Source organism: Actinomyces sp. oral taxon 849 str. F0330 (assembly GCF_000239715.1).
Classification (GTDB): domain Bacteria; phylum Actinomycetota; class Actinomycetes; order Actinomycetales; family Actinomycetaceae; genus Actinomyces; species Actinomyces johnsonii.
Map to the genome: position 1 here is coordinate 35087 of NZ_JH470352.1, position 57671 is coordinate 92757.

46 protein-coding genes, 2 tRNA genes and 2 pseudogenes (1 of these 50 cut by a window edge) are annotated in these 57671 nt (G+C 67.8%); 16 read left to right on the top strand and 34 right to left on the bottom strand.

The features are described 5' to 3' along the window. The 5 genes and pseudogenes from HMPREF0975_RS16155 to HMPREF0975_RS07595 form a co-directional block, all read right to left on the bottom strand. A pseudogene (locus HMPREF0975_RS16155) lies at positions 1-400 on the bottom strand (DNA polymerase III subunit delta); the annotation flags it as partial. Further along, a complete protein-coding gene (locus HMPREF0975_RS07580; RefSeq protein WP_009233560.1) occupies positions 397-2424 on the bottom strand; it encodes a ComEC/Rec2 family competence protein in 2028 nt (675 codons plus the stop codon). The gene HMPREF0975_RS07580 and the pseudogene HMPREF0975_RS16155, both read right to left, overlap by 4 nt. Next, complete coding sequence (locus HMPREF0975_RS07585; RefSeq protein ID WP_049939615.1) at positions 2421-3185, bottom strand: ComEA family DNA-binding protein; 765 nt, start codon at positions 3183-3185, stop codon at positions 2421-2423. The genes HMPREF0975_RS07580 and HMPREF0975_RS07585 overlap by 4 nt, the downstream gene beginning before the upstream one ends. Before the next feature lie 199 nt (positions 3186-3384). Next, complete coding sequence (locus HMPREF0975_RS07590; protein WP_009233562.1) at positions 3385-4257, bottom strand: DegV family protein; 873 nt, start codon at positions 4255-4257, stop codon at positions 3385-3387. A gap of 75 nt (positions 4258-4332) precedes the next feature. Continuing rightward, positions 4333-5616, bottom strand: a complete 1284-nt coding sequence (locus HMPREF0975_RS07595) for a glycosyltransferase (protein ID WP_009233563.1) — start codon at positions 5614-5616, stop codon at positions 4333-4335. Between the two features lie 390 nt (positions 5617-6006). Between HMPREF0975_RS07595 and HMPREF0975_RS07600 the strand changes: the two genes are divergently transcribed. Then, positions 6007-8007: a helicase HerA-like domain-containing protein gene (locus HMPREF0975_RS07600; protein WP_009233564.1), complete on the top strand. Its 2001-nt coding sequence runs from the start codon at positions 6007-6009 to the stop codon at positions 8005-8007. Positions 8008-8192: 185 nt separating this feature from the next. Here HMPREF0975_RS07600 and HMPREF0975_RS07605 read toward each other — a convergent pair whose 3' ends face one another. From HMPREF0975_RS07605 to HMPREF0975_RS07620, 4 genes are all read right to left on the bottom strand, one after another. Continuing rightward, complete coding sequence (locus HMPREF0975_RS07605) at positions 8193-8468, bottom strand: hypothetical protein (RefSeq protein WP_009233565.1); 276 nt, start codon at positions 8466-8468, stop codon at positions 8193-8195. A 6-nt stretch (positions 8469-8474) separates the two neighbouring features. Beyond that, entirely contained in the window at positions 8475-8708 is a 234-nt protein-coding gene (locus HMPREF0975_RS07610; protein ID WP_049939617.1) for a hypothetical protein, read from the bottom strand. 181 nt (positions 8709-8889) lie between these two features. After that, complete coding sequence (locus HMPREF0975_RS07615; protein WP_009233567.1) at positions 8890-11871, bottom strand: leucine--tRNA ligase; 2982 nt, start codon at positions 11869-11871, stop codon at positions 8890-8892. A 148-nt stretch (positions 11872-12019) separates the two neighbouring features. Continuing rightward, positions 12020-12460, bottom strand: a complete 441-nt coding sequence (locus tag HMPREF0975_RS07620) for a MerR family transcriptional regulator (RefSeq protein ID WP_009233568.1) — start codon at positions 12458-12460, stop codon at positions 12020-12022. On the opposite strand from HMPREF0975_RS07620, the gene HMPREF0975_RS07625 reads away from it, so the two are divergent. Both HMPREF0975_RS07625 and HMPREF0975_RS07630 read left to right on the top strand, forming a co-directional pair. Next, the gene (locus HMPREF0975_RS07625; RefSeq protein WP_049939619.1) at positions 12459-13133 is read left to right on the top strand and encodes an RBBP9/YdeN family alpha/beta hydrolase; all 675 of its coding nucleotides are present in this window, start codon (positions 12459-12461) and stop codon (positions 13131-13133) included. The two genes, HMPREF0975_RS07620 and HMPREF0975_RS07625, sit on opposite strands and share 2 nt — an antisense overlap. Positions 13134-13427: 294 nt before the next feature. After that, positions 13428-15701 (top strand): HNH endonuclease signature motif containing protein, encoded by a 2274-nt coding sequence (locus HMPREF0975_RS07630; protein ID WP_009233570.1) that lies wholly within the window; start codon positions 13428-13430, stop codon positions 15699-15701. A gap of 27 nt (positions 15702-15728) precedes the next feature. On the opposite strand, the gene HMPREF0975_RS07635 is transcribed toward HMPREF0975_RS07630, so the two are convergent. The 8 genes and pseudogenes from HMPREF0975_RS07635 to HMPREF0975_RS07660 form a co-directional block, all read right to left on the bottom strand. After that, on the bottom strand, positions 15729-16175 hold the full coding sequence (locus HMPREF0975_RS07635) for an HIT family protein (protein WP_021608605.1): 447 nt from the start codon (positions 16173-16175) through the stop codon (positions 15729-15731). A gap of 1110 nt (positions 16176-17285) precedes the next feature. After that, positions 17286-18206: pseudogene (locus HMPREF0975_RS16655) on the bottom strand (Abi family protein). 176 nt (positions 18207-18382) lie between these two features. Further along, positions 18383-19144 carry a metal-dependent transcriptional regulator gene (locus HMPREF0975_RS07640; protein ID WP_009233572.1) on the bottom strand — a complete coding sequence of 254 codons (762 nt, stop codon included), beginning with the start codon at positions 19142-19144 and terminating at the stop codon, positions 18383-18385. Further along, the gene (locus tag HMPREF0975_RS07645; RefSeq protein ID WP_009233573.1) at positions 19144-19878 is read right to left on the bottom strand and encodes a vitamin K epoxide reductase family protein; all 735 of its coding nucleotides are present in this window, start codon (positions 19876-19878) and stop codon (positions 19144-19146) included. Before HMPREF0975_RS07645 ends, HMPREF0975_RS07640 begins: the two co-directional genes overlap by 1 nt. A gap of 94 nt (positions 19879-19972) precedes the next feature. Beyond that, a complete protein-coding gene (locus tag HMPREF0975_RS07650; protein WP_009233574.1) occupies positions 19973-22033 on the bottom strand; it encodes a metallophosphoesterase family protein in 2061 nt (686 codons plus the stop codon). Between the two features lie 8 nt (positions 22034-22041). Continuing rightward, positions 22042-22899 (bottom strand): HAD hydrolase family protein, encoded by an 858-nt coding sequence (locus tag HMPREF0975_RS07655; RefSeq protein WP_009233575.1) that lies wholly within the window; start codon positions 22897-22899, stop codon positions 22042-22044. Positions 22900-22995: 96 nt separating this feature from the next. Further along, positions 22996-23169, bottom strand: coding sequence for a methionine/alanine import family NSS transporter small subunit (locus tag HMPREF0975_RS14835; protein ID WP_009233576.1), 174 nt, complete (start codon positions 23167-23169; stop codon positions 22996-22998). Position 23170: 1 nt separating this feature from the next. Further along, the gene (locus HMPREF0975_RS07660) at positions 23171-24745 is read right to left on the bottom strand and encodes a sodium-dependent transporter (protein WP_009233577.1); all 1575 of its coding nucleotides are present in this window, start codon (positions 24743-24745) and stop codon (positions 23171-23173) included. A gap of 233 nt (positions 24746-24978) precedes the next feature. On the opposite strand from HMPREF0975_RS07660, the gene deoD reads away from it, so the two are divergent. Together deoD and HMPREF0975_RS07670 are read left to right on the top strand one after the other, a co-directional pair. After that, a complete protein-coding gene (deoD, locus tag HMPREF0975_RS07665; RefSeq protein WP_009233578.1) occupies positions 24979-25701 on the top strand; it encodes a purine-nucleoside phosphorylase in 723 nt (240 codons plus the stop codon). Between the two features lie 379 nt (positions 25702-26080). Next, on the top strand, positions 26081-26359 hold the full coding sequence (locus tag HMPREF0975_RS07670) for a DUF1540 domain-containing protein (protein WP_003781261.1): 279 nt from the start codon (positions 26081-26083) through the stop codon (positions 26357-26359). 119 nt (positions 26360-26478) lie between these two features. Here the strand turns inward: HMPREF0975_RS07670 and HMPREF0975_RS07675 are convergent, their stop codons facing one another. From HMPREF0975_RS07675 to HMPREF0975_RS07715, 9 genes are all read right to left on the bottom strand, one after another. Next, positions 26479-27366, bottom strand: a complete 888-nt coding sequence (locus HMPREF0975_RS07675; RefSeq protein WP_009233579.1) for a hypothetical protein — start codon at positions 27364-27366, stop codon at positions 26479-26481. A gap of 127 nt (positions 27367-27493) precedes the next feature. Beyond that, on the bottom strand, positions 27494-28141 hold the full coding sequence (locus HMPREF0975_RS07680; RefSeq protein ID WP_009233580.1) for a MarC family protein: 648 nt from the start codon (positions 28139-28141) through the stop codon (positions 27494-27496). 83 nt (positions 28142-28224) lie between these two features. Next, positions 28225-28297, bottom strand: a tRNA-Ala gene (locus HMPREF0975_RS07685). 40 nt (positions 28298-28337) lie between these two features. Further along, a tRNA-Ala gene (locus tag HMPREF0975_RS07690) sits at positions 28338-28410 on the bottom strand. 93 nt (positions 28411-28503) lie between these two features. Further along, a complete protein-coding gene (locus HMPREF0975_RS07695; protein ID WP_009233581.1) occupies positions 28504-29145 on the bottom strand; it encodes a histidine phosphatase family protein in 642 nt (213 codons plus the stop codon). Beyond that, positions 29142-29561, bottom strand: coding sequence for a ribosome silencing factor (rsfS, locus tag HMPREF0975_RS07700; protein ID WP_009233582.1), 420 nt, complete (start codon positions 29559-29561; stop codon positions 29142-29144). Before rsfS ends, HMPREF0975_RS07695 begins: the two co-directional genes overlap by 4 nt. 66 nt (positions 29562-29627) lie before the next feature. Beyond that, entirely contained in the window at positions 29628-31268 is a 1641-nt protein-coding gene (locus tag HMPREF0975_RS07705) for a hypothetical protein (RefSeq protein ID WP_009233583.1), read from the bottom strand. Then, positions 31258-31941: a nicotinate-nucleotide adenylyltransferase gene (nadD, locus tag HMPREF0975_RS07710; RefSeq protein ID WP_009233584.1), complete on the bottom strand. Its 684-nt coding sequence runs from the start codon at positions 31939-31941 to the stop codon at positions 31258-31260. The genes HMPREF0975_RS07705 and nadD overlap by 11 nt, the downstream gene beginning before the upstream one ends. A 177-nt stretch (positions 31942-32118) precedes the next feature. Beyond that, positions 32119-33168, bottom strand: a complete 1050-nt coding sequence (locus tag HMPREF0975_RS07715) for an ROK family protein (RefSeq protein ID WP_009233585.1) — start codon at positions 33166-33168, stop codon at positions 32119-32121. A gap of 336 nt (positions 33169-33504) precedes the next feature. Between HMPREF0975_RS07715 and HMPREF0975_RS07720 the strand changes: the two genes are divergently transcribed. From HMPREF0975_RS07720 to HMPREF0975_RS07765, 10 genes are all read left to right on the top strand, one after another. Continuing rightward, positions 33505-34281, top strand: a complete 777-nt coding sequence (locus tag HMPREF0975_RS07720; protein WP_009233586.1) for a DeoR/GlpR family DNA-binding transcription regulator — start codon at positions 33505-33507, stop codon at positions 34279-34281. 111 nt (positions 34282-34392) lie between these two features. After that, positions 34393-35688 carry a glycosyltransferase family protein gene (locus tag HMPREF0975_RS07725; RefSeq protein WP_009233587.1) on the top strand — a complete coding sequence of 432 codons (1296 nt, stop codon included), beginning with the start codon at positions 34393-34395 and terminating at the stop codon, positions 35686-35688. After that, on the top strand, positions 35685-36992 hold the full coding sequence (locus HMPREF0975_RS07730) for a glycosyltransferase (protein WP_009233588.1): 1308 nt from the start codon (positions 35685-35687) through the stop codon (positions 36990-36992). The genes HMPREF0975_RS07725 and HMPREF0975_RS07730 overlap by 4 nt, the downstream gene beginning before the upstream one ends. Next, complete coding sequence (locus HMPREF0975_RS07735; protein ID WP_009233589.1) at positions 36992-38167, top strand: glycosyltransferase family 4 protein; 1176 nt, start codon at positions 36992-36994, stop codon at positions 38165-38167. Before HMPREF0975_RS07730 ends, HMPREF0975_RS07735 begins: the two co-directional genes overlap by 1 nt. Before the next feature lie 47 nt (positions 38168-38214). Next, a complete protein-coding gene (locus HMPREF0975_RS07740; RefSeq protein WP_009233590.1) occupies positions 38215-39990 on the top strand; it encodes an ABC transporter ATP-binding protein in 1776 nt (591 codons plus the stop codon). Next, positions 39987-41258, top strand: a complete 1272-nt coding sequence (locus HMPREF0975_RS07745; RefSeq protein WP_009233591.1) for a phosphotransferase — start codon at positions 39987-39989, stop codon at positions 41256-41258. The genes HMPREF0975_RS07740 and HMPREF0975_RS07745 overlap by 4 nt, the downstream gene beginning before the upstream one ends. Before the next feature lie 5 nt (positions 41259-41263). Then, positions 41264-42334, top strand: a complete 1071-nt coding sequence (locus HMPREF0975_RS07750) for a phosphotransferase (RefSeq protein WP_156808221.1) — start codon at positions 41264-41266, stop codon at positions 42332-42334. Then, a complete protein-coding gene (locus tag HMPREF0975_RS07755; RefSeq protein ID WP_009233593.1) occupies positions 42331-43656 on the top strand; it encodes a UDP-glucose dehydrogenase family protein in 1326 nt (441 codons plus the stop codon). Before HMPREF0975_RS07750 ends, HMPREF0975_RS07755 begins: the two co-directional genes overlap by 4 nt. Before the next feature lie 86 nt (positions 43657-43742). Next, the gene (locus tag HMPREF0975_RS07760; protein ID WP_021608590.1) at positions 43743-45248 is read left to right on the top strand and encodes a sensor histidine kinase; all 1506 of its coding nucleotides are present in this window, start codon (positions 43743-43745) and stop codon (positions 45246-45248) included. A 6-nt stretch (positions 45249-45254) separates the two neighbouring features. Continuing rightward, complete coding sequence (locus HMPREF0975_RS07765; RefSeq protein ID WP_009233595.1) at positions 45255-45914, top strand: response regulator transcription factor; 660 nt, start codon at positions 45255-45257, stop codon at positions 45912-45914. Positions 45915-45974: 60 nt separating this feature from the next. Here the strand turns inward: HMPREF0975_RS07765 and HMPREF0975_RS07770 are convergent, their stop codons facing one another. The 8 genes from HMPREF0975_RS07770 to HMPREF0975_RS07805 form a co-directional block, all read right to left on the bottom strand. Further along, positions 45975-46451 carry a hypothetical protein gene (locus HMPREF0975_RS07770; protein ID WP_009233596.1) on the bottom strand — a complete coding sequence of 159 codons (477 nt, stop codon included), beginning with the start codon at positions 46449-46451 and terminating at the stop codon, positions 45975-45977. Between the two features lie 182 nt (positions 46452-46633). Next, a complete protein-coding gene (locus tag HMPREF0975_RS07775) occupies positions 46634-47926 on the bottom strand; it encodes a glutamate-5-semialdehyde dehydrogenase (RefSeq protein WP_009233597.1) in 1293 nt (430 codons plus the stop codon). Next, positions 47923-48936, bottom strand: a complete 1014-nt coding sequence (locus HMPREF0975_RS07780; protein ID WP_009233598.1) for a hypothetical protein — start codon at positions 48934-48936, stop codon at positions 47923-47925. The genes HMPREF0975_RS07775 and HMPREF0975_RS07780 overlap by 4 nt, the downstream gene beginning before the upstream one ends. Positions 48937-49056: 120 nt before the next feature. Then, the gene (gene proB, locus HMPREF0975_RS07785) at positions 49057-50241 is read right to left on the bottom strand and encodes a glutamate 5-kinase (RefSeq protein WP_009233599.1); all 1185 of its coding nucleotides are present in this window, start codon (positions 50239-50241) and stop codon (positions 49057-49059) included. A 14-nt stretch (positions 50242-50255) separates the two neighbouring features. Beyond that, a complete protein-coding gene (gene obgE / locus HMPREF0975_RS07790; RefSeq protein WP_009233600.1) occupies positions 50256-51845 on the bottom strand; it encodes a GTPase ObgE in 1590 nt (529 codons plus the stop codon). A gap of 85 nt (positions 51846-51930) precedes the next feature. After that, positions 51931-52188 carry a 50S ribosomal protein L27 gene (gene rpmA / locus HMPREF0975_RS07795; protein WP_009233601.1) on the bottom strand — a complete coding sequence of 86 codons (258 nt, stop codon included), beginning with the start codon at positions 52186-52188 and terminating at the stop codon, positions 51931-51933. 68 nt (positions 52189-52256) lie between these two features. Then, entirely contained in the window at positions 52257-52577 is a 321-nt protein-coding gene (rplU, locus tag HMPREF0975_RS07800; RefSeq protein WP_009233602.1) for a 50S ribosomal protein L21, read from the bottom strand. A gap of 183 nt (positions 52578-52760) precedes the next feature. After that, a complete protein-coding gene (locus HMPREF0975_RS07805; protein ID WP_009233603.1) occupies positions 52761-56051 on the bottom strand; it encodes an Rne/Rng family ribonuclease in 3291 nt (1096 codons plus the stop codon). Positions 56052-56684: 633 nt separating this feature from the next. Between HMPREF0975_RS07805 and HMPREF0975_RS07810 the strand changes: the two genes are divergently transcribed. Further along, a protein-coding gene (locus HMPREF0975_RS07810; protein ID WP_009233604.1) for a cytochrome ubiquinol oxidase subunit I crosses the window boundary here: on the top strand, positions 56685-57671 show its 5' portion. The gene runs 588 nt beyond the window's last position; only the first 987 of its 1575 coding nucleotides appear in the window; the start codon lies at positions 56685-56687; the stop codon falls past the right edge of the window.

Sequence of the window (57671 nt, forward strand, 5' to 3'; positions counted from 1 at the left end):
GGCTGCGGCGGCGTCGGCCGACGGTGAAACCGGTGGCCTCGATGCGCCCGGCGTAGTAGGTGCGCACGTGGTCGACGCTGATGGTGCCCTGGGTGTCGGCGAGGAGCTGGTCGACGGCGGAGCACAGCTCGCGCACGTCGCTGCCCAGGGCGTCGACCAGGGCGCCCACGGCCTCGGGGGCGATGCTCCGCCCGGCGCGGCGCACGTCGGCCACGACCAGGGAGGACTTGTCCTTGGCGCTCTTGATGGCGTCGCACTGGACGGTCGGGTAGGGCGAGGCCTTGATGGCATCGAGCAGGCGCTTGCCCCGCTGCCCCCCGTTGTGGCGCAGGATGACGCTGACCTCGGGGTCGGCGGCGCCCACGTAGGCGATGAGGTCGGCCAGAAGGGCGTCGGTCATCTGCTCCAGGGCGGGGACGTAGACGAGCCGGGGCTCTCCGAACAGGGAGGGCGACACGAGGGTGTCGAGCTGGTGGGGCTCGTAGGTGGCGGCCTCGAGGCGCGTGACCTCGGTGGTCGGGTCCTTGGCCTTGGCCTGCTCCAGAAGACTCGATACCGCACGGTCGGCGAGGACCTCCTCGCCAGCGCGGATGAGGACGATCGGCGCCAGCTGGGCCTGGTCCCAGCGAAGTCCAGCCGGTGCGTTGCGCTGGCCTCGGGAGCGGGAGGTTCGGGTCGCTGCCATGGGGCAAGCCTGCCACGAGCGGGCCGCATCAACCGTCTCAGTCCCTTCAGCAGGGCGCGGCGGGCGCGGGGAGCCACTAGGAGCAGGACCCCGAGCTCGCAGGCCCCCAGTGCCAGTGCGCCCGTGAGGCCGTCCGGCCAGGGCAGTGTGGCGCAGGGCAGGTGGGCGAAGAACCCGGCGACCCACACCATCCAGGAGCAGGCCGCGAGCGCCGGCCAGGCGATGACGGTGGCGGCCGCGGGCCAGGCGGGGTGGACCAGGGCTGCCAGGAGCCCGCTGATCGTGGCGATAACAGCGGCCGGCTCGGTAAGCAGATTGGCGGGAACCGACCATGCCCCCACGGTGGGTTGGAGGAGGATGAGAAGGGGGCTGCAGGCCGCCTGAGCCACCAGTGGCAGGGCCACGGCGACGGCCAGCCACCTGGGAAGGCGGCGCGAGAGGTGGGCCGCGACCGGCTTGGCACCGATGACGATGCCTGCGGTGGCGACCACGGACAGGGCGAAGCCGTAATCCCGGGCCTGCCAGGGATCGATAAGCAGCAGGACGATGGCCCCGGCGCACAGGGCCGGCACGGAGGCGGCGCGGCGCCCTACCACGACGCCCAGGAGCATGACGGCGCCCATGGTGGCCGCGCGCAGTACCGAGCCCGAGGGGCGCACCAGGATCACGAGGAGAGTCAGCAGGATCGTCCCGAGCAGTGCCCGCCAGCGCCGGGGAACGACCCCGAGGGCGGCCAGGCCCAGGCCCAGGACGATGGCGACGTGCTGCCCGGAGACGGCCGTCAAGTGGGTCATGGACACGGTGCGCATGTCCTGGCGCACCTGGGCGGGTAGGGCGTGGTCATCGCCCAGGGCCACGCCGGGCACGAGGGTTCGAGCACCAGTCGGCCAGAATCCCCGGGACGCAGTTTCCGTGTCTTGTGCATCTTCTGCGCCGACGGCCCGGGCAAGGCCAGTGCGAATGCTGGTGACGGCTCCGAGCACCCCGGCCGGTGGGCTGAGCACCTTGAGACCAGCGCGCTTGGGGATGATGGCCGTCTCGGATCGGCCCGGATGCGTGGGCTTCAGGTGCGTGCGTACCTCGACGCGGGTCCCCATGGGCAGGCTCAACCATTGCTTGTCGGCCAGGACGGTGGCGCTCAGGGACGAGGATCGCCCATCGACCTGCTCGACGTCGAGGGCGGTGATGACGAGGGTGGATCGACTGGTGGCCGAGACTCTGGGCTCCTGGGAGACGGTGCCGACCAGGGTGACCGGGCGCCCGGAGGCCACCGCCATGGTCAGGGGGTCGCGCTGGCGGGCCCACAGGTGGGCGGCGCTGATGGCCAGGACCGCCGCGGCGCACAGGGCGCACACAAGCATGCTGGCGCTCACTGTGCCGATGGCGCCGGGGTCCTGCTCGGGGGCTCCGGGGCGCGGGTCGGCCCGGTGGCGCGGTGGCCGGAAGCGCAGGACGGGCACGATCAGTGCCGCAGCCAGAGCTGCGCACCCCGAGGCCAGTGGGAGCACCGGTCTCCAGGCGCCCGCTCCATCGTGCCCGACGGCCCACCAGGCGCTTGCCCAGCAACTGATCGCAGGAGCGAGCAGACGCAGGTCGAGGGGCTCGGGGGCCTTGGAGGCGGTGGTGTGCGCGCGCTGCCCTCGGCCTCGGCGCTGGCTCTGCTCCTGGCGCAGGCGCTCGTAAAGCGTCGGATCGTCCCACGGGGCCCCGGAGGCACTCGTGCCGTGGTCTTCCTTCATACGGTGGCCTGTTCCCGCAGGGCCTCCAGCTTGGCCTTGCCGATGCCGGGGACGTCGGTGAGCGCGTCGACGCTGGCGAAGGGCCCGTGGGAGTCGCGGTACTCCACGATCCGCTGGGCCAGGGCCGGGCCGATGCCGGGCAGCTTCTCCAGCTCGGAGGCCGAGGCCGTATTGATGTTGACCGTCCCCGAGGCGCCGCCGTCTCCGGGCTTCCCCGAACCTGTTCCCGCCCCGGGGGTGGCGGCTCCGCTGGGTTGTGGTGCGGGATCGGGCAGGATCTCGCCGATGCGTGGCACCCGGATCTGCTCGCCGTCGGTCAGGACTCGGGCGAGGTTGAGTTGTTCGGCATCCGCGTCCGGGGCGACTCCCCCTGCGGCGTCGATGGCGTCGGTGACGCGGCTGCCCACTCCCAGGACCACGACTCCCGGCCTGGTCACCGCCCCGGTGACGTGGACGACGACGTTGCCGGCTGCAGCGGGCGAACCGCCCGGTGCAGGGCTGCCCCGCATTGAGACTGGCGCAGTGGCCGCAGATGCGGCTGGGGCATGTGCCCGCATCGATGCGTTTGCCGTGCCCGCGGCGGCGGTGGCCGGAGCCGACTCGCCGCCGGTACCGGTGGAGGCCAGGACGGCCCGTAGCGCCAGGACGAGAGCCAGGATGAGGAGGACGGCGCCGGCGACCACGGCGGCCCGAGGCGCGATCGCCAGGCGGCGCGGGTGGCGGACGGGCTCCTCGGGATCGGTCGAGCAGGCCAGGCGCACAAGATCGTCCAGGGACCGGTCCCCCGTCCTTCTGCCAGCACTCATGGCTTTGACGGTAGGTGGTGAACGGGCCCGCCGCGCAGCCTGTCCATCTGCCCTGTGGAGAGGGAGCGCAACTCGTCTTCTGTGGTAACCGGGCGTCATTGCGGGATCGTCGTGGGGCGCCGCGGGCGCGACGGGGTGGGCCGTCGGGCAGGAGTCAGTGTGCCCTGAGGTCGGGGGCGACGGCGATGCCAAGGGCCCCAGGACCAAGATGGGTGCGGGTCGCCTCGTCGATGGGGAGGGTGAGGACCTCGGTGACGATGGCTCCGGCCTCCTCCATGGCCTCGCGCAGTCCGGTCTCGAGCCGGCCCAGCATGTCGGCGTCGTCCCCTTGGATGGCCAGGCGCACTGGGTCGGCGGGGCGCCTGGGGCCGGACAGGGCGGTCCCACCGGCGGCGCGGACGGCCTGGGCGATGAGGTGTCTCCTGGCGCGGGCAGCACCGCGTACGGTCTCCAGCGCCCGAATCCCGTCTCGGGTGAGGGCCAGCACCGGGCGAATTCCGAGTACTCCGTCCAGGCGGGCGGTGGTGCGGTCGATCCGCCCGGAGCGGGCCAGGCGGCCCAGGTCGTCGACGATGAAGAGCTGGCAGGAGCGGGCAGTGCTGGCACGAGTCAGTGCCGCGCCGCGGCGGGCATCGTGGGCGTGGGCGGCCGCCAGCACCGCGAGTCCCAGGGCTCCAGAACTGGTGCCGGAGTCGACGACGCGCAGCCACTGCGGCCGTCTGCGCCCAGCATCCCCTTCCCGCCCGGTGTTCCCGGCGTACTCGGCCTCGATCCGGGCTGCGGCGATGCGGGCGTTGTCCACGGTTCCGGACAGCGCCGAGGAGATGTGAACGGCCAGGACCTCCTCGGCTCGCAGAGCTGCACGGCCATAAGCGTCCATCAGCTCCTGGACACTGGGGCGTGACGTGGTTGTGGGGGCGCCGTCCGCACCGGGGACGGTATGAAGGGGGACCACCTCGATCGCACGGTCACGTATCTGGGGCTCCGTCAGGCAGGCGGCGGAGTCGGTGACGACGGCGAGCGACATGGCATCTACTTTATCGGCAAGGCCCCTGCTCACCGACCAGGCGCCGCCCGCGACGGTGGCGTCCGGAGCCTTCGGCTACTGGTCTGCCGGCGCCGGCTGTTTCTCGCTGCGAGAGGCGAGGAGTTCGGTGTAGAGGTCGATGAGCCGCTTGGTCATCGTCTCGGAGTCGAACTGCCGGGCTGTCTCCAGGGCGCCGTCGGACAGCTCGGCGAGCCGGGCGTCGTCGGACAGCAGCGAGGCGAAGACCCGGGCGAAGTCCTCCCCCTCGATCCCGTCGGTGAGGATCGCGTTGCGCTCGGTGAGGCACTCAGTCATCCGCTCGTCGCAGTAGACGATCGGCAGTCCGGAGGCAGCGGCCTCCAGGAACACCATGGGCTGATTGTCGAAATGGTAGGAGGCCAGGGAAAAGACATCAGCCTGTTTGAGTAGGACGGCGACCTCCTCGGGTGAGCGCTTGCCGGCAATGATCACGCGGTCGGCGACCCCGAGCTCCTCGGCGCGCCGGCCCAGCTCCTCCTGGGAGGGTCCTGGACCGACCAGCACCAGCTTGACCGGCATTCCGGCTAGGTGGGGCATGGCCTCGACGAGCGTCATCTGCCGCTTCTCCGGGCTGAGGCGGGCCACGCAGATGATGATCTTCTCGCCGGGCGCCTTGGCAACCGGCGAGTCGACGGCGCGGGCTCGCCGGTAGCGGCTGGAGTCCAGTCCGTTGGGCAGGACCATGCAGGGGGCGGTTAGCCCGCCGTCGTTGATGAGGATCTGGGCCAGGTGCTGGGAGGGCGACAGGCAGGCGTCGCACTTGTTGGCGAAGGCCGCTGTCAGTCGCCATCCCTGGCGGGACAGGGCCGTCTTCATGTCGCGCTTGTTGAGGTGCCTAATGGAGTCGCGATGGGGGCGGGGCAGCACCGGCAGGGACTTGAGCGCCACGGGGAAGGCGACGGACAGGGCCAGCAGGCCGGAGAGCACGGCGAGCGGGTAGTCGTCGATGAGCTCGGTGTAGAGGGTGTGGATGGTGGTGACGTGGGGGATGTTCTGGCGCTTGGACACCCAGTGGGCCAGGACCCCGAGGCTGAACTGGGTCTGGCTGTGGACGATGTCGAAGTCGTAGGCGTCGAAGCGCCGGGCCAGGCCGGGGTAGATGGTGGCGACTTCGCGGCTGTCGAAGACGTAGTAGCGCGATGAGGGCAGGCGGATGACGTGGTCGTCGGTCTCCTCGTAGCCCTCGGCCTTGGGGGCCACGATGTAGACCTCGTGGCCCATGCGTTCCAGGGCGGCCCGGAAGGTAGCCGTGGAGGTGGCCACGCCGTGGACGGAAGGCAGGTAGTCGTCGATGAAGAAGGCGATCCGCATGACGCTCATCCGATCCTGCGGGCTGGAGTCGACAGCAGCCTGCCCCGTAGGGGCGGCTCATCCGGGCAAGACGACGCAGGGGGCAACATAGGGGCGCGCAAACCTCACAGCAAAGAGGACGGGTGAAGGAACGGGGCCGGACGCGCGGTCTCGGAACTCTTGGGCTCAGAGGCTACCCTGCCGACCGCGCCACTGCCGCCCGGAGCACCCGAAACGGCGCCAAGACCACATTTTTCTCTGTTTATCCTGGTCAACGGCGTTTGTGTCTGTGATGCCCCTATGAATGGGCTTGGAGGGATCGTCTTTCCGGACGCTTGGCCCCATCATGTCCTCAGACGCGCCAGGCTCCTGGCACGCCCGAGTCAGCGCGCTGGCAGGTTCGGCGTTTACGATGACGCCATGACCGACTCAGCTGAGATCGCACGCCTCAAGGCCGAGGCCGCTCAGGCCGCCGCCGAAGCCGCCGCAGCCAAGGCCGCCGCTGCTCAAGCCGCCCTTGACGCCGCCATCGCCTCTAGTCCCGCCTCGGCCGAGGCTACTCCTGGCACAGGGACCGCTGCAGAGGCCGCAGGGGCCGAAACGGGGGCTCCGGCCGCAGCTCCCACAGAGTCGGCCGACGCCGTCGCCCCCGCTGACTCCGCGCAGCCCGCCGTGCCCGCTGAGGCGCCGGCGGAGGAGGCCCCTGCGACACAGGATCAGACGGAGACCGCGCCCCCTGCCGAGGATGCCGCCTACACCGGCCAGGTCCGCTCCGGCTATGACTTCTCCTCCCCCACCCTGCCGGTGGGCACCTACCTCGACACGCTCTGCGATGGCGAACCCGCGCCGGTCAAGGGCCTGTCGGTCGGCATCCCGCTGGGGCTGCTCAACCGGCACGCGCTGGTGGCCGGGGCGACCGGTACCGGCAAGACCCGTACACTCCAGCTCCTGGCCGAGGGCCTGTCCAGCGCGGGCGTCCCAGTCTTCCTGGCCGACGTCAAGGGCGACCTGACCGGCCTGGCCGAGCCCGGAGCCTCCAACGACAAGATCGCCGCCCGCATCGACTCCACCGGTCAGGAATGGGCGGGTCAGTCCTTCCCCATCGAGCTGTTCAACCTCGGTGGATCAGACTCCGGCGCCGGCATCAGCGGCACCCCCATTCGCACGACGGTCACCGAGTTCGGGCCGATCCTGCTCTCCCGGGTCCTGGGCCTCAATGACACGCAGACCTCCGCCCTCCAGCTCGTCTTCCACTGGGCTGACAGCCAGGGGCTGGCTCTGCTGGACCTGAAGGACCTGCGCGCCGTCGTCGACTACCTGACGAACACCGACGCGGGCAAGGAGGAGCTCAAGACCATCGGCGGTGTCTCGGCTGCGACGGCCGGGGTCATCCTGCGTGAGATTGCCGCCCTGGAGGCGGCCGGAGGCGAGGCCTTCTTCGGCGAGCCCGCACTGGATGTGCGCGACCTCATGCGGCTCTCCCCCGATGGCCGCGGTGTCATCTCCGCCCTGGAGCTGGCCGACATCCAGTCCCAGGGCACGCTGTTCTCCACTTTCCTCATGTGGCTGCTCGCTGAGCTCTTCGAGACCCTGCCTGAGGTCGGCGACCCGGACAAGCCCACCATGGTGTTTTTCTTCGACGAGGCACACCTGCTGTTCTCCGGCGCCTCGAAAGCCTTCCTGGAGGCCGTGGTGCGCACCGTGCGGCTCATCCGCTCCAAGGGCGTGGGCATCGTCTTCATCACCCAGTCCCCCACGGACGTGCCCGACGAAGTCCTGGCCCAGCTCGGCAGCCGGGTCCAGCACGCCCTGCGCGCCCACACCCCGGCCGACGCCGCCAACCTCAAGAAGGCGGTCTCCACCTTCCCGGTCAGCCCGGTCGACCTCAGCCGGGTGCTCACGTCACTGGGAACCGGTCAGGCCGTTGTCAGTGTCCTGGACGAGAAGGGACGTCCCGCTCCGGTCGCTCCGGTAGTCATCAACGTTCCCGCCGCCGTCATGGGGCCGGCCCAGGGCGGCACCGTCGGCCAGGTGCTGGCTTCCTCGCCGCTCAAACCCAAGTACGCCACGGGCGTGGATAACGAGTCCGCCTACGAACTGCTGGCCCAGCGGGTCCAGGCCGACGCCGAGGCCGCCGAGGCCGCTCGCGCCGCCGAGCAGGCCGCCAAGGAACAGGCAAAGGCCGACGCCGCCGCTCAGAAGGCCCTGGAGAAGGAGGCCGCCCGCCAGGCCGCTCAGCGTCAGAAGGAGGCCGAGCGCTTGGAGCGCGAGGCCGTCAAGGAGGCCCAGCGTCGCCAGCGCGAGGCGGAGAAGGCCGCCGAGCGCCGTCAGCGGGAGGTCGAGAAGACCATCGGCTCGGTGGGCCGCCAGATCACCCGCGAGATCACACGTTCCATCTTCGGCACCCTCAGGCGCCGCTGAGAACCGGCTCAAGCAGGGCGAAGGGGCTGCACCAACCACTCGGTTCGTGCAGCCCCTCGTGCTGCTCCTCCGCTACTCCGGCGCGGCCGTGAGCGACGCCGTCGGAGAGTCCGCCCCGGTCACTCGGGAACGATGCTCACCAGGTGGACGCCCAGACTTCCGGTAGGTACGTCCAGCCTTCTGCACTATTGAGCTACGGCTCTATACCGCTGACGAGCAGCCTCTCCACTAGTTCCGATCGCCTCACCGACTTCGCGCCAGGACAGCTGCTGCTCACGGGCCGCATGCACCGCTTCAGCAAGTTCACGCTCAGCCGTGTCACGACGCCACGCCGCAAGCTTGACGGCCATGATCGGCGGCAACGGGGCATCTTCGTCACCGGGCCTGGGGTCATAGTTCTCGAAGGCGTCGGCGAACTCGTCAGCGCGAGCCGCGATGTCTGCGATGGAGCGTCGAGTCATCGTGATTCACCTTAGATACTTGGAACGGGCCGGGCGCATAGCGTGAGCGATAGCGATGACGCCGTGCCATTCGATGACGCCTACCTCAATGAGAATGCCAGTCTCGTCGGCACCTATGAACATCGTCATCGAATCATCTTGCACAAAGTGACGGACAGGAAAGCGCAGTGCGTGGAGCATGGCATCATCCGGCACACCGTGCCGATGTGCACTGTCGAGGATAATCGGGCTCAGCTCCACAACACAAGGTTACTTGTTGTTCGTTTTCCAGCCAAAGCACAGTCTCAACGCACTCCTCCTCTCTATCCCCGCGGGCACAACTTGAGGGGCTGCACCAACCACTCGGTTCGTGCAGCCCCTCGTGCTGCTCCTCCGCTACTCCGGCGCGGCCGTGAGCGACGCCGTCGAGAGTCTCCCCCGGTCACTCGGGGACGATGCTCACCAGCTTGGGGGCGCGGACGATCACCTTGCGCACGCCGCGCCCGTCCAGGGTGCGGATGACGCCGGGGGCCGCCAGGGCCAGTTTCTCCAGCTCGGCCTCGGAGATGTTGGGGTCGACCTCGAGGCGATCGCGGACCTTGCCCTTGACCTGGACGACGCAGGTGACCTTGTCGGCGGCCAGCAGGGACTGGTCGGTCACGACCGGGAAGTCCTCGTGGGCCAGGGAGTGCTCGTGGCCCAGGCGCTTCCAGATCTCCTCGGCGATGTGCGGGGCCACGGGCGCCGTCATGAGGACGAGGGCCTCGACAGCCTCGCGCGGGACCGCGCTGAGCCCGGTGAGATGGTTGTTGAGGACGATGAGCTTGGCGATGGCCGTGTTCAGCCGCATCCCCTCGTAGTCCTCGCGCACGCCCACGATCGTCTTGGCCACGAGCCGGCGGGTCTCCTCGTCGGCGGGCTCGTCAACCACCGTCAGCTCACCGGTGGTCTCGTCGACGATATTGCGCCACAGGCGCTGCAGGAAACGCTGGCTGCCGGCGACGGCGCGGGTGTCCCACGGGCGGTCGGCGTCGAGCGGCCCCATGCTCATCTCGTAGACGCGGAAGGTGTCGGCGCCGTAGGCCTCATACATGTCGTCGGGGGTGACGATGTTCTTCAGGGACTTGCCCATCTTGCCGTACTCGCGGCCCACTGGCTGCCCCTGCCACAGGTAGCTGGTGGTGCCGTCCTCGGCGGTGACCTCCTCGACCTCGTCGGCGGGCACATACTGCCCGCGGGAGTCGGTGTAGGCGTAGGCCTGGACGTAGCCCTGGTTGAAGAGACGGTGGTAGGGCTCGGAGGAGGAGACGTGGCCCAGGTCGAAGAGGACCTTGTGCCAGAAGCGCGAGTAGAGCAGGTGCAGGACGGCGTGCTCGACGCCGCCGACGTACAGGTCGGTGCCGCCGGAGGTGTTGCCAGCCTGCGGGCGCGGCCCCATCCAGTAGGCCTCGTTGGCCGGGTCGACGAGCGCGTTGTCATCGGTGGGGTCGATGTAGCGCATCTCATACCAGCACGAGCCGGCCCACTGCGGCATCGTGTTGGTCTCGCGGTAGTACGTCCGGGGGCCCTCGCCCAGGTCGAGCTCGACCTCGACCCACTCGGTGGCCTTGCCCAGCGGCGGCTCCGGGGAGGAGTCGGCATCGTCGGGGTCGTAGGAGCGCGGTGAGTAGTCGGTAACCTCGGGCAGCTCGACCGGCAGCATGGACTCGGGCAGGGCGTGGACGCCGCCGTCCTCGTCCCACACGATCGGGAAGGGCTCGCCCCAGTAGCGCTGGCGGGAGAAGAGCCAGTCGCGCAGGCGGTAGGTGACCGCACCGCGACCGGCGCCCTTGGCCTCCAGCCAGCCGATCATGGTGGCCTTGGCCTCGTCCTTGCTCATGCCGTTGATGTCCAGGTCGCCCTGGGCGGAGTTCACGACGACGCCGTCGCCGGTGTAGGCCTGGGCGGACAGGTCGATGCCGTGGGGGTCGTCGGCCGGGCCGATGGTCTGGATGATGTCGATGCCGTACTTGGTAGCGAAGGCGTAGTCCCGCTCGTCGTGAGCGGGTACGGCCATGATGGCGCCGGTTCCGTAGCCCATGAGGACGTAGTCGGCCACAAAGACCGGCACCTTCGCGCCGTTGACGGGGTTGATACCGAAGAATCCGGTGAAGACACCGGTCTTGACCCGGCCCTCATCGGTGCGGTCGGCGTCCGACGTCGCCGCGGCTTGGGCGCGGTAGGCAGCCACGGCCTCGGCGGGGGTCGCGTAGCCGCCGGTCCAGGCCTCCTTGGTGCCCTCGGGCCAGGCGGCCGGGACGGCCAGGGCCGCGGCGTCGTCGGCGATCTGGGTCTCGGTGCGCACCGAGCCGGAGGACTCGACGCCGCCCAGCATGGGGTGCTCGGGGGCCACAACCATGAAGGTGGCGCCGAAGAGGGTGTCGGGGCGGGTGGTGTAGACGCTCAGCGACGCATCCTGGTCGGCGCCCTGACCGGCCCCGGGCACGGCAAAGGTCACTTCAGAGCCCTCGGAGCGGCCGATCCAGTTGCGCTGCATGAGCTTGACCTTCTCGGGCCAGTCCACGGTGTCCAGGTCCTCGGCGAGGCGGTCGCCGTAAGCGGTGATGCGCATCATCCACTGGCGCAGGTTGCGCTTGAAAACGGGGTAGTTGCCGCGCTCGGAGCGGCCCTCGGCGGTGACCTCCTCGTTGGCGAGCACCGTGCCCAGGCCGGGGCACCAGTTGACGGGGGCGCTGGAGACGTAGGCCAGACGGAAGGAGTCGATGATCTCGGCCTGCTCGGCGGCGCTCAGGCCGGCCCAGTCGCGGCCGCCGGGGACGGGGACCTGGCCGGAGGCGAGCTTGTCGCGCAGCTCGGTCACCGGCCGGGCCGCGCCCTTGCCGCGGCCGTCGCGGCGCGGGGCCTCGGGGTCGAACCAGGAGTTGAAGACCTGCAGGAAGATCCACTGGGTCCAGCGCACGTAGTCGACGTCGATAGTGACCAGGGAGCGGCGCGGGTCGTGGGACAGGCCCAGGCGGCGCAGCTGGCGGCGCATGTTGGCGATGTTGGCCTCGGTGGAGATGCGCGGGTGCTGGCCGGTGGTGACGGCGTACTGCTCGGCGGGCAGGCCGAAGGCGTCGTAGCCCATCGTGTACAGGACGTTCTTGCCGGTCATCCGGGTGAAGCGCGCGACGACGTCGGTGGCGATGTAGCCCAGCGGGTGGCCCACGTGCAGGCCCTTGCCGGAGGGGTAGGGGAACATGTCCAGCAGGAAGAACTTCTCCTTATCCGCCCCAGGGCCGGCCAGGGCACCGACGGGGTTGTCGGCGTTGAAGGTGCCCTCGGCCTCCCAGCGGTCCTGCCAGGCGGTCTCGATGGAGTCCGCCAGGGCCGCCGTGTAGCGGTAGGGGGTGTCGGACTCGCCCGGTGCGGTTCTCTCTGACATCGCGGCAGCGCTCTTTTCCTACTCGTGCTTCCTGGTGCTGGGGCACAGCCTATCGCCCGGCGGCAGCGGGGCCCGGCGGCGCCCGCCCCGCGGGCGGGCGAGACCGGTCACGTCGGTGGAGCCCACTGGGGTTTGAGCGGTGTCGTCCTCACTCTTCTTCCCGAGCCGCAGCCCTGAAGCGGTTGAGGGCGCCCTGCTCACGTGCCAGCCGGCTACGGTGCCGGTTGATCCGCTCCTCAACGGCGTCAAGCTCACGGCGCAGGCCGGGGCACATGGTGATTGCGACGGCTCGGTTGTCGCCAGTGATCTCGACGCAGTCCAGGTAGCGACGGGCGGCAGCGACGCCGAGGCCGGTGGCCAGGATCGGCCGGATGCGTGCGACGGCGTCCAGATCCTTCGGGCTGTAGTCCCGGTATCCGGCGGAGGTCCGTTCGGGCACGAGCAGACCGGCCTCTTCGTAGTGCCTTAAGGAACGGGGGCTGACACCCGCCTGTCGGGCGAACTCTCCGATGTGCACAAGGAGCTCCTCTCCGGCGAACATCTTCCACTTGACCTTGCCACTGGCGTGAATGTCTACCGTCGGGGTCATGGATCACATGACAGAACACTATTCCTTCGACGGACTCGATACTTTCGACAGAGTCATCCTCGTCCACGGTTTCGGGGCAGGGCCTCACGACCACTGGTTTCCCTGGCTCGCGCGGACCGTCCGCCATGTCGAGGTGCCGCAGCTCCCTCATCCAGAAACTCCGGAGGCCTCGACCTGGGCGTCGATCATCGCCGAGAGAATCGGGACGTCGCCAGACGGGCTGGCGGGGCTCGCAATTGTGACGCACAGTCTTGGCGGCCTGACCGCGCTGCGGGCAATCGAGCGAGTCATCACGTGCGGCTCACCGGTGAACGGCGACGGTCGGCACCTGGCGGCCTTCATCGCCGTCGCACCCTTCGCGCAGCAGCTCCCACCGACGGGAGAGGCGGAGCTCGACCATTTCCTCTCCACCGGACTGAAGGGCTTTCTCGACGGCGCGAGCCCCGGTGAGCTGCGTCCGCTTCTGGGACCCACCACAGTCATTCATTCCGATAACGACCCGCTTGTCCCCCGGGCGGCTTCCCGGAGATTTGCCACCGCGATCAGCGCCGACGTCGTCACCGTTCCGGGCGCGGGCCATTTCCTGGCCTCCGACGGCGTCACGTCTCTTCCGCAGATCGTTCGGGCGCTAAGTCGTGCGAGCGATGAAGGTGCGGGCGCGCCTGGAAAGTAGAAAACGGGCGGGAGTTTCTCCCACTCTGGCGGCCAGAGAGGCCCCTGCGCCAGCCCTCGTATCGCTCGACAGTTCTCTCTTATGACGTTTGGCCCGTTACCGCTCTTTGCTGTGATGACTGCAGAAATACCAATATCGCATTAGCAGAGCAGATGGTTCCGAAGTCTCGGCGGACCGCCGCACCGGCTCCGGGGGAACGGAGGCTCCGATAACGCGGTTTTTCATTGTTGTTGAGCCGATTTCCGGGAATGTTGATGGAGCGCGGATGTCGAGGACTGTTGCTATACTGTACGTATGTTCGAAGATGGCGTATTTCCTCGTGTCCCGGCCGGTGGTGCGGTCGGGGCGCCGGGCGCGCCCGCCGGTCCTCCGACGTCGGTGTCGCCGGTCTCGGCGGAAGACGCCGCCGTCCTGCTGGCGTCCCTGGGGGCGGGCGGACTGCTGGCCGGTGTAGTGGAGGGGTTGCTGGCTCGGCTGCTGGTGACCGCCCAGGACTCCGACGATGAGGTCTCCGCTGCTGACGGCGTCGGCGGTGTTGATGGTGAGGGCTTGTTCACTAGCGAACCTGGGGGTGATGCGGCCATGGTGACCGCCGCCAAGGGGCTCAGGACCATGGACGTGGAGGAGGCCGGCGCCTCGGGGCTGATTGGTCTGGGGGCGGCGGGTTTGGGGGAGCTGGCCGCGGCCTGTCATCGCCTGGCGGCCTGGGCTGCCTGGGGAGAATCACTCGCAGCGGCCTGCCTGACCGGGTGCGCTGAGCTGTCAACCCACCCCGGCCAGTGGGGCCCAAACGGCCAGGTCTCACCCGTGGTCGGCTACGAGGAACGCAAGTTCAACACCACCTGCCTACTCTCGGTCCGACTGGGGATCTCCCGGACTCGGGCCGGCCAGATGGTCGATCACGGCAACGCCCTCATGAATATTGGCTTCGGCCCGGTCGAGGCCATGGAGCGCTCCGGGGTCCTGGACTCGACAAAGGCGTCCCTGGTGACTCGCCGTCTGGAAGACGTGCCGGTTCCTGTGGCACTGGAGGTCCAGAACAAGGTCCTGCCCCAGGCACCCCGACGCACCGTCTCTCAGGTGGGGCGGGACATTGAGCGGGCCCTCATAGAGGTCGACCCCGACGGACACGATGAGCGGACCCGAGCCAATGTCTCCAGGCGGTGCGTGTCGCGCCCGAAGCCTGCGGGCGAGGGCCTGTGCCAGGTCCGGCTTCTGCTGCCGACCATGGACGCCCTGCTGCTGGACTCCACTCTGGACGCGATCGCCGCCAGTGCACGCGCCGCCGGCGAGGAGCGCACCCCGGGCCAGCTGCGAGCCGACGCCATCACCGCCATGACCCTCTCGACGCTGCGCACCAGCCAGCAGACCGCCTACCAGTCCGCTGTGAAAGCATCCGATGTCCGCGACGGCGTCCCTACAAGCCTCGACGACGGTGGCGGTGGCATCGATGGCGACCTCAGCACGCTGGGCTCAGTACCCCACTCCTGGGCATCTCCTAATTCCCCCGTCCCGGGGCGCCTACTACCCGACGGGGTACCCCTGGAAGGACTCCTGAGCAGCTTAAGTGGCCTGGTGAGCTCGGTCAGCCCATGGTGGACCCCCTCAGGAACCGGCCACCTTCCTCTACCGGCGAGCATCCACATCAACGTCAATGTCACCGTCCCCCTGACCAGCTTGGTACCACCAGGAGACCCCGACGGCAGCGGCGATCCCGGAGGCGGCGACCGCGCTGACGGCCCTTACAGCCTTGATTCCAGCCGGACCGGCCCAGACGGCGGCCACGGAACCGTGCTTGAGCCCTCCGACCGGGAGTCCTCCGAGACCAGCGGCAGAAGTCTGCCCGAATCCAGGCAGGACGTTCCTGCTGCCCAGTCCGTAGCGGAGGTACGGATCGGGGCCCGGAGTGTGCCGGTACCGGCCATGACTGCCTGGGCCCTGGCTGCAGGCGGCACCTGGAGGCGCCTGGTCACCGACCCGGTCAGCGGAGTCGTCCTGGACGTCGGCCGCACCAGGTACCGGCCCCCGACGGGTCTGGCCGACCTGGTGCGCGCCCGCGACCGTGCCTGCGTCTTCCCCACCTGCCAGATTCCGGCTGAGCGCTGCGACCTGGACCATCTCACCGCCTGGGGCCAGGGCGGGACCACGAGCCTGGACAACCTCGCCACCCTGTGCGAGGCCCACCACCGCCTCAAGCACACTCCCGGGTGGGCCCTCACCAGAGACCAGACCAGCGGGGACCTGTCCTGGCACACCCCTGACAAGACCGTCTACCAGCGCCGCCCCGACGGCACCATCGACCGCTTGCCCAGGAAGGTCGGGCCCCGCCAGCACCTTGTTCCCAGCACCGTCATCCCGGACGGCCTGAGCAAACAGATCGGCCCCGACCTCATCGACCGTCTCAACACCGCCCTCGACCACACCCACCCCGGCAACGGCAGTGCCCGGCTGGTCACCCGCGGCCCCCGCCCCGGTGAAAAGGCCGGAGACTTCGAGACCGCCCCCTACCCGAGAGCCGCCCACACCCTCGGACTGGCACCCCTCATCGACCAAGCCCCATCCTTCTGACGGGGACGAAGCCGGCAGCCTCGGGTGCTACGCGAGCGCGGCGCTGTCCAGCCTTGCGGGGACGAACTCGCCCCAGCCGTCCTCGACAAGGCCGCCCCGCAGGCGCTCCATGGCGGCGTCGAGTTCGGGCCCCTCGGGGTGGCGGGCCGAGGAGAAGGACAGGTCCTCCTCGGAGCGGATCGGCAGCACATGAAGGTGCAGGTGGTCGACCCCGTAGCCGGCCACGACGAGCCCGGCCCTGGGCGCCTCAAAGACGCGTACCTGCGCGGCACCGATGCGCTTGGCGACCACAGCCAGGTGCGCCACTACGTCGTCGGGCGCGTCCACGTAGGAGTCGACCTCGACCCGCGGAACCACCAGGACGTGCCCGTCGGTATGCGGCTCAATGGTGGCGAAGGCGACGCAGACCTCGTCCGCCCACACGAAACGGCCGGGGATCTCACCCTTGATGATCTTGGTGAAAATCGTGCTCATGGCCCCATTGTCCCCCAGCCGCGCCCGAATCCGTCCAGGTTCGTCGGCAGACGAGTAGCCGCTCGCGGGCACGAGTCGCGGCGACGTACACGAGATTGAGCCGCATACGAGGATCTGTCTGTCGTCCGCCATATGTCTCCGAGCCCTTCCGCTTCTCGGACTCGCGTCTCTAACGGCAACGGCTCGGTACTCCAGCCCCTTGGCACGGTGCATCGTCATGACTCTGATGCCGCCCGGGAAAGCGGACTCGCTGGTGCGATCATCCACTTTCACCGCGGCCAATCCGGCCTCTCTCAAACGCGCCAGCGTCTCATCAACACCGTTCCGGGTAGCACGTACGACGGCGATAGACGATAGGTTGGCTTCTCCCCCGCCGGACGAAGACGTCAACTCGCCGCCCTGCTCGGCGTCGATGCGCATGTCCTCTCGTACCCGCCTGATCCAGGTAAGAAGGGCCTCATCCGGGTCCTCAGGTAAACCATCGAATCCGGGTCTTTCCACCGCGTGGCCTGAGAAAACAGACCGAGCGCCCGGCATAGAATCAGTGCCCTCATCTAAATAAGCAACCTTCTGATTGACAACTCCGAGCGACCACGCAAAAATTTGCCGAGAGGTGCGGTAATTGATGATCAGTCGCTTAGATCGTCCACGGGGCTCAATCCCAAACCGGGGATAGGGGCACGGGGCGACCGTAGATGCGTTGGTGAGAATCGCCGACGATGAGGATGCGCAGGCGCAACTGTCAACCATCGTCGTCACCGGACGCAGCTGGAAGTCAAGGCGATCCAGGAGTGCACGACGCCCAGCAACAACCCAATCCTCAACGATCAAGATCGGCGAGCGCCGCAAGACCGAATCGAGCCACAGGAGAGTGGGCAAATACCGAGCCGACTAATCCGGAACGAACTGGACCTGGGCAGGATCGAGCCATTCAACATGATCGACGACTGTGAAAAAGACGGCTTCCTAGTCGCGAACCAAGGCCGAGACACCCGTCACCTCCTGCGAAGAAACGGTGTCGTCAGGAACTGTCTGTTACTGCCCCACGAGCCACTTCGACAACAATCATCCGACTCTAGCATCACAAACCTACGCTGCGCATTAGGTGATCTAAAATTTCCAAAGACCGTTTTGCTTCCACTCTTTAGGAGCGCCAGTATCACGCAAACTAACTATCGCACCATCCGGAAAATCCACCAAAGTCGCTGGCAACAATCTGATACTACCAACATTCAACACCTTCAGTAAATACTGAACGAGCGTCAACTGCCCAAAAGCTCGATTCATCACAGCTTCACACTCCAGCAACCCATCATACCCTCCCATTCTCGGCAATTTTGGGCGCTGACCATAGACTCGGTTATACATGCGTCCGTGATGAGCGGCAATATTTCTCACAATATTCAAAGCCTTTAGCCAAGATTCCAGCTGAGGGGATGTAAGATTAACCACATCGGCAACCTTATTCTGTGCAGCACGAGGTGACATTGAGTACAGATGCGCCAACATCCCCCAGTCCAGCACCTCAACCGCAGCCTACACAGGGAGAGTCCCGCCATACTTGTCCTTGTGGTGCCGCACGAAGTCCTCGCGAGAATCCTTCAACTTATCTTGATACCTTTTTAGCCACTTCGCGTATTTTGAATCGCGTTTCCCTCTTGCGACAGGGCCTAACAAATCTGCTTTAAGGTGGATACACGGGTCAATCTCACCCAACACATGACCAACAAGGGCCCGCATTGACAACTCAACTGGCACCAGCACAGCAAGGACTGCCACCCTGAGCCGCGCATCAAAATCATACAGAGAAACGACATCATCGAAAGTGGTACCAGCAAGAAAACGATCAGATCGACCATTCCCTCCCGGCTTACACATACGGAACGGATACCAATATCCAGAGAGGCGGTAGTAATTAACTCGACGCAGCTTCTCGACGGCCTCCTCGCGATCCGCAACATGCATTCCTCGTTTTATAAGGAGATCAATCTGCTCCTCATAAGTTTTGAAACTCTTAGGCTGTTCAATCATCGCTGCCACCTTGACTCGCCATCGAGATAAAATGAAGACCGGCCCTGGACCTCCTATAGCGGAAGCGGAACCGGTCGTGATGGATAAAACATAATGGATAAAACGCTCAACACCCAACTTAACTCGATGTGGCTTATGTTACATCTAGTTCAGACTTGGGTAGTGCCAACTTCAGGTCAGGCCAGTAGCCACAGGGAGCCGTCGGGGACGATAGCTTCCGGGACTGCCCCTGGCGCCGCGATGCGGGAGGCTTCCGAATCCAGTAGGGCGATGACGGTGGCCCGCCTGCGCTTACCGCCCTCTTTGGCCGGTGCCACGGTCCCTCGGTCGCGGATCCGCACCCGGCTGTCCAGTCCGATACCGGCCCGTCTGAGACGGCGCAGTGTCTCGGTGTCGTCCTGAATCCGGCCGACGACGCCGTCGGAACCCACCGGTCTGGTCTCCAGGCGCACCAGATCGGGCACGATGAGCCGGCCGTCCGCCGTGGGGATCGGGTCCCCATGCGGGTCCCTGGTGGGATGCCCCAGGACGGCGTCGAGCCGCTCCAGCAGCCGCTCGGAGACGGCGTGCTCGAGCTCCTCGGCCTCGGCGTGGACCTCGTCCCAGCCGAAGCCGAGTTGGGTAACCAGGTAGGTCTCCAGGATCCGGTGGCGGCGGATCATGCCCATGGCCCGGCGCCTGCCTTCCTCTGAGAGGGTGACGGACCGGTAGGGCTCGTGGACGAGAAGTCCCTCCTCCACCAGGCGGGCCACATTCTCCGAGGCGGTCGAGGGCGCCACCTCCATGCGCTTGGCCAGGCCGGTGATGGAGGCGCCCGCACCGCCCCACTCGCAGGCGGCCCATACGACCTTGAGGTAGTCCTGGGTGACGGTCGAGTCCCCCACCACCGATGGCTTCGAAGTGGACCGGGCCGAGGCCGCCCTGCTCGAAGGCGGCATTATCCGAACATCCTCGCCAGCTGGCTGCCGAAGGCGATGATGATGGTGAGGATCACCGCCAGGTACATCGCCGCCATGACCCACCAGCGGGACTTGAGCAGGTCGAGCGCCAGGTTATCGCGCAGTCCCAGATGCCCACCGGCTGCGGTCCAGGCCCAGGAGTGAGCGGCCACCGGAATGGTGACGGACCAGATGACCATGCAAAAGGGGCAGAGCTTGCCGAAGGTCACGATGGAGACGGTCAGGAACCAGATGACGAAGGCGATCCCGCCCAGGCTGCCAGCGCTCAGCCCCCACCACATCCACCGCGGCAGGCGCGCGCCACTGAGCAAGACCGCACCGATCGCTGCCAGGGCGCCGAAGGCGATGGCCCCGATGAAGGAGTTCGGCACACCCAGGAGGTTGCCCTGCCACACGTTGAGGGAGTCACCGCAGGACACCAGGGGGCTGACGTCGCAGACGAGCTGCGCATCCGAGTTGCGCAGCAGGTCGATCTGGGAACTGATGAGCTCCCAGCAGGCGACGATCCCGATGAGCCCGCACACGATGAGCAGCCAGCCGAAACCCCGCTCGGCTCCTGATCGGCGCAGCCAGTTGGGCCGGGCGGTGGAGGCCTCACCGGTATTGCGGCGAGCGCGCCGGTCGAGCTCCTGACCGGGGGCGGAACCCAGATAGGCCTCGAGCTCGGCCTCGCTCATCTCATCGATCTCGGCATCTGTGGGCATGTGCGACATCGTCAGCCTCCTCACCAGTGGTGCGTCATCAGTTCTTCGGGGAGTCATGTGGCTATCAGGGTGAGAGCGTATGCCACAACGGGCGGCCCGCGCCCTACCCGTCCGAAAGATCGGCCTGGTCCTGGGGCTCGGCTCCCTCCTCGGACTCGGCCGGTACCTCCCCAGGCACCTCGGCCGGTGTCTGTTCCGGGTTGACCGATGCCGACGGATCCGGCGTCGAAGCCGTCGTCACCGTCTCCTGGCCCGGAGAGATGCCCGCAACCGGCCGCCAGGCCCCCACCGTCACCGAGGCGTCGGGGTGGAGGATGACCGCACGCCAGGACACAAGTGCGCCGGTGGAGTCGAAGGACAGGACGTGGAGGAAGGCGTCCTCCGTCACCGAGCCGAGCGAGGTGCCGCCCTTGCCGGCACCGGAGATGATCCCGCTCACGGGTCTACCGGTCTGGGGGCTGATGGCCGTCGTCATGCCGCGCTCGGCGTGGACGTGCCCGGCCAGGAGCAGCGGCGCGCACCCCTCGTTCATCAGTGGGTCGAAGGTGGCCGGCTGATGGATGAGGATGACGTCGACCGGCGTGCGCCCGCAGCTGACTTTGGCCAGACGAGCGGCGACCTGCTCGGTGGTCTCGCCGCTGCGCGGCTTGGTGCCCGCCGCCGTCGTGCGGTCGGCGTCGTCGTCCCCCAGAACGGTGATCCCGGCGACCTTCTGGACCGAGCCGTTGGTGACGGTCCATCCCTGGGAGCGCAGGCGGGCGGCCGTGGCATCGGAGTCGTGGTTGCCAACCGTGGCGACCTTTGCAGTCGAACTCGGGACCGCCTGGGTCAGTGCATCGACGCATACCCGCTCCGGGTCGGAGCCTGTCATGGTCAGATCCCCGTCATCCATGTGGATATCGGCGTCGGAGAGCTGGTCGAGAACCCCGGAGAAGGCGATGACGTCGAGATTGCAGTGCAAATCCGTGGTGAGCACGGCCGTCTTGCGGCCGCGCTCGGAAACCGAGCGGGCTCCTGTCGTTGGCGTAGCCGTGGTCGAAGGGGTTGCCTGGGCCGACGATGCCACGGTGGTCGCGGCGGCTGCAGCGGCTGCGGCGCCCTCGGTGGACTGCGGGGTCTCCTGCGGTGATGCAGATGATGCGGGCTCGGCCTCCACCACCGTCTTCGCGGAGGCCTCCTTGATCCGCGCCTGGAGATCCTCGGTGTCCACCTTTCCTTCGGCGGCCGTGACGTCCACCAGGCCATCGGTCTGCTCGGCGCTCTTCCAGGCGGCCCGCAAGTTGGTGTCTGCCTTGGCGTAGAAGTCTTTGTTGGCCTCCACGAAGGAGCGCGCCTTGGGACCGTAGGCAGTGACGATGTCGGCGATTCGCCCCGAGAAGCGGGCCCGGGCCATCGGGGTCCCCTCCAACGCCGACAGGGTGGAGCCGTGCACAGTGGCGGTACGCATCGCCGGGACCAGTAGGGAGGCCACAGCAGCCACCACCGCCGAAACCGCCACGGCCGCCGCCCAGCGGTGCGAGGCTCCGGCGCGGACCGTCTCGCGCAGGGGCTTGGTCGGCGCCAGGCTCCATGCGGCCACACAGCACAGGAAGATCGCCTCGATAACCCCGGCCCGGCGCAGGGCGTCGCTCGCCAGGCCGTAGAGTCCCTGCCGGATCGTCAGGCCCGGGTGGGAGATCAGCGAGAGGTAGGAGGCGGCGTCGGATGACAGCGACTGTCCCACGCTGGCGGCGTTGGCGGCATCGGGAGCCGGGTCACCGGGGATCTCTCCCAGAACCACCTTGACGCCGAGGAGCCCTGCGGGTGACTGCATCGAAGCGGTCCCCAGCGGTCCGAGGTCGAGCGTGACGGTGGAGTCGAGGGTTGTCGACCAGGTCGCCTCGTGCGGGCCGACCGGCGCTGAGGCCGTCGCCGTGGACAGGCCCAGGAGGAGGGAGACCAGGCTGGAGGTCAGGATCATCGCCGCCGTGCTGATCACCGCGCGGGTACCGGAACGCAGTCTTCTCCACCGTGTCCGCGCCGACAGCAGCACCGTGAGCACCAGGGCGCCGCAACGACGGGCGGCTGTCAGCGCACCGGTCCACAGGTCGGCGGCGCGACCGACGGTGCCAGTATCGACGTTGGTATCCGCTTCAGTGCCGGCATCCGTGTCAGTACGTGCCACGGCCCACCTCAGATACGGGCGCCCAGAGAAACCCTGGTGGCGTGGTCCTCACCGTTGTGCTCCTGGGAGGCGATGAGACCCGCCAGTGCGGTGACGTAGGTGACGGTGTCCTGCCATCCGCCCACGGCCTGGCAGGGAACGCCGAGGGCCTTGACCGGGTAGTCATTGCCCTCGGGGTCCAGGCGGTCGCCGATGAAGAGCATCTCCTCCAGCGCGATCCCGGTGACCTCGGCCAATCGTCTCATGCCGTAGGCCTTGTCGACCCCCTTGAGGGTGATGTCCACGCTCGTGGAGCCGCCAGAGCGGACCTCCAGCTCCGGCAGGAGCGGGGCGACGGCGTCGCGCAGGGCGGCCTTCTTCTGCCCCGTGGGGTCCCAGGCGCGTTTGGCCTCCAAAGGGGCGTCCTGCCCGAGGGCCGAGAAGGTGATCTGGCTGCCTCGGTCCTCCAGGATCTCCCCCCAGGTCCGTTCCTCCCACAGGCCGAGACGGCGCGCCTGGGCCTCGACGATCTCGAAGCCGGTACGGATCTGCTCGGGCGTGAGGTCGTTGGCGTAAACCAATTTCCAGGCATCACCGCCCCGGGCGGACTGCGAGGAGTCGTAGGTGTAGTACCGCGTACCGCAGGTGGGCATGAGGTGGAGCCGGGAGAGCTCGTCGGCGTCGGCGTCGAGACGGGCCAGGACCTGATCGCGGAACTGCCCCACCTGTCCTCCGGAGATGATGCAGACGGGGACCACATCGAGCAGCCGCCTCAGTGCCGTCGCCATCGCCGGCGGCATGGCCGACTTCGAGGGCGCCAGCGTGTCATCGAGGTCGAAGGCCACCAGACGGGGCAGCTCCTGCGGGCTCACATCAGTCTGAGTCATAGGCGTATTGTGACCCACCCGCCTGGAAACCGGCCGAACCGGGCTCCAGACGGGTGGTGGAGTCGGTCTCTCTTCACAGCAGTGGGCGGGGACGGATCAGTCAACCTTCTCGGGGTGGAGCATGTGCTCACGCGCCCGCGCCGAGGCCTCCGCCCGGGCATCACGATCCTCCCGGCGTCCGCGAGAGATGAGCGCGGTGATGGACACCGCCAAGCCGCCCCAGATAATGACGATGGCAAGAAGCATGATGAGTACAGCGACTCCAGTCATCTCAGCCCTCCTCCTTGGAATCGGTCTCAAGCTCGAGGGGCTCGAACTCATCCACCGGAGTCTTCCAGGGGATGAGGGTCATGATGGCAGTGCACAGGGCCACCATTAGGAGCATCCCCCAGCCGAAGACCATGACGAAGCCGTTCGAGTAGGTCTCGTAGCCCTCGGATAAATAGGTCCACAGGGTCTGGAGGAACATGTAGCCCAGCAGGACGGGGACGACCACGCCGACCAGGACGCGCCACCATAGACCGATCATCCGCGACTCGGAAACGGCGTTGAGATGATCCTGAAGCAGCCTAGTGCGGCGCAGACCCCAGACCACCGCCACGCACATGATGATGGCCGAGGCGACCACACCGATGTTGTTGATGAAGGCGTCGACGACGTCGAGATCCGGCAGGCCAGAACTGGTGGCGAATAGGACGAAGGACAGGACGGCGGCCGGAATGCCGACGACGAGCGAGGCAGGTTTGGGAGCCAGACCGAGCTTCTCCCCCACGCCAGCGGCCACCACCTGGATGATGGAGATGAAGGAGGTCAGTCCCGCCATGGCGAAGGATGCGAAGAAGAGCACTCCGAACAACGCGCCACCGGGCATCTGAGCGATGACCGTGGGGAAGGTAATGAAAGACAGGGAGGGTCCGGTGATCTTCATATCGCTCAAACCGACGCCCTGGGTGTGCGCCATGAAGCCGAGGGTGGCGAAGACTCCGATGCCGGCGAACAGCTCGAAGGAGGAGTTGGCGAAGCCGGCCACCAAGCCGGTGCCCACCAGGTTGGAGCGGCGGCGCTGGAGGTAGGAGGCGTAGGTGAGCATGATGCCGAAGCCCACGGACAGGGAGAAGAAGATCTGGCCGAGTGCCGCCATCCACACCTTGTAGTCCAGCAGGGCGGACCACTTGGGGGTGAACAGGGCATTGAGTCCCTCCCCCGCGCCGGGAAGCATGAGGGCCCGCACCACGAGGGCGGCAAACATGAGCACGAGCAACGGTAGGAAGACCTTGTTGGCCTTCTCCACACCGCCACTAACGCCCAGTGCGGTCACCACCAGGCCGAAGGCCCACACGAACAGCAGCGGAACGGCCACGCCCGCGATGACGGCCGGCGAGTAGCTGACCTCGGTCTCGAGCTGGTCGGCACCGATGTAGTGCATGAAGAAGCCTCCCGCGTCATCGCCCCAGGCGATGGTGAAGGAGAAGAACATGTAGCGCAGGGACCAGGCCACCACCACCGCGTAGTAGGTCATGATGACGAAGCAGATGAAGACCTGGAACCAGCCCAGCCACTCCAGCTTGGTGGACATGCGCCGGAACACCGCCGGCGGCGAGCCGCGGAAACGGTGTCCCAGGGCATAATCGAGGAAGAGAATCGGCAGTCCCGCCGCCAACAACGCAATGACGTAGGGGACGATGAAAGCACCACCACCGTTGGCGTAGGCCACGCCGGGGAAGCGCCAAATGTTGCCCAGCCCGATCGCCGAGCCGATGGCTGCCATGAGGAAGCCGAGCTGACCGCTCCACTGCTCACGCGGGGGCGCTTGAAGAGACTCGCTCTCCCCTGTCCTGGGGGTCATGAGTAACCTTCCGTGATCTCATGAACGAAGGCGACCCGGCGGCCGCCTTCTCCTGCGGAATGGTCGCAGGCTCTTTTGTCGTTGGACGCTAGCTCTAGCGACCACGATGTGTCGCTCAATGTCCAGCATGTGGACTGCATGTGCGAAGCCACCTTCCACCCTTTCTCACGCGATCTATGCCACACTGAAAGCAATTCCACCCGGCACTCAGCACTCCTTTCGAGAGGAATCCCATGGCCACCCCGCACATCGCCGCAGCTCCAGGTGACTTCGCCCCCGCGGTCCTCATGCCCGGCGACCCCAGGCGCGCCCAGCGCATTGCCGAGATACTCATGGCTGACGCCCGCATGATCACCGACGTGCGCGGGATGCTGGGCTTCACCGGAACCGTCAACGGCAAGCCGCTGAGCGTCATGGGCTCAGGCATGGGCCAGCCCTCCTTCACGATCTACGCCACCGAGCTGTTCAGCCAGTTCGGAGTGGAACGGATCATCCGTGTGGGCACCATCGGCGCTATCTCGCCTAAGGTCGAGGTCGGTGACGTCGTCGTGGCCACCGGCGCCCACACGGACTCCTCCATGAATCAGCTGCGCATTCCGGGGATCAACTTCTCCGCGGTCGCCGACTTCCATCTGGCCCAAGCCGCCTACGAGGCCTCACTGACCCCCCAGGCCGGCGTGGACGGAACGGTTCATCTGGGAACCGTCATCTCGCGCGACCACTTCTACTTCACCCCCCAAGGCCAGACCGAGGCACTGGCCGCCTACGGAGTCTTGGGCGTGGAGATGGAGGCGGCCGCCCTCTACGGCGTCGCCGCCGAGTACGGCAAGCAGGCGCTGGCGGTTCTGACAGTCTCCGACCATCTGCTGGATCACTCCGGCGACATGAGTGCCGCCGAGCGCGAGACGCGCTTCGCCGACTCCCTGCGCCTGGCCGTGGCGGCCGCCCACAGCTGATCCACACGCCGACCACGGGACACTCGGAGCCCTGGACGGCTCGGGGAGCGCAGATGCCCCTTCACCGGAGCACGGTTCGCACCCACCATGCCTTCACCCCATGAATGGAACCCTCCATGCGTAGGTGAATTCCTGACCGCACCGGTTCAGGAGTGCCTTACCTGCGAGGAATAACGAAAATTAACGGCACACAACCCCATATTTTTTCAAGCTCCCATCACTGACGGAAACAGCCCGATGAGAACCACCAAAACGTTGGAATCCCAACGTTCATGGACACGGAGCAAAGCAGGCCAGGCTGCCCTTCGTTGCCGGGGCGCGGGAACGGATTTACGTTATTCATGTCCGCAGCGCACATCCGCTCGAAAGGAATAGCATCATGTCCGTCACCAAGATCACCTCCTGCACCACCACCTCCTGCGCTTTCAACAACGGAGGCTGTACCGCTTTCGCCATCACCGTTGGCGGCGACAACGGCGCACCGGCCTGCGACACTTTCATCAGCCTCGATGCCCGCGGCGGCCTACCCGTGGCCGAGGGGCAGGTGGGCGCCTGCCAGCGCCTCGAGTGCGTCCACAACAAGGACCTCATGTGCACGGCCGAGGCCGTGACCGTCGGCGGCGACACCGCCTCCTGCAAGACCTACGAAGTTCGCTGACCGGAAGGCTCTCCAGCTCGAGCGGCTGGGGGCCGAACGGGGGATACCACCGCGCGGTGGTATCCCCCGTTCCGGTCTCTGTGTCCGGAACGTTCAGAACCGCAACCGAGGTAGGCCACTCAGGGACGGGCCAGGCGCTGCGGGAGAGCCTGGGAGGCCAGCCCTTCGAGGACCGGCCCAACCTCGGAGGCACTAGCCAGGGCATCCGGGAAGGAGACCACCAGTGTGGAGACCTCTTCCCCGGTAATGGACATGAGTGTCACCCCGTGGGCGTCGACGTCGACGCACAGGGTCCGGTCCCACAGCGTAGGGCATACGCCGACAGCGGGGCGGGAGGAGCAGGTCCACCCGGCCATCTGCCCTTCTCGCACGGCCTCGCAGACGGCGCGCAGGCCCAACTGGCCGACCGCGCTGACCGCCTCATGGGCATCCATGACCTCCTGGGGGCTCCAAGAGGCGGATGGCACGGCTCCGGCATCGGCGGAGGCGATGTCGAGGATCTCCTCAATGTCGTGGCTGGAGACACCGGAGACGCAGTGGAGCATGACGCGTTCGCAGGCGACGACGCCCAGACGCCCTCCGGGACCCGAGGCGATCTCTCGGACCCGCTCGAGCGGATCCTCGCCGACGATGGCGCAGTGGCAGGCGGGAGTCCGCGAAGAGGACAGGACGAGGGCACGGTCCTCGCCATTGACCCAGGTCAGGTTGCCCAGCAGGTGGGCCGTGGCGGCCGTGATACGAACACCGGGCTCGGCGGCATCGAGAGTGACGTCGAGCCGGACATCGACGGCGACGTCGTCGGGAGCGATGGCCAGCGGAGTACCTTCCGACGGGCAGGCCGCCACGAGGATCCGGCCGTCGGCCCGCATAGCGTGAGCGACGAAGGCGGCGGGCGCGGAGGGGTCGATGCGGTAGGCCGTCACCGCGGCGCTTCCACTGCCGGTCAGGAGACGCCTGGCCATGCGCCTGGCGCGCTGCATGATGTCGGGAACCTGAACAGACGTCACACGATTACCTTCCTGCAATGTTGCTGCACGTGGGAGCGGGGCGCCCCCGACAACATCTGAAGGTGAGGCTACCCTCAGACTCCCCGAGGAGCCAGTTCCTCGGGGAAACCCACACGTGGAGCGCGTCTCAGCGAGCCAGCCCGGGGAAGAGGTGCTGGATCCCGACGACGATCATCTGTACCGCGATCGAGGCCAGGATCATGCCCATGAGACGGGTCATGATGGTGCGCATCGTCATGGACAGACGTGCACCGATGCTGGCGGAGAAGTAGAGAACGATCCCGAGCGTCACGAGGACGGCTGCCAGCGCAGCCGCAACAGCCGCATGCCCGCCCAGCCCCCGAGCCTGGGACTGGATGACGATGATGGTCGCGATCGTTCCCGGCCCCACGAGGATGGGAAAGGTCATGGGGTAGAAGGCGACGTCGTTTCCGTTACCGGCAACGGCGTCGTGCTGCTCCTTCTCCTGCGTGCTTCCCTCGTGGGCGCTGGATCCACTGCCGTTGAGCATGGACAGGGAGATAATGAGCAGGACGATTCCGCCTGCGATCCGGAAGTCGTCGACGCCGATGTCGAAGAATCTCAGGATTGTCGCACCGAGGAGCAGGACAACGGCACACATGACGGTGGAGGAGATCGTTGTGCGAACCGCCGTGCGCCGCTGGGTCGCGGCATCCTGATCCTGGGTGAGACTCAGGAACAGGGGCAGGTTGACGAAGGGGTTCATGATCGCGAAGAAGGCCCCTAGGGCCTTGACCAGCACAGCGATAGCCATATCCGCATTGTGCCGCACACGCCGGCAGAGCAGAGAAACAAAACGGCCCTCGCCTGACGGCAGGGCCTGTTGCTGAAGACTTGTGGAGCTAGGGGGATTCGAACCCCCGACCTCTTCCATGCCATGGAAGCGCGCTACCAACTGCGCCATAGCCCCGGTGTGGGTGCCCCACCCGGAGAAGAGTCCGAGCGGTTCGTGGAGCTAGGGGGATTCGAACCCCCGACCTCTTCCATGCCATGGAAGCGCGCTACCAACTGCGCCATAGCCCCGTTCGGACGTCGCTCGCGTGCGGCGACGCGGACAACTGTATGGATACCGGCACCGCCAGGGCAAATCCGTGGCGCGTGTACTACCTCACCCGATTACCCAAGAATCTTGCCCAATGGGCTCGGGTCCACCGGGGGACCAGCATTCCAAGACACCACGGACCAGCCCGGAGGCCGTCTGTTGGTGCGCATGAGCGCATAGCAGCAGTTGCTCATGCCGCGCAGGCCGAACCACTGTTGAGGGTCCATGCCCAGCAGATAGGTCGCCCCCAAATTGGTGGCTGCTCCGTGGGAGACTGCTACGACGACGTCATCCTCGCCGGCCCCTGCGACGAAGGCCTTGAGTGCCTCGCCCACTCGCTCGGCGGTCTCGCGACGCCCCTCGATCCGGAACTGGGGAAGATCGCCACCGGCGCGCCAGGTGGCGTAGTGCTCAGGCCACTGCGCCTTAATGTCGTCCGCTTTGAGTCCCTCCCAGTCGCCGAAGGACTTCTCCGCCAGGGCAGAATCGACCTCAACACTCTGCCCGATCAGCGACGCCAGCGTCTCGGCGGTGGCCCGTGCCCGCACCAGTGGCGAGGAGACGATCCGCGTGGGCTTAAGCACCGCGATGCTGTCGGCTGCGCGCCGGGCCTGCTCACGGCCGGTGCCGTTGAGGGGGATATCGACCCGCCCCTGGATGCGTCCTTGAAGGTTGTAGTCGGTCTGACCATGTCGCCACAGGATGAGGTCGGTCATGAGACGGCGCCCTTCTCGCCGCCTTCCTCGTCGTCGACCCGACGATCCGGTGCTGTCAGGTCCTCCGGCAGCTCGATGACGGGGCAGTCCTTCCACAGGCGCTCCAGCGAGTAGAACTCCCGGTCCTCGTTCTGCAGAACATGGACGACGACATCACCGTAGTCCACGAGTACCCAGTGGGCATCGGCGAAACCCTCCCGAGTCCGACGCTTGGCCCCGGCGCGCTGCATGGCCTCGTCGACCGCGTCGACGATGGCGTGGACGTGACGGTCGTTCGAGCCGGAGGCCAGCAGGAAGACATCGGTCAGGCCGAGTCGCTCGGAGACGTCGATGGCCGTGAGGTGCGCAGCCTTCTTATCGGCCGCAGCGCGAGCAGCGGCTAGAGTCAGGTCGGCGGCGTGTTCGGTAGCGGGCACGGATCTCCTTCGGGGCGGTCAGTCAAGCATCATGCGGCAGCGGAGACTGTACCTCGCGCGCCGCCCTCATACGAGCTGCCGAATCCACTCCCCCGCCCCGATGGCGGCGCTCATGGCACTGGAACTGGCGCCAAGCCTGCCGCTGACGAACAGCCAGACGATGACCAGGATGATGAGCAGCACAACAACGACGATGAGCGCGGCCATGAGTATCTTGCCGGTGCGGGAGGAGGAGCCGGGCCGCTCCACCGGCAGGACGTGGTCCGGGGTAGGCACCCGACCGGTCACCTCGTTGACGGGAGCAAGGTACGGCTCCTCGGGACCCTCGGCAACAGGCGCCGCCACCGAGTCCCACTCCGAGCCACCGATCGGGCCGTTGCTGTTCTCGGCCTCGTCGGAGTAGAAGGCATAGGGGCTGACCGCTTCCGAGGACGCGACATCGGAGGTTGCAGCCACCCCGGTCACGATCGTCTCCTGGAAGCTGTCCGCCTGAGAGGACTGGTGCAGCGACTTCCACTGCGGAGTACCGACCGTACCGAACTCGGCATCCTGCTGCGGCTGCGCTGAGGGCATCGTGGTCTGCGCATCGACGTCGACCGCGACGCTCTCCTGCGCCATCGGCTCCTCGATGGGCGCGATGCCGTAGGTCTCCTGAACATCCGCCGCGTCCTGGGCGGACGAGGAACTGTCCACGGGCTGGATCGAGCTGAGCTCGCCCGTGGAGACGTTGACGGTACGCACTCCTTGCGCAGCAGCGGGAATGCGCACAATCGGACGTCGCACTGAGCCGGTCGAGGAAGCCGACCCTGCGCTCAGGCCGCTGCGGGCGGACTCGGTGGACTGCGTGCCTCCGGCCTGTCCGAAGGCAGCGAAGTCGGCGGCGCCGGAAGCCGAGGTGGAGACGGCAGGGACGGCCTCCGCCGACTGCGAGGAGGGCTGGGAGGAAGCCGCCCCATCGTCCTGAGTCGTCGGAGCGAAGCCCTCCCGGTAGTCGTAGGGGCCGGTCGCGAGCTCCTCGGCGTCGGCCTCTTCGACGGGGGCCTGGGGCTCAAGGGCCTCCTGTTGGCCGGTCTCAGAGACGGGACCGCCCTCAAGGCGCTCCTTGAGCGAGAAGCGAGTGGGTACCGGCGCCGGCTCGGAGTCGGCGTCCGCGGCCCATTGGGCGTCGTAGTCCAGGGTCGCTACCGGCAGATCGACCGCCTCCATGAGACCCGTCTCGATCTCGGAGATCGCCACGGCCTCCGCCGCAGACAGCGAGCGCCAGCTCGGAGCGGACGCGGACGGGCCCTCGGGAACGGACAGGTTGAGAGGCGGGTTCTGCCCACCCTGGTCGAGGTAGGCGGCCCCGTCATCGTCCACGGCGGGGAACTCGGCCGATTCTTCCAACCCGGTCTCGGCATCGGCACCCGACTGGGCGGAGGAACGGGGGGCGACCGATGCAGGGTCGGCAAGAGGATCCTGGAGAGCCTGGGCCTGCTCTGGGGTGATCTCGCCGGCCTCGACTGCCGCTCTGAGGGCCTTGGCCTCCTCGCGCAGGCGTCTCATCTCGCGTCGGGTCAGGAGCGGCTGCTGCCCGGTCAGGATGGCCTCCCGCTCGGCGGCGCGCTCCGCCTGCCGGATCGCACGACGACTGCCGCGCGGAGCGTGCTCATCCTGCGTCGGCTCCTCGGACGTGGGGGCATTGACGCCGGTCTGCTCAGTGCTCACCGTCGTTCTCCTTCCTCAGGGACTGCTCGCGGGCCACTCTCGCCGTCATCGACGTCGCCGACGCCGACCGCAAGGCCATACGATAAAGCCCGTACTTGCGTATGTACTGCACGACACCATCGGGAACGAGGTACCACACCGGAGCTCCTTGCCCGACTCGCTGGCGGCAATCCGTCGATGAAATCGCCATGGCCGGCACCTCCACCAGTGAGATCCGGTCATGGGGCACCCCCGAGTCATTCAGAACGTGCCCGGGGCGCGTGACCCCTACCAGATGAGCCAGGTCGAAGATCTCCTCACTGTCCTTCCAGGTGAGGATCTGTGCCAGGGCGTCCGCACCGGTGATGAAGTACAGCTCCGCGCCCGGATACTCGGCCGCGATGTCATGAAGGGTGTCGATCGTGTACGTCGTACCTCCCCGGTCGATGTCGACCCGGGAGACCGTGAACCTCGGATTGGAGGCCGTTGCAATAACCGTCATGAGGTAACGGTGCTCTGCCGGAGAGACCCTGCGCTCCTTCTTGAAGGGTTGCGCCCAAGTGGGTACGAAGATGACCTCGTCGAGGGCGAAGACGTCCTGAACCTCACTGGCCGCAACGAGGTGCCCGTGGTGGATCGGATCAAAGGTTCCACCCATGATGCCGATGCGAAGCGGACGAGCAGACTGGGTCACGCGCTGCGCCTCGCTTCTCTCCTGGGGGACACGCTGGTTCTCCTCAACCGGTACGGACGACTGCAGTTGGCGAACATACTGCCACGGCCTGCACCCATTGTGGGTCTCCGCAACGCCATAAGCGAGTTGTCAGCCAACGGCGCAGAGACTCAAGGTAACACCCAGAATATTATCAGGTTACTGCCAGTCCTCTAGAGCTCGCCCGGAAGCGCCCAGCGCAGAGCCTGTCTTTCCAAGCCGAGCCGGTAGAAGACTCGGCGCCGACAGGCCGGCCATGAGGTCGGCCACCCGCCCGCGCAATGGCTCCAGGAAGACAGCCTCCCCCGCCCGAGTCAGTTCTGAGCTGACGACGACGTCGAGCGGACCGAGCAGACCGGCACCACGGGCGATGAGATCGGCCAAGGCGTCCAGGCCCGTATCCCAGACGCGGCGCGCCTCCCGGTCCCCGGACCGCATCGCGCTGAGAAGCGACTCGAGCCCCGAGGCGGAGAAGCCTGTGCCCCCGGTGGAGAATCCATCGGAGCTGTTCAAAGAGGCCGCAGAGTCATCGACGATGCCCGCCGTGTAACGCCCCACCATCGCGTCAACCGAGGCGACATCCTCCAATCGGGCCCTCTCGCCGCTCCAGTCGGGATCGGAGACCAGGACCTGACCGACCTGGCCGGCCCGGTCCCCACCCGGCGCCGGGACGCCATCGAGCAGAACGGCGGAGGCGATGCTCTTTCCGATGGACAGGTAAAGGCAGCTCGCTCCACCTGCCCCCCACCGGCTCTCGGCCCAGGCACCGCAACGAGCATCCTGATAGAGCAACACCTTGGCGGACTCAGCCGGCACCGGCAGGAACCGACTGACATGGCTCGCCAGTGGGACGTCCTGCAGCCCCAGGGCGGCACTGCGGCAAATCTGTCCCCTGTCCTCATCGACGACACCCGGCACGCAGACCCCGACGATCAACGCGGGCGCCTGCGCGGTCCGGTCCTTCCCCTCGTCCGCGAGCTCGTCAACAGCACTGGCGCATAAAGAGGCGACGGCCCCGCCGATCTCCTCGGCCAGCCGGCGACCGTCCGAGCGGCAGTCCTCCGGTACAGGTCGTTCCAGGGAGCGGACGACGCGCCCCCGGCCATCGGATACGACAGCGGTCATGCCATCGGCACCGACGTCGACCCCCAGCGCAACGGCTCGCCCCTTGGGGCGGGAGCACTCGGATAAGTCAGCGGGATGTCCCATGTGTTCTCTGTTCTCAGGGGAGGAGCGGCAGTGCACGGACCGTGACGCCTGCGGTGACCGGACGAGGGACCACCGCAATGCCGCCACGGGGCCACCGCCCCACACGTTGGCGTGATTGATGTCGACGACAGTAGCAAGGTTCGCATCGCCATGTGTCGCTCTCAGCGAGCGACTAAGACCATTCCTGATCTATGCTGGCTCCAGCACACCGAACTACCTGCCGCACGGTCACCAGGATAAGGCAAGTAGTTGATCCACAAATCACGTGTCGTGCTCCAGCGCCGCCCGGCCCACTCCCCGGCCCCGGACCGCCCCTCGAGCTCCAGGAGGATCGAGATGTCTCGGCATGATCGCCATTCGGCCATCCTCGATATCGTCATGGACGAGGGCAGTGTCCATATCGACGACATCATCGCGCGTCTGGGCGTCTCGGCGGCGACCGCGCGACGCGATCTCGACCACCTGGCGGACCAGCAGCTGGTCACCCGCACCCGCGGCGGCGCGATCGCCAACCCCACATCCACCGAACCGCCGCTGCGCTACCGCACCTCGAGGATGGCCGATGAGAAGACCCGGATCGCCAGGGCGGCGGCCGCCATGGTGCAGCCGGGCGATTCCATCGGCCTCAACGGCGGAACCACGACCACCGAAGTAGCCCGTGAGGTCGTGCTCCTGCCGGACCTGACCGATCCGGACATTCCGGTCACTCTGGTCACCAACGCCGTCAACATCGCCAGCGAGATGACCGTGCGCCAGTGCGTGCGCGTCGTCGTCACCGGCGGGATCGCACGGCCCCGGTCCTTCGAGCTCACCGGCCCGCTGGCCGAACTCATCCTGCCCTCGATCAGCGTGGGCACGCTCTTCCTGGGTGTCGAGGGCATCGATGAGCGGGGGGCCTACGCTCAGCACGACGGCGAGGCCGCCGTCAATGCCGCCCTGGTCGACGCAGCCCATCGCGTCGTCGCCGTGTGCGACAGCTCCAAGCTCGGTACCACCGCCTTCGCACTCATCTGCCCCATCTCCAAGATCGACCTGGTCATCACCGATGACGGCGCCTCCGCCGACCAGGTCGCAGCCCTGCGGCAGGCGGGCACCGAGGTACAGCTGGTCTAATCTCCGAGAAACCTGAGAGCTTTCTCATCCGCCCTTAATCGTCGTCTTCTCCTGGCCGGTCAGGATCGTCTCAGAACGACCCTGAACTGACACCAAGGGAAGAGACGATCCATGACAACCGTTCCCCTACGGGTGGCGCTCTACAGTCACGACGCCAAGGGGCTGGGGCACCTTCGCCGCAACCTTGCTCTGGCCCATCACCTGGCCCGGGCATTGCCGGGGCTCACCGGCCGCGACGTCACCGGCCTGGTCATCACCGGGCTGGCTCCGGGACAGGAACACCGGCTTCCCGACGGCTTCGACTGGCTGGTGCTGCCGGGAGTCAAGAAGGCCGAGGGTACCTACCTGCCCCAGCGCCTGCGTATCACCCGTGAGGACCTGAGCCTGGTCCGCAGCGCCCTGCTGTCCGGTGTCCTGACGACCTTCACCCCGGACCTGCTCATCATCGACCGTCACCCCTACGGGGTGCACCAGGAGCTGCGCGAGCCCCTGGCACGTCTGCGCCAGGCGAACCCCGGCGCGCGCGTGGTGCTCGGCCTGCGCGAGGTCCTGGACACGCCTGCGACCGTGCAGCGCGAGTGGGGGGAGCTCGGCGAGGCCGACACGCTGCGCCGACTCATCGACGAGGTCTGGGTCTACGGGGATTCCTCGGTCCATGACCTGAACGCTACTGGCGAGGCTCCGACGGCACTTCAGGAGCGGATGCGCTACACCGGCTACCTCGCCCATGGCCGCGATGCCGCGGAAACCACTCACGGCTCCGAGGCGTCAGAAGCCCTGGCCGGTAACGCCGAGGCTGCCGGCGCCTTCATCCTGACCACCGCCGGTGGCGGCTCCGACGGCGTCCACCTGCTGCGCGCCGCAGCCACAGCACGTGTCCCCGACGGGTATCGGCACGTCGTGGTCACCGGCCCCCAGCTCGATGCCGCCCGGTTCCACCAGGTCGCTCAGGCGGCCGGCCCCCACACCATCGTGCGCCGGTCCTGGCCGGGGATGAGCCACCACATCCGGCAGGCCGCAGCGGTCATCTCGATGGGCGGCTACAACACGGTCAGCGAGATCCTCGCTTCCGAAACCCCGGCTCTCCTCGTCCCCCGTGAGACGCCTCGCCTCGAGCAGTTCATCCGGGCCACCGCTCTGAAGGATGCGGGCGCCATCGACCTCCTAAGAGTCGCGAACCTGAGTGCCGCAGCACTCGAGGACTGGCTCACCGAGCTGCTGAGTGACCAGGACGCCGGCGCTCGCAGTCAGCTGGCGGGGCGACGTCGTCTGCGCCTGGACGGTCTGGAAACCGTCCCCCTGCTCGCCGCCGAGCTCGTCGGCGACCGGGGCGACGTCCTCGACACCCGCCTCAGCCATCTCAACAGCCGCACCACCAGCCTCACCAGGATGGAGATCCCCGCATGAATCCCGCAGTCGACAACCACCAGGACATTCATCAGAACGGCGCCCGCATCGGATACGTCCTCAAGGTCTACCCGCGCTTCTCGGAGACCTTCATCGTCACCGAGATCCTGGCCCGCGAGGCCCAGGGCGAGGACCTGAGTATCTACGCGCTGCGCCCCACCACGGACTCGCGCTTCCACCCCGAGATCGCCCGGGTGGCCGCCCGGGTCAACTGGGTGGGCCGGCCAGTACGGGCCATCGACCTGTGGAGCCGGCTCACCGACGGTCTGACCCGTCAGGACGACCGCGAGCGCTTCGCCGCCATCATGCCGGTGCTGGCCGACCTTCCCGGTGACGAGGTGGCCCAGGGCGTGGAGCTGGCACGTCAGGCGCGCAGGGACTCCATTACGCATCTGCACGCGCACTTCGCGTCTCTGGCGGGCCGGGTGGCATGGATCGCCTCGGCCCTGACCGGTATCCCCTACACCGTGACCACCCATGCCAAGGACATCTTCCACGAGTCGGTGGATCCCGTGTGGCTGCGCCGGATCTGCGCCGACGCGCAGCGGGTTATCGCCATCAGCCGGTACAACAAGGAGCACCTGAGGACGGTACTGGCGGGCACGGGGGCCACGGTGTCGCTGCGCTACAACGCCATCGAGCTCGACCGCTTCTCCTATCGCGCTCCGCTGCCCGTGCCGGCCGGGAACTCACGGCCACTACAGGTGTGCGCCGTCGGGCGCCTGGTTCCCAAGAAGGGCTTCGCGGACCTGATCGAGGCGGTGCGGATCCTGGTGAGCTCCGGTGTCGACGTCGAGGTCGAGCTGGCCGGTGACGGTGAGGAGCGCGAGCGCCTGGCCGCGCAGATCGACCGCCTGGGCCTGGCGGACCGGATCCGCCTCCTGGGTCCGCTCACGCAGGCGGAGGTGCGTGATCTGTTGGCGCGCTCGGACGTCTTCGCAGCGCCCTGCATCGAGGCGGCCGATGGCAATATCGACGGTCTTCCCACGGTGATCCTGGAGGCGATGGCCTGCGGGACGCCGGTGGTGGCCACGGCGGTCTCGGGGCTGCCGGAGGTGGTTCGCGACGGTATCACCGGGCTCCTGCTGCCGCCGGGAGACCCGACCGAACTGGCAGTTGCCCTGCGCAGGATCGCGCTGGGCGAGGTCGACACCGTCTCCCTGTCCCGTGGGGCGCGGTCACTGATCGAGGAGCACTTCGACTCCCGCGCCCAGGCCGAGGTCCTGGCCGCTTGGCAGACGAGTCCCCGTCCCGCTCCCACCGCTCCCACCGTGTGCCTGGCCGATCGGGAAGGAGCCGCCTGATGCGGATCGCCTACATCTGCTGCGACCCGGGTATCCCGGTGTTCGGGACCAAGGGCGCCTCGGTGCACATCCAGGAGGTGGTCCGCGAACTGCGGTCCATCGGCCATGAGGTGGCCCTGTACGCCGTGCGCTCCGGCAAGCACATTCCCGACGACCTCACCGACCTCGAGCTGCACCTGGAGGCCGTCGCCGACGTCGAGCCCGCTGAGCGGGAGCAGGCGCAGGCGCACGCCGCGGAGCGGATCGTCTCCCGGGTGATCGCCGACGGCGTCGACCTGGTCTACGAGCGCTACTCCCTGTTCTCCACGGCGCTTACCGACATCACGGCCGCCACCGGGGTTCCCGGAATCCTGGAGGTCAATGCTCCGCTGATCGATGAGCAGCGTCGTCACCGCTCGCTGGTGGACGCCTCCGGTGCGGCGCAGGTGCTGCGCCGCCAGGTGGCGGCCGCCCGGGCCACGGTGTGCGTCTCGGATCCGGTGGCCGACTGGGTGCGTCGTCGCACCGCCGACCTGTCCGATACCGGTGCGGGCGATGTCGCCAGCAGGATCCACACGGTTCCCAACGGTGTGAGCGTACGCCGTATCCAGCCCCAGCCGGAGGACCCGGACCGGGTGGTCGTCACCTTCGTGGGGACCCTCAAGCCCTGGCACGGGGTGGCCGACCTCATCACGGCGGCGGCCCTGGCGCGCCAGAGCTGGAGCCTGCGGATCATCGGGGACGGCCCCGAGATGGACTCGCTGCGTGCTCAGGCCGGGCGCCTCGGGGTGGAGGTGGACTTCCGTGGGGCGGTCGCGCCGCAGGACATTCCCACCCACCTGGCGGGCTCGGCGATCGGAGTGGCCCCTTACCCGAACCTGGGTGGGGGCGAGCAGCAGTACTTCTCCCCCATGAAGGTTCTGGAGTACCTGGCCGCGGGGCTCGCGGTCGTGGCCTCCGACGTCGGGCAGATTCCCCAGCTGCTTGAGGGCGGTTCTGGCCGGCACGGTATGCTCGCGGCTCCCTCGGACCCCACGGCCCTGGCCGCAGCCCTGGATGATCTGGCGGCATGCCCGGATCGGCGCGCCTGCATGGGCCGCAGCGGGCGCCTTCTGGCCGAGGAGCGCCACTCCTGGCATCGGACCGTCGCCCGGATCCTGGAGCTGGCAGGCCTCGCTCAGGGTGGTGAGCGGTGATGGGTGCGCCTGTGCTTCGGCGCGCACCCCGGGAGCACCGCTCCCCCATGCGCCAGACCCTGCGCCTGGTGGGGCCCGATGCTGCTCCGCAGTGGCGCCTCATGGCCGGGGGCACGGCGGTGCTCCTGGCGGAGGTGATCTTCCGGGTGCTGGAGCCCTGGCCGCTGAAGATCGCCATCGACTCGCTGGTGGCGGCTCTGGGCCGGCACACGGGTAGCGCCCCCGCCACGGTCTCCTCCCTGGTGGGGCTCGGTATCGCCCTGCTGGTGATCGTGGCCGGGCGGGCGCTGTGCAACTACCTGGCCACCGTGGCCTTCGCACTGGTGGGCTCACGTACGGCGGCCTCTCTGCGCAGCCGGGCCTTCCACCACGTCCAGGGACTCTCCCAGCAGTTCCACGCCCGCAACCGCAGCGCGGACACGGTTCAGCGGCTCATTGCCGACGTCAACCGCATGCAGGAGGTGGCGGTCACCGCCGGCCTGCCAATGGCCGCCAACACTTTGACCCTGCTGGTCATGGTCGTGGTCATGGTGTTCCTGGACCCATTGCTGGCCACGATCGTGGTCATGGCAGTGGCGGCTTTCGCAATCGCTTCCTCCGGCAACTCTCGGCGGATCTCCGCGGCCTCCCTGCGCAGCCGCAAGTCGGAGGGGAACCTGGCAAACACGGCCCAGGAGGCGCTCGGCGCCATCAAGGTGGTCCAGGCCTACGGTCTGGAGCCCCTGCTGCACGAGCGTTTCACGGGTGCCAACACGGTCTCCCTGAGCGAGGGAGTGCGTTCACGCCGCATCGCCGCGCGCCTGGAGCGTTCCACGGACGTCATCGTCGGCGTGGCCACGGCCGTGGTCATGGTCGGCGGGGGCATCCGGGTCCTGAACGGCGCCATGTCTCCGGGAGACCTCGTGCTCTTCACGACCTACCTGCGCACCACCATGAAGCCGCTTCGGGACATGGCCAAGTACACCGGCCGCATCGCCCGGGCGGCGGCATCGGGCGAGCGGGTGTCCGACCTCATGGCGGTCGAGCCCGAGATCGTCTCGCCTCGCGACGCCACCGTGCTGGACCCGGTTCGCGGCATGGTCCACTTCGACCACGTGCATGCCGCCTACGAGGGCCGGCAGGTGCTTCACGGTGTGAGCCTGACGGTGGTTCCCGGTGAGCACGTGGCGCTCGTGGGACCATCGGGCTCAGGCAAGTCCACTCTGGTGTCCCTGGTGGTGCGGGCCCTGGATCCGACGTCGGGCACGGTCAGTCTCGACGGGCACAGCATGGACGAGCTGGACCTGAAGTTCCTGCGCTCGCAGGTCTCGGTCCTGCACCAGGAGGCGGTGCTGCTGACCGGCACGATCCGCGAGAACATCCGCCTGGGGCGGCCCGACGCCTCCGACGATGAGGTAGAGGCGGCCGCGCGCGCGGCCCACGCCCACGATTTCATCACCCAGATGCCCGACGGCTACGACACGGCCGTGGGCGAGCGGGGCGGCACCCTCTCCGGGGGCCAGCGTCAGCGCATCGCCATCGCCCGGGCACTGCTGCGCGACTCGCCGATCGTCATCCTGGACGAGGCGACCACCGGGTTGGACCCGGCCTCGACGTCGGCGGTGCTCGAGGCGATCGACGGGCTGGTGGCCGGACGCACGACCCTGACCGTCACCCACGATCCGCAAGCTGCTATGCGCGTCGACCGGGTGGTGTGGATCCAGGACGGGCGGATCCGCCTGGAGGGGAGTCCTCAGCACCTCATGGACACCTCGGACGAGTTCCGCCGGTGGGCGAACAGCCACCTGTCGGACTTCTTCGCCCTGGAGGGGAGCGGATCGTGAACCCACCCGCGATCTCCGCAGCGACCACAACAGTGACCACAGCCGACGCCGTCTCCGCAGTTCTCGATGCCGACCGGCTCAGTGAGCTCCTCGGCCAACCAGTGCGGGCAGGCCGGCTGCGTATCAAGCCGAACGTCTCGGTCCTGATGTCCTTGACGGAGCGCTCCACCGGGCTCACGTCCGGGTGGGCGCGGCTGCTCTGGCCGGTCTCGCACTCCAAGGCCGCCCAGGCCGAGCGCCTGGCCACCTCCCTGGGGCTCGACCAGGCTCCGATCACCCGGGCCGCAGGCGGCGACCTGCTGCTGCAGAGCGGTCCGGTTCACACCGACCCCAAGCTGGCCGGGCCGATGGCGGACGCCGCCCGCCAGGGGGTGCTGAGATCTTGGGAGGCCGGGGACGTCCTACGCTACAACCCCTCACGGCGTCTCGTGCTGCGGGACGGCTCCACGGTGCTGCGGATGCGTGCTCAGGCCGGCAGCCCGGCCGACGACGTCCATCGCGCCCTGTCCGAGTTCCTCCCGGTCCCGCGTCTGCTCGACTCCGAGGCCGTGGCCCGCTGCGAGGGGCACGTCAGTCTCCAGCAATGGTGCGGCGATACGAACGTGGCCGAGCTCTCCGAGAAGAGTGCTGCTGAACACGCCACATCCGAGGTCGCAACCGAATCCGCAGCCGATGCCACGCAGCGCGTGGGGGCGCTGCTGGCCGAGCTGCACTCCTGCGCAGAAGCGCTGAAGCCGGACCTCGTCAACCGGCTGCCCCACCGGCATCCCGATCCTCGGGACCTGGCCGAGGTTCACGCCCGTCAGTTCGATGTCCTGGACCCCGAGCTGGCCCGCAGCGTGCGGGCGGTGGGCGACATGCTGCCCACTCGGCTGTCGGGCGAGCCGGCCCTCACCCACGGCGACGCCTCCCCCGACCAGGTGCTGTACGAGCGCTCCTCCGGGCGGATCTGGCTGACCGACTTCGACCGGGTGCGCCTAGCGCCGGCAGTCACCGATCTGGGCTCCTACCTCGCGGTGGCTCCGGCCTCCCAGGGGCGCGCCCTGTTGGAAGGCTACGCCGAGCACCGACCGGCGCCCGATGCCGAACAACTGGGGGTGGCGATCGCCCACTCGCGCCTGGCACGGCTGGCCGATCCTCTGCGCCGGGCCGATCCGTCCTGGCGTGAGCGCATCGGAATGGAACTGGCCGCCATTGAGAACATCGCCCGGTCACCTGAGAAGGAGACCGCCTGGGCACGACAGAAGTCTCAACTACGACACAGATGACTGAGATGACACAGAAACCAGAGATGAACGGCGTGCTGAGCACGCTGCACGCGATTCCAGGGCTGCGCCGTGCCTGGCCCGAGCACCGGGACTCGGGCTCCACGAGCGTGAGCATCGAGTGCGTCGACGGCGAGCGCCGTCTGCGCGCCGGGCACGTCACCGTCGGAGCGGCTCCCGACCTACTGCCCTATGCCACTGACCCGGCCCTGCCGGCCCTATCCGCGCGCCTGACCGGAACGCTCGTCGTCCACCGCGCTGGCCGCCGTGCCGTGGTGATGGAGGAGACGCGGGTCCGCAAGATCGTGCGGCCGCACCGGGCCGCAGCCCTGGTGCGAGCGCACGCGACGGCCGCCTCGGTCCTGAGGGTCACCGGCCTGCGCACCCCCCGGATCCTGAATAGCGGCGACAGCATTGACGACGTCGTCGACTTCGAGCTGCTGCCCGGCCGCAGCCTGGGCGCGCTCGGCGACGCCGGTCTGCCCGCGTGGAGGCACTTGGCGGACTCCTGGGCCCACCTGGCCCACGGCGAGGCGGACCTGCCCGTCCACGGGCCACGTCAGGAGGCCGAGGTGCTGCGCCGATGGTTCGCTTCCGCCCAACGCTACGGCGTCATCGACCAACCGACTCTCCTGCACGAGCAGGTGGTGGACACCTGCCTGAGCCTGCGGGAGGACGACGGGGTGCACGTCATCGCCCACCGCGACCTCCACGACGGCCAGCTCCTGTGGGACGGAATCGGCCTGTCCCTGCTGGATCTGGACACCGCGGCCATGGCCGAGGCGGCCCTCGACCTGGGCAACCTCTGGGCCCACGCGGACCTCATGGCACTTCGGGGCTGGCTCGGTCCCGAGGCCCACGCACAGGTCCGCGGGCTGCTCGACAACATGGCCCGCACGCTGCCCACGACGGCGGAGCGTCTGGAGACCTACTACCGCTCTTCGGCACTGCGACTCGTCTTCGTCCACGCCTTCCGACCCGCTGCCCACCAGTGGCTGCCCGCCTGGGTACGTCACTGCCTGGGGCACGCCTCGCCTTTCGCCCCCCTCAACCTCAGCGACGATTGGAACAACTCATGACCCCGCTCAAGCTCACTGTCATCGGCTGCGGATATCTCGGCGCCGTCCACGCCGCCGCCATGGCCCACCTGGGACACCACGTCCTGGGAATCGACACCCGGACCGAGCAGGTCGAGGCCCTCTCCCAGGGCCGCGCCCCCTTCTACGAACCGGGCCTGCCCGAGCTGCTGGTCACCGGCGCCCAGCAGGGTGACCTGCGCTTCACCTCTGCGCCAACGGCGGCGGAGCTGGTCGAGGCCGATGTCCACTTCATCGCTGTGGGCACCCCGCAGTCCGCCACCGGCAGTGAGGCGGATCTGAGCCAGTTGTGGAGCGTGGTCGACATGCTCCATGACGCCCTGCCCAAGGGCGGGCGCAGCCTCGTGGTGGGCAAGTCGACCGTCCCGGTCGGCACCGCCCAGCAGGTGGCCGAGCGCCTGGCCGGCCGCGCCCTAGTGCTGTGGAACCCCGAGTTCCTGCGCGAGGGCTTCGCCGTAGCCGATACCCTCCACCCCGACCGCATCGTCTACGGGATGCCCGCCGACTCCCGCGACGCCCAGGAGGCCCAGGCCGCTCTCGACGCCGTCTACCAGCCCTTACTGGAGGAGGGGATCCCTCTGATCGTCACCGACTACCCCACCGCCGAACTGGTCAAGACCGCAGCGAACTCCTTCCTGGCCACCAAAATCAGTTTCATCAACGCCATGGCCCACCTATGCGACACGGCCGGCGCCGACGTGACCGTCCTGGCCGATGCCATCGGTCACGACCCGCGCATCGGCAGGCGCTTCCTCCAGGCCGGAGTTGGGTTCGGCGGAGGCTGCCTGCCCAAGGACATCCGGGCGCTGCGCGCCAGCGCCGACCTGCACGGGGCCGCGCACCTGGCGGATCTGCTGGGACGGGTCGACTCCATCAACCGCGAGCAGCGCGACCGGATTGTCGAGCAGGCCCGCGCCCACGTGGGAGGCGGCCTTTCCGGCAAGGCGATCACCGTCCTCGGAGCCGCCTTCAAGCCCCTGAGCGACGACGTGCGCGACTCCCCCGCCCTGGACGTCGCTTCGCGCCTGGCCGACCTCGGGGCGGAGGTCACCGTCTGCGACCCGCAGGCCCTGCCCGTCGTCGCCCGGTCCCATCCCCATCTCACAGTGGAGGAGGACCCCCGTGCCGCGCTCAAGGGGGCCGAGCTCGTGCTGCTGCTGACAGAGTGGGACCAGTTCGTGACCCTCGACCCCGCCGACGCCGCCACCGGGGTCGCCGACTGCGTCATCATCGACGGACGCAACGCCCTGGACCCGGCGGCCTGGAGCCAGGCCGGGTGGACCTACGCAGGAGTGGGACGCTGAGCACTACCGCTGGTGGCTCCGCCCGAGCCCGGACTCGCCGGACGGAGACCGGTGAGTCCGGGCACAATGACGGCGTGACCTCTCTCATGCCCACCCGTACCATCACCATCGGTACCCGCGTCATGTGGGCGATCGTGCTGGTGGCGAGTATCGCGCTCATCACCTGCGGAGCGATTGTGTGGGCGCTGGGGCACACCAGCGTGTCGGCCGACGCCACGAATCGACTCGAGCACAGTCGAGACCGGATCCGCGAGCTGGCTGCGGACGGAACGGATCCCTCCAGCGGCCAACCCTTGGAGGACGTCTCGGCGGTGCTCCGCGTCCACATCCAGCGCACCGCGGAGGGGCCCGGTGAGGCCGAGCTCGGATTCGTAGGGACCAGCTCCGACACGGAGCTGACCTGGGTCTCCTCCGACAACGTCTCCTTCCGCCCGGAGGAGGACACCGACCTGCTCAAGCGGGTAACCTCCCAGGCCGCCGCCTCGGAGTCGGTCATCGAGACGGTACGCACCCCCTCATCGAACTACCGGGTTCTCATCGTCCCGGTCCAGGGCGGCTCCCAACACGGGGCGCTCGTGCATGTCATCGACCTCAAGGTCGCCGAGTCCCAGCTTCAGCGCACTATGGCCTTCTACACCGCGGCGGCCGTCTTCACCGTCGCCCTGGTGACCGGCCTGGCCTGGTTCGGCGTCGAGCGGCTCCTGCGTCCCATCGAGCAGCTGCGGCGCGCCACCGAATCCATCGGCGAGGAGGACCTGACCACCCGGGTTCCGGTCAAGGGCCGAGACGACCTGACCGCCCTGGCCGCAGCCGTCAACCGGATGCTGGACCGGGTCCAGACCGCGGTGGAGGCTCAGCGCAACTTGCTCGACGACGTCGGCCACGAGCTTCGTACCCCCATCGCCGTGGTCCGCGGGCACCTTGAGCTCACCGACCCCGCTGACCCCGGAGACGTGCGCCAGACCCAGCTGCTGGCCATTGACGAGCTCGACCGGATGGGAGTGCTCATCGATGATCTGATCCTGCTGGCCAAGAGCTCCCAGACCGACTTCATCACCCCGGTGGACACCGACGTCGCCGAGCTCACCGAGCTGGTCTTCGACAAGTCCCTCGCCCTGGGCGAGCGCCGCTGGCAGCTGGAATCGGTGGCCTTCACCCGGGCCATGATCGACCCCACCCGAATCACCCAGGCCTGGCTCCAGCTGGTGGCCAATGCCGTGAAGTACTCCGAGCACTGCAGCACCGTCCGCCTGGGCTCGGCAGTGCGGGACGGACACCTGCGGATGTGGGCGGGCGACGAGGGCATCGGGATCGCCGCCGAGGAGATCGAAGTGGTGCGCCAACGGTTCAAACGCACCGCCAACGCCCAGGAGATGGCCTCGGGAACAGGACTGGGACTGAGTATCGTGGAGACGATCGTCGCAGCGCACGGAGGACGATTGGACATACGCTCCCAGGTGGGCCAGGGATCGGTGTTCACCATGGCGATCCCTCTGGAGACGTCCCCTGCACCGTCCTCTTCCGAGACATCGGCCTCGGAGAACGCCGGTGCCTCATCCCCTGAACAATCCCCGACAGCGTCCAAGGAGTGACTCACCATGAGCAGCATCCTCATCGTTGAGGACGAGTCCCGAATCGTCGCATTCCTCACCAAGGGCCTCAAAGCAGCCGGTTTCGCCCCGCACACCACCTCCACCGGCCTGGAGGCCGTGGAGCTCGCGCTCCAGACGAACTTCGACCTCATCATCCTGGACGTGGGCCTACCCGACATCGACGGTTTCGAGGTGCTCCAGCGGCTGCGCGGTCAGGGGGTGACGGCACCGGTCATTATGCTCACGGCCCGGTCCTCGGTGGCCGACCGCGTCGCCGGACTCGAGGGTGGCGCCGACGACTACATGCCCAAGCCCTTCTCCTTCGAGGAACTCCTGGCCCGTATCCGGGTGCGGCTGCGTCCGGAAGCCGCCGGGGCTGACCAGATGCGCTTGACCCACCGCGACATGGTCCTGGACTTGCGCACCCGCGCCCTGACGCTGGAGGGCCGGACGGTGGAGCTCTCGGCGCGGGAGTTCGCCCTCGCCGAGACCTTCATGCGCCACCCCGGCCAAGTCCTCAGCCGCGAGCAGCTCCTGAGCGCCGTGTGGGGACTGGACTTCGATCCCGGCTCCAACGTGGTGGAGGTCTACGTCTCCTACCTACGCAACAAGCTGGGCAGGGACAGGGTGGAGACGGTACGCGGTATGGGTTACCGGCTCACCTGACGTGCAGCAGACCTTCCGGCCAGGCGCACCGACCCAGTACCGGTGACGTCGGTCGTCTATTCAGTCGTCAATGTCGCGATCGTCGTCGTCACGCTCCGTCGCCCCGATCTTTGCGGGACTCTTGTCGTCGTCATCATCGATCTCGGTGCGGGAGTCATCGGACTTTCCGGCCGCGGCCGGTGCGCTAGGAGCGGCGGGCGCCGACTGCCGACTGCCGTGGTCGACAGCGACAGGCGGATCGGGTTCAACCACCTGGGGCGAGTGGCCCTGCGTCGAGGGGATCGAGGAACCCGCCTCGCTGCCTCCCTGATCATGCGAGGCACTGCCGGCGCCTTCGGGGATCTGGCCCGGTGCCGATGTGGAGGACTGCGGTGAGGTGGCCGGGGTTCCGGTCATAACAATGCCCGGCTCGCTCACGGACTCGGCGGGGTGGAAGAACACCATACGGGTGACCCCGAGCAGAAGGCCCGATGTCACCACCACGACCACGGTGGCGACAACGCGGCCGCGACCGAAACGATGCAGCAGGTTTCCCATCCAGAGTCCCCTTCCCTAGGTATTCCGGTCTCCGGCCCCGGGGCCGCAACACGGCCACTAGGACAATAAGACCTTTGTCGACCGTAACACGAACGACAGGTCAGTACATTGGTGCAGAGCACAAGAAGCACCCGAAAACGCCTCAGAATCCACAGGAGAGCGGACGAGCCTGCGCTCGCGGGTCAGGGACGGGTGTGCCCGTTGCCCTCAACGATCCAGGTCGTCGTCGTCAGCTCGGTCAGGCCCATGGGGCCGCGGGCGTGGAGCTTCTGGGTGGAGATGCCCAGCTCGGCCCCCAACCCCAGTTGGCCGCCGTCAGTGAAACGGGTCGAGGCGTTGACCATGATGGCCGCCGAATCCATACCCGCGATGAAGTCGTTGATGACGCCCACGTCCTGGGCCAGGACGGCCTCGGTGTGCCCGGTGGTGTGGGCCCGGATGTGGTCGACGGCCTCTTCCAGGTCCTCCACGACGCGCACAGCCAGATCCAGCGACCCGTACTCGGTGTCCCAATCGTCCTCGGTGGCCTCGACCAGGAGCTCCTGGCGCCCACCACCGGCGACCTCGGTCAGGATCCGGTGGGCGGCGGGATCGGCGTGCAGGACCGTGTCCTTGTCCCACAGGGCGGCGGCTGCCTCCGGCAGGTAGTCGGCGGCGACGTCGATGTGAACCAGGAGCGTCTCGGCGGCGTTGCACACGCCGACGCGCTGGGTCTTGGCATTGACGATGATGTCGACCGCGGCCTGGAGGTCGGCGCTGGCGTCGACGTAGACATGGCAGTTCCCCGAGCCGGTCTCGATGACCGGAACGGTGGACTGCTCGACGACGGCGCGAATGAGACCGGCCCCGCCGCGCGGCACTAGGGCGTCGACCAGGCCGTGGGCCCGCATGAGGGCGCGGGCCCCGTCCCGGCCGGCGGCGTCCACGCTGGTGACGAGGTCTGCAGGCAGTCCCTGAGCGTCCAGGGCGCTGCGCAGGGCCGCCACGATGGCGGCGTTGGAGTCCTGGGCTGCGCTGCCGCCGCGCAGGATGATGGCGTTGCCGGACTTGACGGCCAGGGCGGCGGTATCGACGGTGACGTTGGGGCGGGCCTCGTAGATCATGCCGACGACACCCAGGGGCACCCGCACCCGGCGCACCCGCAGCCCGTTGGGCATGACCGAGCCGTCAATGATCTGGCCGACGGGGTCGGGCAGAGCGGCGACCTCCCGCAGGGCTCCGGCGATGTCGGACAGACGCCCGGCGTCCAGGGCGAGGCGGTCCAGGAGCCCGGACTTCATCCCGGACTCGCGTCCGCGCTCCAGGTCGGCGGCATTGGCGGCGAGGATCGCCTCGGTGTGCTCGGTGAGGCTGTGGGCCATGACCTCCAGGGCGGCGTCCTTGACGGCGCGCGGGGCTCTGGCCAGGCTCCGTTGCGCCACACGGGCTGAGCGGGCGGTTGCAGTGACGAGCTCGTGGGCGTCGACGTCGTTCATGGGGCCACCATAGAAGAAGAGACCCCAGCAGGAGGAGTCTCCGGCCGGGAGAACCACTGACGGACCGATGGCGCCAGACTGAGCAGAGCCATGGCGACCACCAGCAGTAGAGCCACCCCGTAGCCAATGAGCCCGCCGACCATGGGCACGCCGTAGAAGCTGAGTACGCCGGCCCTCAGAACAAGGACTCCCACCTGGGAGACAACGAATAAGCCTGCGGCGCCGATCGTTGCCATGACGAATACGGTGCGACTGGACCTGCGCACCCCCGTCACGATCGAGGCGATCGACAGTACGAGGATGCCGATAAGCACAACGAGACCTGCTGCGAAAGGGAGCCCGACACGCTGTTGCGTGTCGGTGAAAGGATCCCACGCCAGCCACAGTCCCAGCTCAGGACTGCGCGTATGTTCTCCGGGATCGCGCCGGCTTGCGAGCATGAAGAAGAGCGGAGCCTGTACCAAGGACAGGGCACTGCTGACCCCCAGAAACACTGAGGACCCGATCCCCGTGGTGACTGCCTTTGGTCGAGGACGAGGGCCGTGAGTCGATGCTGCGGTCACCGCGAGGCCGGTGACCACGACAAGCACGGCAAGAACGATGTTGAGACCCGCCGTCACAGGCCCGGGTGACAAGCTGTCGTTAATCAGGAGGCGAGCCACATTGAGCCCGAGCATCGGAACCATGACACCGATCAGCGAGAGCGGTGCACTGGAGGGGCGACGCCGGGTCAACTGGATCAACCCGACGAGGAGAAGGTAGGGAACAGGGTTGACGATGACCGCGATAACCGTCTGACCAACGGCAGAACCGGGCATCCCTGTCATGCTTGCGAGGACTACGGAACTGACGATCGTGACGACGTAGAACACGGGCAGGGCGATGATCGTAAGAATCAGGGCTGCCTTCTCCACACCAGTACGGGGGGAAGGCGGTGGGGCGGCGTGGAAGGGCGCGTACGGGGAGGGACCACTACCGTAGGGATAGGGGGACAGTGGTGGTGGATGCATCCTCGCTCCGGTGAGCGGCTGGGCAGAAGGTTGCTGCGGGAACGAGTAACTCACCCCACCATTGTGTCCTATCGATCACTCGAATCGCTGGGGGTCACACCTGTTCTTGAGGCAGCGTCCTCAGACTCCGGCGGTGCGGGGCAGCTCGGCGAGGTCGTCGCGATGGACGACGGGAGCCACATGGTCGGGCGCCGGCGCGCCTGCGGCCCGGGCGGCTAGGACCTCGCGCAGCTCGGCGGCCGCGTAGCGGCAGATCCCGCGGGCCAGGGTGCGCTCGGGGCCGACGACGTCGACCACGGTCCCGGACTCGAAGTCGCCGTCGACGCCCGTGAGACCGGGCAGCAAGAGCGACTTCTTGCCCACGGTCAGGGCCCGGGCCGCGCCGGAATCGATGAGGAGGCGTCCCTCGGGCTGGGAGGCGTGGGCCATCCACAACCGGCGACTGGAGCGGTGTGGTCCGGTAGGATCGAACCAGCTGCCCAGGTCGGCCGGGACCCGGACCTCGCCCAGAAGGCGGGCGGCGTCGTCGGCCCGGGCGATGAGGGTGGTGGTGCCCGAGGCGCAGGCGATGGTGGCGGCTTGGAGCTTGGTGGTCATGCCGCCGGTGCCCACGAAGGAACCGCGCCCGGAGACGCTGACGCCCTCGAGGTCGCCGGATGAGCGCACGTGGCGGATGGGCTGGGCGCCGGGGGTTCCGGGCCGTGCGGTCCACAGCCCGTCGACGTCGGTGAGTAGCACGAGGACGTCGGCGGTCACCAGGTGGGCGACGAGGGCGGCCAGGCGGTCGTTGTCGCCGAGGCTGAACTCGCTAGTGGCCACCGCGTCGTTCTCGTTGATGATGGGCACGGCCCCCAGAGAGAGCAGGGAGTCGAAGGTGGCCCGCACCGTGCGGTAGTGACTGCGGATGGCGACGTCGTGAGCAGTCAGGAGAACCTGGGCGGTCACCAGGCCGTAGGCGCTCATCGCGGTCTCCCAGCGGGCGGCGAGCCGGCCCTGTCCGACCGAGGCGGCCGCCTGCAGGAGGCGCAGCTCGTCGGGGCGCCGGTCCAACCCCAGTGGCGCGAGGCCCGAGGCGACGGCCCCGGAGGAGACCAGGACGACGTCGTGACCGCGCCGCCGCATTCCGGCGATGAGGCCCGCCAGGATGTCGATGCGATTGAGGTCGAGCCCGCCGTCGGTGCGCGTCAGCGAGGAGGAGCCGACCTTGACCACGACGCGGGCGCCCTCGGGCAGGCGATCAGGCCGCCCGCCCGAGTGGAAGCCGTCGCGATGGGCGTTGTCGCCATCAGCCGCTGGTGGTTTCATGCTGTCCCCGCCCGTCAGTCCTCGTCGCCCTCGTGCCAGGTGGCGGCATCGGTCCACAGGCCCTCGGCGGCCTCCTCGCGCAGCTGCTGGCGCGCGGCCTCCTTGGCGTCCATCATCTCGTGGTATTGACTGCGCCGCTCGACGTTGGTCCGACGCCGGCTGCCCTCCAGACGCAGGTCGGTGCCGCGGGCTCCCAAGAGCTCGGGGCCGGTGGTCATCGAGGGTTCCCAGGTGAACAGCACTCCCCCGTCTACCTCGCCGATGAGGACGGTGTCGCCTGCGTGGGCTCCGGCTTTGACGAGCTCGTCCTCAACGCCTGCCGCGGCCAGACGGTCGGCGAGGTAGCCGACGGCCTCGTCGTTGGAGAAGTCGGTCTGGCGCACCCAGCGCTCGGGGCGCTGGCCGCGGACCTGGTAGACCTGTCCCTCGCTGGGGTGGACCAGCAGGCGCACCTGGGCGACGCTCTCCTTCTCGCGGCGCCCGACCGCTTCGGGGCGGATGACCGGACGAGTTCCGTCGGCCTCGCCATCACGCCGAACGTCCCGCGGGGCCATCTCGCGGGCCCGCTCAACCTCGCCGGCCAAGGCGAAGGACAGGGGCCGCAGCCCCGTGTGGGCGACCGCCGAGACGATGTGCACAGGCAGGCCCCGGGCTTCGATATCGGCGCGCACGAACTCGGCGAGCTCGGCGGCGTCGGGGACGTCGACCTTGTTGAGCACCACGATGCGAGGCCGCTCCATGAGGGGGATCCGGCCGGTGAGGAGGGGATCGTCCTCCTGGTCCCTGAGGCGCTCGGAGTAGGCGGCGAGCTCGGCCTCGATGGTGTCCAGGTCGGACAGGGGGTCGCGGTTCGGCTCGAGGGTGGCGCAGTCCAGGACATGGACGATGACGGCGCAGCGCTCGATGTGCCGCAGGAAGTCCAGGCCCAGTCCTTTGCCCTGGGAGGCGCCGGGGATGAGGCCGGGGACGTCTGCGATTGTGTAGCGAACGTCGCCGGCCTCGACGACCCCGAGGTTGGGCACGAGGGTCGTGAAGGGGTAGTCCGCGATCTTGGGGCGGGCCGCGCTCATGGCGGCGATGAGGGAGGATTTGCCGGCGCTGGGGTAGCCCACGAGGGCGACGTCGGCGATGGTCTTGAGCTCTAAGGTGACGTCCCCGGCCTGGCCGGGTTCGCCCAGGAGGTGGAAGCCGGGGGCCTTGCGCTTGGAGGAGGCCAGGGAGAAGTTGCCGCGCCCGCCGGTGCCGCCCTCGGCGACCACGATGCTGGCGCCCTCGCCCACGAGGTCGGCGATGATCTGGCCGTCGGCATCCTTGACGACGGTGCCCTCGGGCACGGGCAGGAGGAGATCCTTGCCATCGGTGCCACGACGCCAGTCGCCCATGCCGGGGGTGCCGTTGCCGGCCCGCTGGTGCGGGGAGCGATGGTAGCTCAGCAGAGTCGTCACCCGGGGATCGACGACCAGGACGACGTCGCCGCCGTGACCGCCGTCGCCGCCGTCGGGTCCGGCCAGGGGCTTGAACTTCTCACGGTGCACGGACGTGCAGCCGTTGCCGCCGTCGCCGCCGGCCACGTGGAGAACCACTCGATCGATGAAGCTGGGCATGGGGTCTCCTGTGAGTCCGGAGATAGGGCGAGGGCGGACGGCAGGTGCCGTCCGCCCTCGCGATGACGTGGGGTGTACCCGGGGCTCAGGCCTCGGGGAGCACGACGTTGACGACCCGGCGGCCGCGGAAAGTGCCGAACTCAACGTTACCGGCGGCGGTGGCGAACAGGGTGTCGTCGTTGCCGCGGCCGACGTTGCGGCCGGGGTGGAAGTGGGTGCCGCGCTGGCGGACGAGGATTTCGCCGGCCTTGACGAGCTGGCCGCCGAAGCGCTTGACGCCGAGGCGCTGCGCGTTGGAGTCGCGGCCGTTACGGGAGGAACCAAGACCCTTCTTGTGTGCCATGGTTGAGGCTTCTTTCTTCTCGAGCGTGTGCGTTCAGGATGTCCGTGTACTGGCTGACGCCGGGACGGTCACTTGATGGCGGTGACCTTGACGGCCGTCAGCTGAGCGCGGTGGCCCTGGCGCTTGCGGAAGCCGGTCTTGTTCTTGAACTTGAGGATGTTGATCTTGGGGCCCTTCTCGTCGCCGATGATCTCAGCGGTGACGGAGGACTTGGCCAGGTCGGCGGCAGAGGTGGTCACCTTGTCGCCATCCACCAGCATGACGGGAGCGAGGGAGACCTCGTCGCCGATCTCACCAGCAAGCTTGTCGACAACCACGACGTCGCCGACGGAGACCTTCTCCTGACGGCCGCCGGCTTTGACGATCGCGTAGACCACTTGAATGCTCATCTCTGTAGATTCTTCGAAAGGCTCTCACGCGCGGTACGGCTTCGATCAGCCTCACCGGGAGGGCCCTGTCCTGGGCAATGGCGCAAGACGCACCGGCAGATAACTCTAGGCGATCATGTCGCCGGCACCAACCTCCGGCCCGTGCTACCCCCTGTGTTCTTGGGCACGAAGGCCGTGAGAGTGCTAGGCAGAGGTCGTCGGGCCATCTGAAGAACTCTCCGGCGACGGCGAGGAGCTCTTCGCGACGGCCCTTCTCCTCGTTCTCCTCACGGGCTCGCCGTCGGCGGGTTCTTCAGCCGCCCCGCCCGCCGGCTCCTCGGGCGTCTCCTCGGTCTTCTTAGTAGTCTTCTTCGCCGACTTCTTGGCAGACTTCTTGACAGATTTCTTCGCCGACTTCTTATCGGCCTTGTCCGCCGACCTCTTGGCAGCAGACTTCTTTCCTCCGGTTCTGGTCTCCTTGTCCTCGGTCCGGGAGGTCCGAGCGACGTTCTGCCCGTCGACGTCATCGCCGAGGTCGGCTGCGTTCTCGGCCCGTTCCTCGCCGATCCCCTGCGAGCCGTCGGCCCCCTGAGCCTCGTGAGGCGTCTGATTGTCCTGCTTGACATCCTTATGGGCCTGCTCTGCGGCGGCCGCGATCTGGGCCAGTGCACCGCGGACCGCGGCGCGAGCCTCGTCGTCGGCTCCGGACTCGGGCGAGCCGAGGACATCGCGCCTTCCAGATCCCTTGGAGCCTCCCTTGGCGGCCTTGGGCCCCCGAGTCTCCTGAGCATCCTTCTTAGCGCCCTTCTTACCGCCGCCTACGGCCGCCTGCTCCTCGCGGTTCTTACGACCGCGCGAGCGCCCTGCGCCGCGGGAGGCCGAGGCCGACATGTCCACCTGCTGGTTCTCGACGGGCTCGTCGTGGACGATGAAACCGCGGCCCTTGCAGTGCTCGCAGGTGGTGGAGAAGGCCTCGACCAGGCCCTGCCCCACCCGCTTGCGGGTCATCTGAACCAGGCCGAGCGAGGTGACCTCAGTGACCTGATGACGGGTCCGGTCGCGTCCCAGGCACTCCACGAGCCGGCGCAGGACGAGGTCCCGGTTGGACTCCAGGACCATGTCGACGAAGTCGATGACGACCATGCCGCCGATGTCGCGCAGGCGCAGCTGACGCACGATCTCCTCGGCGGCCTCGAGGTTGTTGCGGGTGACGGTCTCCTCCAGTGTGCCGCCCGCACCGGTGAAGCGGCCGGTGTTGACATCGATGACGGTCATCGCCTCGGTGCGGTCGATGACCAGGGTGCCGCCGCTGGGCAGCCACACCTTGCGATCGAAGCCCTTGGCGAGCTGCTCGTCCACGCGGTGGGCGGCGAAGACGTCATCGGGACCGACCCAGTGCTCGAGACGCTCGGCCAGATCCGGGCTGACCTCGTCGATGTACTGCGAGATCGTCGACCAGGCCTTGTCGCCGGAGATGATGAGCTTGCGGAAGTCCTCGTTAAAGACGTCGCGGATGACTCTCACGGCGAGCTCCGGTTCGCCCTTGAGGAGGACGGGGGCCCTGCCGCTGCCCTTCATGACGGAGGAGGCCTTCTTCTCGATGGTCTCCCACTGGGCCACGAGCCGCTCGACATCGGTGGTCAGCTGCTCCTGAGTGGCCCCCTCGGCGGCGGTGCGCACGATGACTCCGGCGGAGTCGGGCACGATCCGCTTGAGAATCTTCTTCAGGCGACTGCGCTCGGTGTCGGGCAACTTGCGCGAGATCCCCGTCATGGTGCCCCCGGGGACAAGGACCAGGTAACGGCCCGCCAAAGTGATCTGGCTGGTGAGACGGGCGCCCTTGTGACCGATGGGGTCCTTGGTGACCTGCACCAGGACGGTGTCGCCACTGGAGAGAGCATCTTCGATCCGGCGGGGACGGCCCTCCATACCGGCGGCGTCCCAGTTGACCTCACCGGCGTAGAGCACGGCGTTGCGCCCCTTGCCCAGGTCCACGAAGGCGGCCTCCATGGAGGGCAGGACGTTCTGAATCCGGCCGACGTAGACGTTGCCGACCATGGAGGTCTGGGTGTGCCGGGAGACGTAGTGCTCCACGAGGAGCCCGTCCTCCAGGACGGCAATCTGGTTGAGGCCGTCTGACTCGCGCACGATCATCTGACGCTCCACGGACTCACGGCGAGCCAGGAACTCGGCCTCGGTCACGATCGGCCGACGGCGCCCGGCCGCCCGACCCTCACGACGGCGCTGCCGCTTGGCCTCCAAGCGGGTGGAACCCTTGAGCGCCATGACCTCGTCACGCAGGTCGCCACCCTCGGAGCGGGTACGGGACCGGCGCCGGCGCCGGCGCGATCCGGAGACGACTCCCACGGCGGTATCTACTGCGATCTCGCGCGCCGAAGAGACCTCACCGCCGCCATCTTCCCGGTCTGAACTCAACGAGCCCCCGGTGTCCTGGCCGTCGGACTCACCGCGCTCGGAGGCCTCTGCGCGCGAACGCGAGCGCCGACCGCGCCCACCGCGGCGGCGCCTGCGACGACCCCCGCCCTCACGGACGCCATCCGATGAGCCGGCCCGGGACTCGCTGGCCTCATCGACCCCGTCGGACTCGGGAGACTCGGGGGACTCAGACGACTCGGTGGCATCGTCGCCGGGTTCCTCGGCCGGAGTGCCCCCGCGTCCCTCCTGCGGCGCTCCTGCACCGGCGGCCGCCCGTCGACGACGACTGCGCCCGCCACGACCGCCTCGGGACGAGTCGGTTTCCGCCTCGTCCTCGCCGCCCGTCTCCCGGTTATCGGCTTTGATTCGAGAGTCTGTTCGGGGATCGTCGTCCGCTTCGCCCCAGCCGCTCGCACCCTGGTGGCGCGAGGCGGTCGGTGCATGCTGGGGAGCAGCTGTCGCAGCGGTGACCCGCCGACGACGACGGGCCCGACTGGGATCGGGAGCCTGGAACAGAAGAGAGGCGGCCGGCAGACGAGGCGTCTGGGCTACTTCCTCTTCCTGATCTTCCCGGGGGGCATCGATGTGCAGCTCCTCTGCACCGGGGGTCTGCTCATCAGTCTCGTCGTCTTCCTCAACATGCGCCTGCGCTCCATCCTGCGCGGAGTTCGGCTCCGTCCCCTCCGGCTCCGACTCATCGGGTTCTGCGGTTCCAGCACCGGCAAGACGGGACTCAGCGGCCGGCGCCGCCTCAGGGGCGGCGGAGGCGGCGGTGACCTTGCGGCGGCGACGAGCGGGCACCGACGGAGCGATCGGCGAGTCGGACGACTCGGAGCCTCCTTCGCCGTCGGACTCGTCAGAACCCGACGTTGTCACGGAGCCGACGGTGCTCATCGGACTCATCGAGCCCGGCTGCTCGGCAGCGGGAGCCTGGGCGGGGGCGGCGGAGGCGGCGGTGACCTTACGGCGACGGCGCGGAGCCGGGGCGCTCACGGCGTCGGCGGCAGCCTGGTCCTGCTCGTGCGATTCTGTTGATTCTGATGTGGTGCGATGTGCCATGGGGCTTGCACTCTCCGGGGCCGACGCCGTCGTCGTACCCTCGACGCGTCAGCGCGGTTGTGCTCCCGAGCGGGAGCAGCGAAAAAGTCTGCGAGTGCGCCCGGCAGGGCGCATGCCTTGCCCGACGTCCACACAGACCGGGCTCGCAGCGGCGCGTCTCAGGCGGCGCAAGGTCCTCGGACAGGGTCGGTCGGAAGGCGCGACCCCGGGTACCGGTACGGAGTACCCGAAGCCGGATCGAAGTATCCCACACATACGGCGATAAGCGCTTGCGCGACTCGTCATGACCATGGTGGCCGATGTCTCGCCCACACCTCATCTCACTATATAGTCAGCAAACTCTCAGACCGTAATCAGCTTTCGACCTTCTTCGAAGTTTTACTTACGGGCCTTCAGTCCCACTCTCAAGATCGGCGGTTGTCAATGACGGCACCCGAAAGACCCTCCGCCAGCTTCATCGAAAAGCAGTCAAGACAAGGAAAACAGAGGAGCTCCAAGCGCAGGATCAAGGCATCGAAACCCGATTGTTTCACGACACTGCGTCAGAGTTGTCCTATAATATAATTATTGACCTGTAGGACGTTCTACAGAACACCTTATCGATCTCATCGTCGTCTTCGAAAGGTGGCATTGATGGCCATCTCTCCTATGGCGCTGGACTCCCTGGATCTGGCGCGCTGGCAGTTCGGTATCACCACCGTCTACCACTTCATCCTGGTTCCGCTGACCATCGGGCTCTCCCCGCTGGTGGCTCTCATGGAGACACTGTGGCGCCGGACCGGCAACAAGCAGTGGCTGGTGGCCACCAAGTTCTTCGCCAAGATCCTGCTGATCAACTTCGCACTGGGCGTGGCCACCGGTATCGTCCAGGAGTTCCAGTTCGGCATGAACTGGTCGGAGTACTCGAGGTTCGTCGGCAACATCTTCGGCGCCCCCCTCGCCTTCGAGGCCCTGCTGGCCTTCTTCATGGAGTCCGTCTTCCTGGGCCTGTGGATCTTCGGATGGGACCGCCTGAGCCCCAGGCTGCACAACCTGTGCATGTGGGCCGTGGCCGCGGGCACGAACTTCTCCGCCTTTTTCATCCTCACCGCCAACTCCTGGATGCAGCACCCGGTGGGCGCCATCGTCAACCCCAAGACGGGGCGCGCCGAGCTCGACGGCGTGAGCGGTTTCCTCAAACTCCTGTCCAACGAGCTGGTGTGGGCCACCGTCCTGCACGTCATCTCTTCGGCGCTGCTGGTCGCCGGCGCCGTCATCCTGGGCGTCTCCGTGTGGTGGATGACCAAGGCCGCCCGCGCCGAGCAGGACTTCGAGGCCCGTGAGCTGTGGCGCCGCGTGACCCGTTTCGGAGCCATCGCCATGGTGGCCGCGGGGCTGGTCACCGCCGGTACCGGCCACATGCAGGGTCAGCTGGTCGCCGAATACCAGCCGGCCAAGATGGCTGCCGCCGAGGGCCTGTGCCACTCCGAAGCCGGTGCCCCCTTCACCGTGGCCGCCTTCGGGGACTGCAAGAATGAGGACGGCATGGTCCGGTTCATCTCGATTCCCGGCATCTACTCCTTCATGGCCACCAATGACTTCAATGCCGAGATCACCGGGCTCCGGGAGGCCGGTGACACC

Excerpts from the sequence above, each read along its gene's own strand:
- HMPREF0975_RS07625 (WP_049939619.1), top strand. The coding sequence starts at position 12,459 with ATGGATCACATGACAGAACACTATTCCTTCGACGGACTCGATACTTTC.
- HMPREF0975_RS07640 (WP_009233572.1), bottom strand. The coding sequence starts at position 19,144 with ATGCCGCCTTCGAGCAGGGCGGCCTCGGCCCGGTCCACTTCGAAGCCA.
- rpmA (WP_009233601.1), bottom strand. The coding sequence starts at position 52,188 with ATGGCACACAAGAAGGGTCTTGGTTCCTCCCGTAACGGCCGCGACTCC.
- HMPREF0975_RS07730 (WP_009233588.1), top strand. The coding sequence starts at position 35,685 with ATGAATCCCGCAGTCGACAACCACCAGGACATTCATCAGAACGGCGCC.
- HMPREF0975_RS07615 (WP_009233567.1), bottom strand. The coding sequence starts at position 11,871 with ATGTCAGAGAGAACCGCACCGGGCGAGTCCGACACCCCCTACCGCTAC.
- obgE (WP_009233600.1), bottom strand. The coding sequence starts at position 51,845 with ATGCCCAGCTTCATCGATCGAGTGGTTCTCCACGTGGCCGGCGGCGAC.
- deoD (WP_009233578.1), top strand. The coding sequence starts at position 24,979 with ATGGCCACCCCGCACATCGCCGCAGCTCCAGGTGACTTCGCCCCCGCG.
- HMPREF0975_RS07605 (WP_009233565.1), bottom strand. The coding sequence starts at position 8,468 with ATGACTCGACGCTCCATCGCAGACATCGCGGCTCGCGCTGACGAGTTC.
- HMPREF0975_RS07600 (WP_009233564.1), top strand. The coding sequence starts at position 6,007 with ATGACCGACTCAGCTGAGATCGCACGCCTCAAGGCCGAGGCCGCTCAG.
- HMPREF0975_RS07740 (WP_009233590.1), top strand. The coding sequence starts at position 38,215 with ATGCGCCAGACCCTGCGCCTGGTGGGGCCCGATGCTGCTCCGCAGTGG.
- rplU (WP_009233602.1), bottom strand. The coding sequence starts at position 52,577 with ATGAGCATTCAAGTGGTCTACGCGATCGTCAAAGCCGGCGGCCGTCAG.
- HMPREF0975_RS07645 (WP_009233573.1), bottom strand. The coding sequence starts at position 19,878 with ATGTCGCACATGCCCACAGATGCCGAGATCGATGAGATGAGCGAGGCC.
- HMPREF0975_RS14835 (WP_009233576.1), bottom strand. The coding sequence starts at position 23,169 with ATGACTGGAGTCGCTGTACTCATCATGCTTCTTGCCATCGTCATTATC.
- HMPREF0975_RS07695 (WP_009233581.1), bottom strand. The coding sequence starts at position 29,145 with ATGACCGACCTCATCCTGTGGCGACATGGTCAGACCGACTACAACCTT.
- HMPREF0975_RS07655 (WP_009233575.1), bottom strand. The coding sequence starts at position 22,899 with ATGACTCAGACTGATGTGAGCCCGCAGGAGCTGCCCCGTCTGGTGGCC.
- HMPREF0975_RS07760 (WP_021608590.1), top strand. The coding sequence starts at position 43,743 with ATGCCCACCCGTACCATCACCATCGGTACCCGCGTCATGTGGGCGATC.
- HMPREF0975_RS07630 (WP_009233570.1), top strand. The coding sequence starts at position 13,428 with ATGTTCGAAGATGGCGTATTTCCTCGTGTCCCGGCCGGTGGTGCGGTC.
- HMPREF0975_RS07755 (WP_009233593.1), top strand. The coding sequence starts at position 42,331 with ATGACCCCGCTCAAGCTCACTGTCATCGGCTGCGGATATCTCGGCGCC.
- HMPREF0975_RS07750 (WP_156808221.1), top strand. The coding sequence starts at position 41,264 with ATGACACAGAAACCAGAGATGAACGGCGTGCTGAGCACGCTGCACGCG.
- HMPREF0975_RS07805 (WP_009233603.1), bottom strand. The coding sequence starts at position 56,051 with ATGGCACATCGCACCACATCAGAATCAACAGAATCGCACGAGCAGGAC.
- HMPREF0975_RS07735 (WP_009233589.1), top strand. The coding sequence starts at position 36,992 with ATGCGGATCGCCTACATCTGCTGCGACCCGGGTATCCCGGTGTTCGGG.
- HMPREF0975_RS07620 (WP_009233568.1), bottom strand. The coding sequence starts at position 12,460 with ATGACCCCGACGGTAGACATTCACGCCAGTGGCAAGGTCAAGTGGAAG.
- HMPREF0975_RS07580 (WP_009233560.1), bottom strand. The coding sequence starts at position 2,424 with ATGAAGGAAGACCACGGCACGAGTGCCTCCGGGGCCCCGTGGGACGAT.
- HMPREF0975_RS07775 (WP_009233597.1), bottom strand. The coding sequence starts at position 47,926 with ATGAACGACGTCGACGCCCACGAGCTCGTCACTGCAACCGCCCGCTCA.
- HMPREF0975_RS07780 (WP_009233598.1), bottom strand. The coding sequence starts at position 48,936 with ATGCATCCACCACCACTGTCCCCCTATCCCTACGGTAGTGGTCCCTCC.
- proB (WP_009233599.1), bottom strand. The coding sequence starts at position 50,241 with ATGAAACCACCAGCGGCTGATGGCGACAACGCCCATCGCGACGGCTTC.
- HMPREF0975_RS07765 (WP_009233595.1), top strand. The coding sequence starts at position 45,255 with ATGAGCAGCATCCTCATCGTTGAGGACGAGTCCCGAATCGTCGCATTC.
- HMPREF0975_RS07680 (WP_009233580.1), bottom strand. The coding sequence starts at position 28,141 with ATGGCTATCGCTGTGCTGGTCAAGGCCCTAGGGGCCTTCTTCGCGATC.
- HMPREF0975_RS07720 (WP_009233586.1), top strand. The coding sequence starts at position 33,505 with ATGTCTCGGCATGATCGCCATTCGGCCATCCTCGATATCGTCATGGAC.
- HMPREF0975_RS07590 (WP_009233562.1), bottom strand. The coding sequence starts at position 4,257 with ATGTCGCTCGCCGTCGTCACCGACTCCGCCGCCTGCCTGACGGAGCCC.
- HMPREF0975_RS07670 (WP_003781261.1), top strand. The coding sequence starts at position 26,081 with ATGTCCGTCACCAAGATCACCTCCTGCACCACCACCTCCTGCGCTTTC.
- HMPREF0975_RS07725 (WP_009233587.1), top strand. The coding sequence starts at position 34,393 with ATGACAACCGTTCCCCTACGGGTGGCGCTCTACAGTCACGACGCCAAG.
- HMPREF0975_RS07595 (WP_009233563.1), bottom strand. The coding sequence starts at position 5,616 with ATGAGCGTCATGCGGATCGCCTTCTTCATCGACGACTACCTGCCTTCC.
- HMPREF0975_RS07770 (WP_009233596.1), bottom strand. The coding sequence starts at position 46,451 with ATGGGAAACCTGCTGCATCGTTTCGGTCGCGGCCGCGTTGTCGCCACC.
- HMPREF0975_RS07660 (WP_009233577.1), bottom strand. The coding sequence starts at position 24,745 with ATGACCCCCAGGACAGGGGAGAGCGAGTCTCTTCAAGCGCCCCCGCGT.
- HMPREF0975_RS07715 (WP_009233585.1), bottom strand. The coding sequence starts at position 33,168 with ATGGGACATCCCGCTGACTTATCCGAGTGCTCCCGCCCCAAGGGGCGA.
- HMPREF0975_RS07635 (WP_021608605.1), bottom strand. The coding sequence starts at position 16,175 with ATGAGCACGATTTTCACCAAGATCATCAAGGGTGAGATCCCCGGCCGT.